Here is a 55,710-nt window from a genome sequence, read left to right on the forward strand (position 1 = left end):
AAGGCGGCCGACAAGGATCTGCACTCGGGCATGTACGGCGGCGTCGCGATGAACCCGATCCGCGTGCTGACCAAGATCCTCGGCGGGCTCTTCGACGAGAACGGCACGATCCAGGTTCCCGGCATCTATGAAGGCGTGCCCGACCTGCCGGCGGAGATCCTCGAGCAGTGGAAGGCGCTGGAGTTCGACGAGGCGGCCTTCCTCGACGGCGTCGGCCTGTCGAAGCCCGCGGGCGAGAAGGACCACCTGCCGATCGAGATGATCTGGTCGCGCCCGACCGCCGAGATCAACGGCATCTGGGGCGGCTACACCGGCGCGGGCTTCAAGACCGTGCTCCCCGCCGAGGCCTCGGCCAAGATCAGCTTCCGTCTCGTCGGCACGCAGGACCCGGTGGCGATCCGCAGGAACTTCCGCGCCTGGGTCGAGGCGCAGGTACCCTCCGACTGCTCGGTCGTGTGGAAGGACCACAGCTGCTCGCCCGCGTCCGAGATGCACACCACCCACTCCGGTTTCGAGGCCGCCCGCAAGGCGCTCGGCGACGAGTGGGACGAACCGGCGGCCTACGCGGGCTGCGGCGGCTCGATCCCGATCGCCGGCTACTTCCAGAACATCCTCCAGATGGACGCGATGCTGGTGGGCTGGGGCAAGGACGACGACCAGCTGCACTCGCCGAACGAGAAGTACGACCTCGAATCCTTCCACAAGGGGATTCGCAGCTGGGCCCGAATCCTCGACGCCATGGCGAACGCTGCCTGAGATCTGAGCAGTTTTCTGGGCGGGGCGCGGATTTCGCGCCCCGCCAAACCCCAGCATTTACAACAAATTCATATTTGCCTGTCACTGAGGCGACAAAGCCCGGACCCCTTATTTTCTGGGCTTCCCGGCGCACTAATCCGAAGGGATAGGTGGATGGTCCGAACGGATGCCCAACTTCGCCAAGAAGATATCCGACGCACGCCATATTCGCCGCCACATTTCGCCACATTCGATTCCTAGCGTCGATTCCAACGGGAGCTTGAACAGCCCCCTGCGGGCAGAAAGCCGGCGGCATCTGGCAGAAGGAGCTAGGATCATGAGAGCCTACGCAGTCCGGAAAGTGACACACGCAGATTTCGAAGCCCGCGTCCGGCGCATCGATCCGCAGTTCGCCCGGTACGGTGCAAGCGACGCAGGCACCGCCGCACGCACCTCCAAGCGCCCGCTCGTTTCGGGCATCCTCGGCTTCGCCTGGGCCGGCGTCGTGATCGCGATCGCCCGCAACCAGCAGGTCATCGAGACGAGCCTCCTGCAGGGCAACCTGCCCCGTGAATACCACGTCTACGTCTTCGGCACCCTCGCCGCCCTGCTCGCCGTCTCGGGCGTCATGGCGATGATGCACCTGCTGCGCGTCGTCAGCCGCCGCGGCTCGGCACGCGGCAACTCCGCGGGCATCCTCGCCGGCATCAGCGCCGCCGTGATGCTGAGCATGGTTCCCGCCGAGACCTTCGAGGCCGGGCTCGGCCTGCTCGACGCGAACTCCCGCAACCTGATCGCCTCGGCCAGCAACTCGGTGCGCACCACCGGCGGCCTCGACATCAGCGGCACGACCTTCGTCAGCTCGCTCGGAAACTGATCCCCGACCGTCCCGGCACCCCGGGCAGGACGACGACCAGGCCACGCCTTTCCCGATGCGCCCCGGCCCATGGCCCGGATGCGCGCCTCAAGACCCTCAAGACCGCACTCCCGGCCCAAGGGCCAGGCAGAGCGCCTCAGAACAGACCGTAGAACCGTTCCGGCAGCAGGTACTGCCTATCGGGTTCCGAGCGGTCGAACTGCCAGTACCCCGTCTCGCCCCGCGGCTGCCAGCTGCGATGCATGCGAGCGCGCAGCTCGGCAAAATCGAACCCCTGCTCCATCGGCATTTCGGCGAACCCGTCGAAGACCGCCCGATCCTCGCCCCGCGCCTCGGCAAACCAGTGGCGCCCGATCGCGGCCTCCCTCACCCCCACGCCCAGATCCCCCGTCACGCGGTTGCGCCGGTCCGTCGCCGCCACATACTCGCCGAAGTCGCAGAATTTCAGGTGGAAGAGGTAGAGCGGCTCCGGCGTGAAGAGCTTCGACGCCTGGGTGAAATGCCCACCCCGCGCGATCTTCGTGCCCCGCGAGACGACGCAAGGCTTGGCGTAATGCGGCGCCAGCCGCAGGTGGCGGCGCGGTCCGAGAATGGCCTCTCCCAGTTGCTCCGGCTCGAGCTCGGGCCGGTGGATCACCTCGAGCCCCACAGGCGTCAGCACCCGGCGCAGCGGCTGCCTTGCAAGGAAATCGAGCAGGTTGCCCTCGGCCGGGTCGAGCACCACCAGCTCGTCCACGTCGCCGACGATCACGTGCCGGTAGTAGCTGCGCAGCCCGTTCACCTGCCCGTTGAGCAGTCGCCAGCGCTTCATGTCGAAGTTGGGATGCGGATCGCCGGGGATGCCGATGACATTGCAGCCCTCGGCCAGCGCCGCGACCTCGGCCCCGCGGCCGTGATTGATGACGTAGCAGTTCTCGCGCCCGAGCAGGCGGCCATAATGGCGCAGCCAGGCCTTCAGGAAGAAGACATCGTCGCGCACCATGGTGACAGCGGCGGCCACGGTCTGCATCTGCTCACTCCAACTCGTCCGAACCCAGGCTTTGCCGCAACATAGCGCCTTGGCCCGGAAAGAGAATCGCCAATCGCCGGGGCTGCCGCTATCGTGCCGAAAAACCATGAGGCCGCGATGATCTCGCAGCAGTTCAGCAGCATCGGCTGGCAGGTCCACCGGCCCGCCCCCGGCATCACCCGCTACCAGGTGTTCGGCGAGCGCAGCTCGGGCACCAACTTCGTCAAGCGCCTGATCGGGCGCAACACGCCGCTCGTGCCGACCGAGGAGCTGGGCTGGAAACACGGCTTCCCGCAGATGACCGCGATCCCCGGGGACACGCTGATCGTCTGCGTCACCCGCAATGCGACCGACTGGGCGCGCTCGATGCATGCCAAGCCGTGGCACTGCCCGCCCGGGATGCAGCGCCTGCCCTTCGCGGAGTTCCTGCGCGCCGAATGGGCGACGCTCGCCGACCGGCCGCGCTATTTCCCGCAGGTGGCGGCGCTTGGCGGCGCGGGACAGCCTCTGCAGCACGACCGGCATCCGCTGACCGGCCTTCCCTTCGAGGACCTCTTCGCGCTGCGCCGGGCCAAGCTCGCGGGGCTGACGAGTTTCTTCAACCGCGGCTGCGCGCTGCTCTTCTGCCGGCTCGAGGCGGTGCAGGCCGAGCCCGAGGCCTTCCTTGCGATGCTGCGCGACCAGTTCGCCCTGCCCGAGGGCGGCCCGCTGCGCCCGGTGCAGAAGCGCCTCGGCAGCAAGTTCAAGCCCGCCGTGCCCGAGCCGCGCCCCGCGACCCCGGCGGAACTTTCGCTGCAGGACATGGAGTTCCTGCGCGCGCGGCTCGACCTCGGCCTCGAGGCGGCGCTCGGGTACCGCTACTGAGCAGGGCCCCGCCGGCGGCGCGCACGGGATCTGTGCATCCGCGCAAATTGCGCTGCGCCGCGGCATGACCGATCTTCGCCGGAACCGCATTCCGAGCCAGGAGGCCACGATGTCCCTCGCCAATACGAAGACCGCCTATGGTGCCGTCACCCGCAGCCTGCACTGGCTGACCGCGCTCGGCATCCTGATCATGATCCCGCTCGGCTGGATCGCCCATGTCGCGCCCTGGGCCACCGAGGCCGAGCTTGCCACCAAGGCGCAGCTCTTCTCGGTGCACAAGACCATCGGCGTGACGCTGTTCTTCCTCGCGCTGGTCCGCATCCTATGGGCGCTGACGCAGGTGAAGCCCGCGCCGCTGCACCCCGAGCGCCGGGCCGAGAACCTCGCCGCCGAGACGGTGCACTGGCTGCTTTACTCCACGCTGGTGATCGTTCCGCTCTCGGGCTGGGTCGAGCACGCCGCGACCGAGGGGTTTGCGCCGATCCTCTGGCCGTTCGGGCAGGACCTGCCCTTCGTGCCAAACTCGGACCGCGTGGCCGAGACCGCCGCCTCGGTGCACTTCCTGTCGCAGTGGCTGCTGGTCGCCTCGCTGGCGCTGCACGTGGCCGGGGCGCTGAAACACGCGGTGATCGACCGCGACGGCACGCTGGCGCGGATGCTGAAGGGCGCGCCGAGCGGCACGCCCGCCGCCGGGCACCGGGTGTTCCGCCCGCTCGTCCTTGCCATCGCCGCATGGGCCGCGCTGATCGGCGGCGGCGCGGCGGCAGGCCTCTTCACCAGCGAGGAGGCGCCCGAGGTGCCGCAGCTCGAGGCCGCGCAATCCGACTGGCAGGTGACCGAGGGCACGCTTGGCATCAGCCTCGTGCAGATGGGCAAGGAGATCGAGGGCAGCTTCGCCGACTGGACCGCCGAGATCGCCTTCGAGCCGCGCGAGACCCCGGGCAAGGCCGGTGACGTGACCGTGCAGATCGCCATCCCGACGCTGACCCTCGGTTCGGTGAGCAAGCAGGCCATGGGTGCCGATTTCTTCGACGCCGAGGCCTTCCCCACCGCCACCTTCCGCGCCGAGATCCTGCGCGGCGACACGGGCTACGAGGCGCAGGGCACGCTCACCATGAAGGGCGCCGAGGTGCCGGTCACCCTGCCCTTCGAGCTGACCCTCGAGGGGGGCACCGCGACGATGCAGGGCACCACCACGCTCGACCGCCGCGACTACGCCATCGGCGGCGGCATGGCGGACCCGAAACAGCTGAGCTTCGAGGTGAAGGTCAATGTCGCGCTGACCGCGACGCGCAGCTGACGGGGTGGATTGGCGCCCTTGCCCGGCGCCGTCCCCGGCGGGACCGTTCCGCCGTGCGTATTTGGAAAGAGAAGAAGGGCGCGGGGGTTTCTCGCGCCCTTCTGTGTCGTTTCAGCCCATCTGGCTCGACGGGGTGGAGCGCGAGAGCGCCTTTTCCTCCTCGTCCATGTCCTCGACGATGCCCTCGAAGAGCGGCGTCGTCATGTAGCGCTCGCCGGTGTCGGGCAGCATGGCGAGGATGACCGTGCCCGGCGCCGCGCTCTCGGCGACCTTCATCGCCACCGCGAAGGTCGAGCCGCCGGAAACGCCGGTCAGGATGCCTTCCTTCTGCGCCAGTTTCTTCGCCCAGGCGATGCCGTCGGGGCCCGCGACGGGGATCAGCTCGTCATAGGCGCCCGCGTCGAGTCCCTCCTGCAGCACGGCGGGGATGAAGTCAGGGGTCCAGCCCTGGATCGGGTGCGGCTCGAAGGCGCTGTGGCTCTCGGCCGGGGATCCGTCCGGGCCGCGCGCCTGCGCGATGCCGCTGCCGACGAGCTGGGCATTCATCGGCTCCGACAGGACGATCTTCGTCTCGGGGCGCTCCCTGCGCAGCACCCGCGCGACCCCGGTAACCGTGCCGCCGGTGCCGTAGCCGGTGACGAAGTAGTCGAGCCGCTTGCCGGCGAAATCGTTGACGATCTCTCGCCCGGTGGTGGCCTCGTGCACGGCGGCATTGGCCTCGGTCTCGAACTGCCGGGCGAGGAACCAGCCGTTCGCCTCGGCCAGTTCCACCGCCTTTCGGTACATGCCGAAGCCCTTCTCGGCGCGCGGCGTCAGCACAACCTTGGCGCCCAGCATGCGCACCAGCTTGCGCCGCTCGATCGAGAAGCTGTCGGCCATGGTCACCACCAGCGGGTAGCCCCGCGCGGCGCAGACCATGGCAAGCCCGATGCCGGTGTTGCCCGAAGTCGCCTCGACCACGGTCTGGCCGGGCTTCAGCGTGCCGTTCTTCTCGGCGGTCTCGATGATGCTCATCGCCAGCCGGTCCTTGACCGAGGCGGCGGGGTTGAAGAACTCGGCCTTCACGTAGATCTCGACGCCCTCGGGGGCGAGGTGGTTGATGCGCACGGCGGGCGTGTCGCCGACTGTGTCGACGATGCTGTCGTAGAGCCGGCCGCGGCCGCGGGTTTCGGGGGATGATGCTGCGTCCATGGTCTCTCTCTCCCTGAGGTGTTTCCGTCGGGGCATCCTACCCCAATCCGCGCCGTCCTGCTCGGAAACTCGGGTTGCAAGGGTTTCAGTCCTGCCTGCAATTGTTTCGGGCGCCCCTGCCCGGAGGCGCATTTCCCGCCGCCTCCGCGCGCAAGCCATCTGGCCCGGCGCGCGCGCGCGTGCTAACGCGCGGGGCATGACCCAGATCACGCTCCGCCGCCCCGACGACTGGCACCTGCACCTCCGCGATGGCGAGATGCTGGCCGGCATCGCCCCCGAATCCGCCCGCCACTTCGGCCGGGCGATCATCATGCCCAACCTCGTGCCCCCGGTGGTCACCGGTGCGCAGGCCGCCGCCTACCGGACGCGGATCCTCGAGGTGCTTCCCGAGGGCAGCACCTTCACCCCGCTGATGACGCTCTACCTGACCGAGACCACCGATCCTGCGGACGTGGCCGCGGCCTATGACGCCGGCATCATCACCGCGCTGAAGCTCTACCCGGCGGGCGCCACCACCAACTCCGCCTCCGGCGTGCGCGACTTCGACAAGGTGCGCCCGGTGCTCGAGCTGATGGCCGAGAAGGGCATCCCGCTCTGCGTGCACGGCGAGGTGGTGGACGGCGACGTCGACATCTTCGACCGCGAGGCGGTGTTCATCGACCGGGTGCTCGACCCCATTCGCCGCGCCACGCCCGGCCTGCGCGTGGTCATGGAGCACATCACGACGAAGCAGGGTGTGGACTATGCCCGCGCGGGAGGTGACGACCTCGGCGCGACGATCACCACGCATCACCTGGTGATCAACCGCAACCACATCCTCGTCGGCGGCATCAAGCCGCACTACTACTGCCTGCCCGTCGCCAAGCGCGAGGAGCACCGGCTGGCGCTGCGCGAGGCCGCGACCTCGGGCGATGCCAGCTTCTTCCTCGGCACCGACAGCGCACCGCACACCGATCCGGCCAAGGAAAGCGCCTGCGGCTGCGCCGGCTGTTTCACCGCGACCAACACGCTGTCGATCCTCGCCGAGGTCTTCGAGCAGGACGGGGCGCTCGACCGGCTCGAGGACTTCGCCTCGCGCAACGGGCCGGCCTTCTACCGCCTGCCGGTGAGCGAGGAGAGCGTGACGCTGGTGAAGGGCGCGCCCGTCACCTACCCCGCCAAGATCGAGACCGGCGCCGGCCCGGTGACCGTCTTCGATCCCGGCATGCCGCTGCACTGGCGCGTCGCCTGATCCCCGGGACACCGGAGCGGGGGCGCTGCCCCCGCGCCCCCGGAGTATTTGTGGAAAGATGAAAAGGCGGGCGGGGCGCTCTGTGCCCTTCCCGAAGCCGCGCTTTCGCGCTAAGGCGGGCGCGGTTTTTCAAAGGAGCTGCCCCATGATCCCCTCGTCCTATCCCTCGCAAGAAGAAATGGCCCGGCTGACGGCCCGGATGCTCTGGGAAATCGGCGCGGTGCATTTCATGGGCGATGCGCCCTTCAAGCTGGCCTCGGGCCTGCCCTCGCCGGTCTACATCGACTGCCGCACGCCGATCTCGCACCCGCGCATCCGTTCGACGCTGATGGATTTCCTGACCGTCACCGTCATGCGCAACGCCGGCTTCGAGGCCTTCGACAACATCGCCGGCGGCGAGACCGCGGGCATCCCCTTTGCCGCACTGGTGGCCGAGCGCATGGCGCTGCCGATGACCTACGTGCGCAAGAAGCCCAAGGGCTACGGCCGCAACGCCCGCATCGAGGGCAAGATGACCGAGGGCCAGCGCGTGTTGCTGGTCGAGGACCTGACCACCGACGGCGGCTCGAAGCTCAGCTTCGTCGACGCGATCCGCGAGACCGGCGCCACCTGCGCGCATACCGCGGTGATCTTCTACTACGGCATCTTCCCCGAGACCACGAAGACGCTCGGCGATCATGGCGTTCAGCTGCACTACCTCTGCACCTGGCATGACGTGCTGGCCGAGGCCAAGGCGCGCGGCGGCTTCGAGCCCGCGACGCTGGCGGCGGTCGAGGCCTTCCTCGAGGATCCGCGCAAATGGCAGGCGGAAAACGGCGCATAAGCCATTTTCCCCGGGCGGAGGGAAAGCCGCTCCGCCCGGCCAGCTCCACCAAATGTTGCGAAAACCCGTGATGCTGCTACGATATGCTCGAAGCCGGCCGCGGGTTTCGTGGCGCTTTGCGGTTATCCCGAAATAGTCCACAGGGATTTCCAGATTGGTCCGGGCCCCAAGGCGCGCTAAGACGCTTGGACCTGCGGGACTCGGGGGAGCCGGCGGGACGAGAGGGACAGGACAAGACGTCGGCCCACGGCAGGGGCCGCGGCGACAACAGGCCACGGGGACAGGCATGAACGATCACAGCGTATTCAACGCCACCGGCGTGGAGGTCGAGCAGGCCGACACGATGCCGCATTCGATCGAGGCCGAGCAGCAGTTGCTCGGCGCGATCCTGACCAACAACGACGTCTACGACCGGGTCGCGGCCATCCTCGGGCCGCATCACTTCTACGACCCCGTGCACCGCCGCATCTTCGAGATCGCCGCCGCCCGCATCGCCAAGAACAACCTCGCCTCGCCGGTGACGCTGAAGGCGTTCATGGAGGATGACGAGGGGCTGAAAGAGCTCGGGGGCCCCGCCTACCTTGCCCGCCTCGCCGGCGCCGCGGTCTCGAGCTTCGCGGTGCGCGACTACGCGCAGATGATCTACGATCTCGCAGTGCGCCGCGATCTCATCCGGCTCGGCCGCGACATCTCGGACCGCGCCAGCAAGGTCGACGTGAAATCCGAGCCGCGCGAGCAGATCGTCGCCGCCGAGCAGGCGCTCTACAAGCTCGCCGAGCAGGGCCAGACCGAGGGCGGCTTCCAGTCCTTCCTGCGCGCGGTGACCGACGCGGTGAACGTCGCCAACGCCGCCTACCAGCGCGAGGGCGGACTCGCGGGGGTCTCCACCGGCCTCGTAGACATGGACAAGAAACTGGGCGGGCTGCACCCCTCGGACCTTCTGATCCTCGCCGGCCGCCCCTCGATGGGCAAGACCTCGCTGGCCACCAACATCGCCTTCAACATCGCCAAGGCCTACAAGAAGGGCCTGCGCCACGACGGCACCGAGGGCGCGATCGAGGGCGGCGTCGTCGGCTTCTACTCGCTCGAGATGAGCGCAGAGCAGCTCGCCGCGCGTATCCTGTCGGAAGCCGCCGAGGTGCCTTCGGAGCAGATCCGCCGCGGCGACATGACCGAGGCCGAGTTCCGCCGCTTCGTCGATGCCGCGAAGAGCCTCGAGGCCTGCCCGCTCTTCATCGACGACACGCCCGCGATCCCGATCGCCCAGCTCGCCGCTCGCGCGCGGCGGCTGAAGCGGACCCACGGGCTCGACGTGCTGATGGTCGACTACCTGCAGCTGGTGCGCGGCACCGCCGAGAACCGGGTGAACGAGATCGCCGAGATCTCCATGGGCCTCAAGGCCATCGCCAAGGAGCTGAACATCCCGGTGATCGCCCTGTCGCAGCTCTCGCGCCAGGTGGAAAGCCGCGAGGACAAGCGCCCGCAGCTCTCGGACCTGCGGGAATCGGGCTCGATCGAGCAGGACGCCGACGTGGTGATGTTCGTGTTCCGCGAAGAATACTACGTGGAACGCGAAAAGCCCTCGGACGACCGGCTCGACGAGATGGCCGCCTGGCAGGAGCGCATGGAGCGCCTGCACGGCAAGGCCGAGGTGATCATCGGCAAGCAGCGCCACGGCCCGATCGGAACGGTGGAGCTCAGCTTCGAGGGCCGCTTCACCCGCTTCGGCAACCTCGTGCGCCCCTGGCAGAACGGCGAAGGCGACAATTTCTGAGCCTCGCGCGCCCCGCCCCGGGCGCGCGCCTTGCGTGGCCTGCGCGCCCGCCCCGCTTCCAAATGTCGAAAATATCCCACGGGGGTGCGGGGGTGTGAAACCCCCGCTCCTGCCCGCACCGCAGGCCCTCCGGGTCGCGCCCGGGGCGCCGCCGCCCGCGCCCGCGCTTTCCCTCTTGACGCCCCGCGCGCGCGCAGCAATCAACGCGCCATGGCACAGGCACAGCTTACCGTCGATCTCGATGCGATCCGCGCCAACTGGCGCGCCCTCGACGCCCTCTCCGATTGCGAGACCGGCGCCGTGGTCAAGGCGAATTCCTACGGGCTCGGCGCGGACCGCGTCGCCCCGATGCTGGCGCGCGAAGGCGTGCGCCGCTTCTTCACCGCGACCGCCGAGGAAGGCGCCGCGGTCCGCGCGGCCCTGGGCGAGGGCCCCGAGATCAACGTGTTCGGCGGCCACATGGCGGGCGATGCGGCGCTGATCCGTGCGGCGTCGCTGACGCCGATGCTGAACTCGATCGACCAGATGCTGCGCCATGTCGAGGCGCTGCCGGGCCATCCCTTCGGCATCCAGCTCGACACCGGCATGAACCGGCTCGGCATGGAGGCCGAGGAGTGGTCGGCGCTGCGCGAGCTCGCGATGAAGCAGAAGCCGCGGCTGGTCATGTCACACCTTGCCTGCGCCGACGAGCCGAACCACGGCATGAACGCGCACCAGCTGCGCACCTTCCGCGAGATGACCGACGGGCTCGACGCGCCGCGCTCGCTCTCGGCCACGGGCGGCATCCTTTTGGGCCGCGACTACCATTTCGACGTCACCCGCCCCGGCATCGGCCTCTACGGTGCGCTGCCCTTCCGCGACGCGCGCCGCGTGGTGGCGCTGCACATCCCGGTGATCCAGGTCCGCGAGGTCGCCATGGGCGAGTCGGTGGGCTATGCCAACGCCTTCGTCGCCCGCTCGCCGATGAAGGTCGCGACGATCTCGGCCGGCTATGCCGACGGGCTGCACCGCGCGCTCGCGCCCAAGACCTACCTCTGGGCCGGCGAGACCCGCTGCAAGCTGCTCGGCCGCATCTCGATGGACCTCATCACCGTCGACGTCACGGCGGTCGACACGGTGCCCGAGACGCTCGAGCTGCTCGGCCCGCACCAGGGCGTCGACCAGCTGGCGAACCACATCGACAGCATCGGCTACGAGATCCTCACCTCGCTCGGCGGCCGCTACAAGCGGGTCTACCAGGGCGAATGAGCCTCGGGACCTCCCTCGCCGCGCCGCTCGTGAGGGCGATCACGGGGGCGCTGGGAACGCTTGGCCGAGGCGTGATCCGGGGGCTCGCGTCGGCGGGGCGGCTGACGCTCTTCGCGCTCTCGGCGCTGAGCCACATCCTGCGCCCGCCGCTCTACCCGCGCGAATTCGCCACGGCACTCCTGAACATCGGCTGGCTGTCGCTGCCGGTGGTGGGCATGACCGCGATCTTCACCGGCGGCGCGCTGGCGCTGCAGATCTACTCTGGCGGCGCGCGTTTCAACGCCGAGGCGGTGGTGCCGCAGATCGTCGCCATCGGCATGGTGCGCGAGCTGGGCCCGGTGCTCGTCGGGCTGATGATCGCGGCGCGCGTCACCTCCTCGATCGCCGCCGAGATCGCCACGATGAAGGTGACCGAGCAGATCGACGCTTTGGTCACCCTCTCCACCAACCCGATGAAGTACCTCGTCGCGCCGCGCCTGCTGGCGGCGCTTGTCACCGTGCCGCTGCTGGTGGCGGTGGGCGACGTGATCGGCATTGCCGGCGGCTATGCCGTGGCAACGAGTTCGCTGGGCTTCAACCCCGTGGGATACCTGAAGAACACGCTCGACTTCCTCGAGCCGCTCGACGTGATGTCCTCGCTCGCCAAGGGCTGCGCCTTCGGCGGCATCGCGGCGCTGATGGGCTGCTACTACGGCATGCACTCGGGCCGCGGCGCGCAGGGCGTCGGCCGCGCCACCAAGTCCTCGGTCGAGGTCGCGGCGATTCTCATCCTCGCTGCGAACTTCCTGCTCACGGGGGTGTTCTTCTCGGCATGATCACCCTCACCGACCTGCACAAGAGCTTCGACGGCGCGCCGGTCCTGCGCGGCGCGACCCTGCACGTGCCGCGGGGCAGCTCGATGGTGATCATCGGCGGCTCGGGCACCGGCAAGTCGGTGCTGCTGAAATGCATCCTCGGCCTCGTCACCCCCGACAGCGGCCGGATCGAGATCGACGGCCAGGACGCCACGCGCGGCGACCGCGAGGCCTTCCTCGCGCGTTTCGGCATGCTCTTCCAGGGCGCCGCGCTCTTCGACTCGCTGCCGGTCTGGCAGAACGTCGCCTTCCGGCTGCTGCGCGGCCCGCTGAAGCGCCCGCGCCGCGAGGCGCGCGAGATTGCCATCGACAAGCTGCGCCGCGTCGGTCTCGGCCCCGAGGTAGCCGACCGCCTGCCCGCCGAGCTCTCGGGCGGGATGCAGAAGCGCGTCGGCCTTGCCCGCGCCATCGCCGCCGAGCCCGAGATCATCTTCTTCGACGAGCCGACGACCGGGCTCGATCCGATCATGGCGGGCGTGATCAACGACCTGATCCGCGAGATCGTCACCGAGATGGGCGCGACCGCGCTGACCATCACCCATGACATGAGCTCGGTCCGCGCCATCGCCGACCGGGTCGCCATGCTCCACGCCGGCAAGATCCGCTGGGAGGGTCCGGCGCTGGATCTCGACACCGCGCCCGACCCTTACGTGCAGCAGTTCATCCACGGCCATGCCACCGGCCCGATCGAGGCGCTGCGTTGAGCCCGTTCCAGCCCAGCCCCGTCCTGCTTGCGCTGATCGTCCTCAAGAGCTTCGTCTACTTCGAGCTGCTCGCGCTGCTCGCGCTTGGCCGCACGCTCTTCGGCCGCGGGCCGTCACGGCTCGCGGCGCTGGTCTCGCTTGGGCTTGCGTGCCTCGGCAGCTACGCAGGCCTCGCGCCGATGCTTGCGCCGCAGTACGGGCTGACGGGCCCGCCGCTGCTGCCGGCGCTCTCGCGCCTGCTCACCTGGCAGCAGGGCCTCCCGGCGCTGCTCCTCGCCTCCGCCCCGCTCGCGCTCAGCGCCGCGCTGCCCAGCCGCCGCCTGCGCGGCATCGACATGCTGCATGGTCTGCTGATCGCCACCCTGCTCGCCCTCTGGCTCGCCGCGCGCTACAGCTGATCGGTCGCACCGAGCCCTACCCCCATGGCGCCGGTTCCGCCGTCAGCACCCGGCCGAAGACGTTCTCCCGGTGCCAGCGCAGGTTCTCCGGATGCGGCACATTGCGCGGGTCTTCCGGCTTCAGGAGCTTTCCGCCTGGCGACAGCAGGCGCGAGACGACGTCGCCCGGCACCTTGTTGTGAGATACGAGAATGGTCTCGCAGTCATCGGCGACCGAGATGAGCCCACGGTCGAACATCCAGTGCAGCGTCCCCGAAAGCGCGAGCCCGTTGCGCACGGAATCGCTGCCCTGGTTCTCGACGGGCCGGATATGCGCGGCCTGGACCTCGGGCCGGCCACCCCCGTTGCGCAGCATCAACCCGGACATGGCGCAGCGGTAACCATACGCCTCGCGCACCTTCCTGCGGAACGCGACATCCCGGTAAGGGCGCCGGGTCAGCGGCTCGAGCACCGGCCGCTCGAAGATCTGCGCACCTTCCGCGATCTCGTAGCCCGCAGGGCTGTAGCGCGTCGCCTCCATCTGCTCGAGATCCTGCGGCAGGCCAAGGTTCACGATCCGCGCGAAATCCGCCTCCGGCAGCCTGCGCACCGCCAGCTGCACGGCCCCGCCGCGCTTGGCGGAACCGTCCTCCTCGGTCAGCGCGGCTTCTAGGGGGCGGCCTTCGACCAGCCTCGGCACCTCGACATCGAAGGGCAGGAAGCTCTCGGGCTCGATCAAGGCGAGAAAGCGCCCGTCCACCCCCGGTTTCGGAAAGACCTGCGCGATCTTGGCCACCGCAAAATAGCCGCGCGGGCCGGCCTTGGCCGGTTCGTAGTAGACGATCCAGTCGCCGACAGCCTCCTGCATCGCCTTCAGATAAGCGCGCGGGAAATCGTAGACGACATCGGGCTCATCCTCGTAAATCGAGTCAGCCTTGTGCATGAGAACAAGCTTCACCATGCGCCCAGGAACGCATCAACCCGCAGAAAATCAATGTTTTTCTTACGTCACCCCGGTGGAGGGACTTTTGTCTGTGAGGATCCTGGAGCCCAGCCGTCTGGCCCCGACCGGGCGGGAGGTATAAGCCGTGCCCGAGCCCCCCACGCCGATTGCAGGCTGCCCATGCTGAAATACGCCAATCTCGCCCTCTTCCTGCTCTACCCGGTGGCCTGGGTCGCGCCGCTGATGCGGGCGGGGCTGCTGCCGCTGTTCGGGCTTTCGGAAATCAGCGTGATCTCGGGGATCGTCACGCTCTGGCACAGCGACGTCTTCCTCGCGCTGGTGGTGGCGCTTTTTGCGCTGGTGGCGCCGATGGTCAAGATCGGGGGACTGGCGCTGGTGCAATTCGGCCTCGTCTCGCGCCGCGCCCTGCCGGTGATCAACGGGCTCGGCAAGCTGGCCATGGCCGACATCTTCCTCGTCGCGGTTTATGTCACGCTGATCAAGGGCATGGGGGTGGGCAGGATCGAGACCGGCTGGGGCCTCTATCTCTTCACCTTCTGCGTGCTGGCATCCCTTGCCCTCGGCATGGTCGAAAGCCGGAAAAAAGGCGACTGAATTACACAGCTTTCACGCTACAATTGCAATTCTGCCACTGTGATTGTTCAGCCCGCAAACGGGCCGGTCATTAAAGTTAACATTTTTCTCTCCTTTCGGTACACTCGAACTATTCTATTCCGTTACCGTTCATTCTTTGGCTTTTTCTTGGGAGTCCCCCATGGTGTCCCAACTTCGTGACGCAGGTCTGGCCCTGCACTATATCCTTCAGAGACTTGCCTTCCTCGTTGTCGGCGTCATCGGACTGGCGTTGCTGGTCTGGACCGCGGCCGCCGCCGCCGGGCTTGCGCCCTGGCTCGAGATCGACCTGAGCCTTGGCGGGCAACCGATTGAGAACGCGGGTCTTTGGGTGCAGTGCACGTTTGCCGGGATTGCGCTGGTGCTGGTGTCCTTCCTGCCGAACGCGGCGCATGTCATGGCCTTGGAGCGGTCGCACCGCTCTTTCCAGATCGGCATGCGCGACATTGCGAAAGCCTATGCGCTGTCGCACCGCGCCGATCGCGAGGGGGTCTTCAGGCTGGAGTCGGAGTTCGATTCGGTGCGCGAGAGGCTCGCCTACCTGCGGGACCACCCGGACCTTGCCGAGCTCGAACCCTCGGTGCTCGAGGTCGCCGCCCAGATGAGCCACGTCTCGCGCGATCTTGCGCGCACCTATTCCGACCGCAACGTGCAGCGCGCGCAGGATTTCCTGATCGCACGCCAGCAGGAGGTCGAGGATTTCAACATCCGCATCGACAAGGCCAAGGCGGCGGCGGTCGAGATCCGGCGCTGGCACGAACGGCTGGAGCTCGACGAGGCGATCGCCCAGGCCCAGCTCGCCCGGCTGGTGGACGAGCTCGAGGACATCCTGCCCGAGATCCTGCCCGAGGCCACGGTCAGCATGGACGCGCCCGGCTTCGACGTCGTCGAGGAGCCGCGGCCCGACCATATCGTTCCCCTGCCCCGCGCCGCCGAGTGAGCGAGGCACCCTGACCTCGCAGACGGGGGCGCTGCCCCCTCTGCGGCTTCGCCGCAGTCACCCCCGGCGTATTTGGAAAGAGAAGAAGAGCCGCGCTTGCGCGCCGCCGCGCGAGCGGGCAGAAACCGGGCATGGCCAAACCTTCCGCGAATTTCGTCTGTCAGTCCTGCGGCAACGCCACCTCGAAATGGTCGGGGCGGTGCGATGCCTGCGGGGAATGGAACTCCATCACCGAGGAGGTGCCGCTCTCGCAGGGGCCCGGCGGCAAGACGCTGGGCGCGTCGCGCGGGCGCAAGGTGCTGCTCTCGGACCTCGCGACCACCGAGGCCGCGCCGCCGCGCACCGCCTCGCGCCTCGACGAGCTCGACCGGGTTCTGGGCGGCGGGCTGGTGCCCGGCTCGGCGATCCTTGTCGGCGGCGATCCCGGCATCGGCAAGTCGACCCTGCTGCTGCAGGCGGCGGCCGCCTTTTCCCGCGCCGGCCTGAAGGTGATCTACGCCAGCGGCGAGGAGGCGCGCGCGCAGGTGCGCATGCGCGCCCAGCGTCTGGGACTTGCCGATGCGCAGGTGCAGCTCGCCGCCGAGACCAACCTGCGCGACATCCTCACCACGCTCGAGGCCGAGAAGCCGGGGCTGGTGATCGTCGACTCGATCCAGACCATGTGGGTGGACAACGTCGCCAGCGCCCCCGGCTCGGTGGCGCAGGTGCGCGCCGCCGCGCACGAGCTGACCACCTTCGCCAAGCGCCAGGGCACCTCGGTCATCATGGTCGGCCACGTCACCAAGGACGGGCAGATCGCCGGGCCGCGCGTGGTCGAACACATGGTGGATACGGTGCTCTACTTCGAGGGCGAGCGCGGACACCAGTTCCGCATCCTGCGCTCGGTGAAGAACCGCTTCGGACCGGCCGACGAGATCGGCGTCTTCGAGATGACCGGCGCGGGGCTTTCCGAGGTGCTGAACCCCTCGGCGCTGTTCCTGTCGGAGCGCGGCACCCCGGCCCCGGGCTCGGTGGTCTTTTCCGGCATCGAGGGCACGCGGCCGGTGCTGGTCGAGTTCCAGGCGCTCGTCGCCCCCACCCCGCAGTCGCAGCCGAGGCGCTCGGTGGTCGGCTGGGACGGTGGGCGGCTGGCGATGATCCTCGCCGTGCTCGAGGCGCGCTGCGGCATCCCCTTCGCGGGACTCGACGTCTATCTCAACGTCGCCGGCGGCATGAAGATCAACGAGCCGGCGGCGGATCTGGCGGTTGCGGCTGCGCTGCTTTCCGCCCGCGAGGACATCGCGGTGCCCCCGGAAACCGTTGTTTTCGGAGAAATAAGCCTCTCGGGGGCCCTCAGACCGGTCGGCCAGACCGAAAACAGGTTGAAAGAGGCGCAAAAACTTGGTTTTTCCAACGCGATCCTGCCGAGGGGCGGAAAGGTAACGGGCAAGAGCGGTCTCACGCTCAGCCAGATGCCCGACCTCGTCACGCTGGTGGGTGAGGTATTCGACGCCGGCTGAGGCGCGGCACCGGACAAACGGTTCAGACGAGGGGCGCGGAGCGCATGGACGGATTCACTATCATCGACGGGGTCGTCGCGCTCGTCATCGTGCTCTCGGCACTGCTCGCCTATTCGCGCGGGCTGGTGCGCGAGGCGCTCGCGATCATCGGCTGGATCGTCGCGGCGATCCTCGCCTTCGTCTTCGCGCCGCAGGTGCAGCCGCTGGTCAAGGAAATCCCGGTGCTCGGCGATTTCCTCTCGGACAGCTGCGAGCTGTCGATCATCGCCGCCTTTGCCGCGGTCTTCGCGCTGGCGCTGGTCGTCGTGTCGCTCTTCACCCCGGTCTTCTCGAGCCTCGTGCAGCGCTCGGCGCTCGGCGGGCTGGACCAGGGGCTCGGCTTCCTCTTCGGCGTGGCGCGCGGCGTGCTGCTCGTGGCCATCGCCTTCTTCGTCTACGAGACGGTGATCACCGCGCAGGGCATCCCGATGGTCGACGATTCGCGCTCGGCTGCGGTCTTCGCGCAGTTCACCGGCAAGATCGAGGACCAGAACCCTGAGGCGGCGCTCGGCTGGATCACCGCGCAATACGAGCAGCTGGTCGGCACCTGCGAGGCCCCGGGCGCGGGCGACGCCTGATCCCCGGCCCGGCCTGCCGCCGGACCCTGCGAGCCAAGGACACGAGCCGCGCCCCCGGGCGCGGCTTTCGCGTTCCGGCGCCTGCCGCGCGGCAACGCCACGGGGCGCGCGCAATCTTTACGCGCGGTCCGCGCAGACCTTGTCACGCCGCGCTGCGGCGTCCATATGCGAAGCTTCCGTGACACGAGCCCTCCATGCCGGTATGAGGGGGCCGTACCCAGCCCCATGGATTCGGAGCCGCCCTTGTCCGATCGCCAGATGCCCCCCGCCCATCCCTTTGATTTCGACGCGGTCGATGCCGACAAGCTGCACGAGGAGTGCGGCGTCTTCGGTGTCACCGGTGTCACCGACGCGGCGAACTTCGTCGCCCTCGGCCTGCACGCGCTGCAGCACCGGGGACAGGAAGCCGGCGGGATCGTCTCCTACTCGCCCGAGGAAGGGTTCAACTCGGCCCGCCGCTTCGGCTACGTGCGCGACAACTTCACCAGCGCCTCGCTGATGGAAACACTGCCCGGCGCGCTGGCCATCGGTCACGTGCGCTACTCGACCGCCGGCTCCAAGGGGGCCGCGATCCGCGACGTGCAGCCCTTCTTCGGCGAATTCTCGATGGGCGGCGCCGCCATCGCCCACAACGGCAACATCACCAATGCCGAGGCGCTGCGCCGCGAGCTGATCGAGCGCGGCTCGATCTTCCAGAGCTCGTCCGACAGCGAATGCATCATCCACCTGATGGCGCGCTCGCTGCAGCGCGACATCCCGGCCCGCATGGAAGACGCGCTGCGCCGCGTCGAGGGCGCCTTCTCGGTCGTCGCCATGACCCGCACCAAGCTGATCGGCGTGCGCGACCCGCTGGGCGTGCGCCCGCTGGTGCTCGGCAAGCTCGCCGACGGCGGCTACGTGCTCAGCTCCGAGACCTGCGCGCTCGACATCATCGGCGCGGAATTCGTGCGCGAGATCGAGCCCGGCGAGATGGTCGTCATCTCGGGCGGCAAGGTCGAGAGCCGCCGCCCGTTCCGCCCGCAGCCCTCGAAGTTCTGCATCTTCGAGCACGTCTACTTCTCGCGCCCCGATTCGATCATCGGCGGCCGCTCGGTCTACGAGACGCGTCGGCAGATCGGCGTCGAGCTTGCCCGCGAGGCCCCGGTCGAGGCCGACCTCGTCTGCCCGGTGCCCGACAGCGGCACTCCGGCGGCGATCGGCTTCGCGCATGAGAGCGGCATCCCCTACGGCATGGGGATCATCCGCAACCAGTACATGGGCCGCACCTTCATCGAGCCGACCGAGCAGATCCGCAACATGGGCGTGCGCCTCAAGCTCAACGTCAACCGCGCGCTCATCCGTGGCAAGCGGGTGATCCTCGTGGACGACTCGGTGGTTCGCGGCACGACCTCGCGCAAGATCAAGGAGATGATCCTCGACGCGGGCGCCGCCGAGGTGCACTTCCGCATCGCCTCGCCGCCCACCGCCTGGCCCTGCTTCTACGGCGTCGACACGCCCCAGCGCGAGAAGCTGCTGGCCGCGACCATGTCCGAGGACGAGATGCGCGAGCATCTCGGCGTCGACAGCCTCAAGTTCATCTCGCTCGACGGGCTCTACCGCGCCGTGGGTGCGAGCGAGCAGGGCCGCAACAACTCCTGCCCGCAATATTGCGACGCCTGCTTCTCGGGCGAGTACCCGGTCGAGCCGGCGGACATGATCGAGAAGGGCTTCAAGCTCAAGACTGCGGCAGAGTAACGCAGCGCGTGCGCGCCTCCCCGCCGGGGGGCGCGCCACTTTCCGCCGCAGGCGCAGTTCCGTCGCGGCGCCCACGGGGACGTGACCGGACGTCCCCCTTTTTGTGCCCGCACCCCTTCTTTAACTGGCTGCGATCCGCTGCAACCAGACGAAGGAGACACGGCCATGACGAATTCCACCCCCCCGAAGGTCGCGGCCAGCGCCACCACCCAGACCCCCCTGCCGAGCGGCATGGCGCTGCTTGGCGTGCGCGGCTCGGATCGCGATCCGCGCGCCCTCATCCGCCTGCCCGATGGCCGGGTCGTCACCGTCGGTCTTGGCACGCAACTCGGCAACCAGAAGGTCGTGGCCATCGACAAGGACCGCATCGCGCTGTCGAAGGGCTCGTCCTCGCAGTGGATCGAGCTTCCCTGACACGGGGCGATTTCGCCGCATCCCGGCGCATCTTACGCGAATTGACATTCGTCTGCGTCCGGGCGACACGGCTGGCATGAGTGAACAGATCGCCCTTGTCACCGGAGCCTCGCGCGGGCTGGGCTTTGCCCTCGCCGAAGCGCTCGCCCCGGCCTATCACATCGTCGCCGTCGGTCGCACCGTCGGCGGGCTCGAGGATCTCGACGACCGCATCAAGGCCAAGGGCGGGGCGGCGACGCTCGCCCCCATGGACATCACCAAGCCCGAGGCCATGGCGCAGCTCTGCCGCTCGGTCTGGGACCGCTGGGGCGGGATCAAGCTCTGGCTGCACACCGCCGTGCATGCCGCGCCGCTGACCCCCGCGAACCACATGGACCAGAAGGACTGGGCGAAGTCGATCGCGACCAACCTGACCGCGACCGGCGTGCTGATCCCCTATGTGACGCCGCTGCTGGGCGAGCACGGCCGCGCCGTCTTTTTCGAGGACGACCACGCGGGCGAGCGGTTCTACGGCCATTACGGCACGACCAAGGGCGCGCAGATCGCGCTGGCCCGCAGCTGGCAGGCAGAGACCGGCAAGACCGGCCCGCGGGTCGAGATCGTCAGCCCGAAGCCGATGCACACCACCACCCGCGTCGTCTTCCACCCCGGCGAGGACAAGACCGTGCTCGCCTCTCCCTACGCGGAAGCCGCGCGGCTTCTGGGCGAGCTCGGCCTCCTCTGAGACCCGCGATCCGGGCTGGCGGTCACGCCAGCTCGAAGCGCTCCACCCCGGCCGCGGCCAACTCCTCGTCGAGCGTCGGCGAGGTCAGGAACTCCAACACTGCCATCGCCTCGGGCGCGGCCTGCCGTGTGACGAAGACCGACATGTCGATGTGCGTTCCCAGCGCATCGGGAAAGATCGCCGCGGGCTCGACGCCGGGGCTGGCAAGGATGGTCGTCAGCGGCGCCACCGCGAGCTCGATCTCTCCCGCCGCGACCGCGGTCACCGGGGCCCCACCGCCCATCGGGCGGCTCTGCGGCGCCACCTCGGCGACGATGCCGAGCCTGCCGAGCATCCCCAGATAGGTGCGCCCGCTGGTGCCCGCGCCGGTGTAGCCGATGCTGCGCGCCGATTTCAGCATCGCGACGATCTCGTCCTGCCCGCCCAGCACCCCCGCCCCGCTCCCCGCCTTCCGCGCGACGGCAAGCCGCACCCGGCCAAAGGCCCGGTGCGTGGCCGCGTCGACGAGGCCCGCCTCGATCAGCTGGCGCACGTAGGGCGGGTTGGTGAGGCCGATGTCGCCGGGCCGACCCGCGAAGATGCGCTCGGGGATTGCCGGGTTGAGATCGTTGACCACCCGAAGGGGCAGGCCCGCGGCCGCCTCCATCCGGGTTCCGAACGCGGACATCACCGCCTTGATCGCGAGAGGCACAAGAATGACGAGGGCCTGCGGCGGCATGGGCGAAGCCTCTGAAAAACCGGATGACGCCTGACGATAGCACGTTCCGGGGGGAAGCGAAGCCTCTGCCACAGGGACCAATTGTCTCGCTTCCCGGGCGCGGTCCGCTACTTCAGAGTCACACCTGAGGCCAGATCGCATCAGCCGCGCGCCGCCGGGCTCCTGCGCCTTGCCCCACCGCAGGCCATTGCCTATGGAAGTGAGATAACAGGGACCCGATCATGCGCATTCTCATCACCAACGACGACGGCATCAACGCCCCGGGGCTGACGGTGCTGCACGCCATCGCCGAAGAGCTCGCCGGGCCCGATGGCGAGGTCTGGACCGTGGCGCCGGCCTTCGAGCAATCGGGGGTCGCGCATTGCATCAGCTACACCCATCCGATGATGATCGCCGAGATGGGGCCGCGCCGCTGGGCCGCCGAGGGCAGCCCGGCCGACTGCGTGCTTGCCGGCCTGCACGACGTGATGAAGGACTGCCCGCCCGACCTCGTGCTCTCCGGCGTCAACCGCGGCAACAACTCGGCCGAGAACGCGCTCTATTCCGGCACGCTCGGCGGCGCCATGGAAGGCGCGCTTCAGGGGCTGCCGTCGATCGCCCTGTCGCAGTATCTCGGGCCGCGCACCCGCAACCTGAAGAACCCCTTCGAGGCCGCCGCGACCCACGGCGTCGAGGTGGTCCGCCGCATCCTCGCCTCGGGCACCAAGGCGGACGGCGACTACCGGCTGTTCTGGAACGTGAACTTCCCGCCCTGCCCGGCGGACGAGGTGCTGGGCACCCGCGTCGTGCCGCAGGGCCGCCGCGCCGAGACCAACTATTCCGTCGAGCCGCACCTGTCGCCCTCGGGGCGCAAGTTCCTGTGGATCCGCGGCGGCGACCAGCGCCGGCCCGCCCCCGCAGGCACCGACGCCGCGGTCAACCTCGAGAGCTACATCTCGGTGACACCGATGCGCGCGGATCTGACCGCGCATGACGCCCTGGCTCCGCTGCAAGAGGCCTTCGCATGAGTTTCGACGCCGAGCGCAAGATGCAGCTGCTCTTTGCCCTGCGCTCACGTGGGGTCACCGACAGCCTCGTGCTCGAGGCGATGGAGAAGATCGACCGCGGGCTCTTCGTGAAGGGCTACTTCACCGACCGCGCCTACGAGGACATGCCGCTGCCGATCCCCTGCGGGCAGACCATCTCGCAGCCCTCGGTGGTCGGGCTGATGACCCAGGCGCTGAACGTGTCGAACCGCGACAAGGTGCTCGAGGTCGGCACCGGCTCGGGCTACCAGGCCGCGATCCTCAGCCAGCTGGCGCGTCGGGTCTACACCGTGGACCGCCACCGCCGCCTCGTGGTCGAGGCGCGCAAGATCTTCGACGCGCTGGATCTTTCCAATATCACCGCCTTTACCGCCGACGGCAGCTTCGGCCTGCCCGATCAGGCGCCCTTCGATCGCATCCTGGTGACCGCCGCGGCAGAGGACCCGCCCGGGCCGCTCTTGGCCCAGCTGCGGATTGGCGGTATCATGGTGTTGCCCGTGGGGCAGTCCGACACCGTGCAGCACCTCATCCGGGTGACCCGCACGGAGCAGGGCTTCGACTATGACGAGTTGCGCCCCGTGCGCTTCGTGCCGCTTGTGGAAGGTCTGGCCAAGGAGAGCTGACCGCCACCGGCGGCGATTTACATGACGTCCCGGGACAAGGGGCGCAGGCGAGGATCGAGACAGATGCAAGACGCATTCCGCAAATCCGCGACCCGCATTGCCGGGCCCCTGGCCGCGACCGCCCTTCTGGCGGCCTGCTCCGGCCCGCTCGACTATGACATGCGCGGCCGCATGGGCGGCTCGCTCGACACGTCGCAGGCAGCACTCGCCGCCAGCACCGCCGACCGGCCGGTGCCCGACGCGCGCGGGGTGCTGTCCTACCCGACCTACCAGGTGGCCATCGCCCGCGGCGGCGACACCGTGGCGGACGTGGCCAACCGCGTCGGCCTGCCCGCCGGCGAGGTCGCGCGCTACAACGGCATGCAGCCCAACGACCCGCTGCGCCCGGACGAGATCATCGCCCTGCCGTCGCGCGTCGGCGTGGCCGTGCCCTCGGCCAGCGCGCCCGTGGACATCGCCACCCTCGCCGGGAACGCGATCAACAATGCACCGGTGACCGCGCGCCCGTCGGAGGTGACCACCACCACGCTTGCCCCGGCGCAGACCAATTCCGCGGTGCAGACCGGCGGCGTCGAGCCGATCCGCCACAAGGTGCAGCGCGGCGAGACCGCCTTCACCGTCGCGCGGCTCTACGGCGTGACGCCGAAGTCGCTGGCGGACTGGAACGGGCTCGATGCCAACTTCACCCTGCGCGAGGGCCAGTACCTGCTGATCCCCGTGGTCGAGCAGAAGGCCACCCGCGCCGAGAGCGTCACCGTCTCGCCGGGCAGTGGCTCGCCGACGCCGCAGCCGCCCTCCTCGACGCAGCCGCTGCCCAAGGACGAGCCGTCGCGCACGACGCAGACCAACGAGGCCAAGGCAACCGCGGCGGCCTCCAAGCCGGTGGCCGACATCGGCCAGGCGAGCTCTAACGCGCTGATGGTGATGCCGGTGAACGGCTCGATCGTGCGCGAATATTCCAAGGGCAAGAACGAGGGGATCGACATCTCGGCCCCCGCGGGAAGCGCGGTCAAGGCGGCGGCCAGCGGCACGGTCGCGGCGATCACCCGCAACACCGAGAACGTGCAGATCGTCGTCATCCGCCACCCGGACGAGCTTCTGTCGATCTACACCCACCTCGACGGGCTGCAGGTCAAGAAGGGCGACGCGGTGAGCCGCGGCCAGACCATCGGCTCGGTGCGCGCCGCCGACCCGGCCTTCCTGCACTTCGAGGTGCGCAAGGGCTTCGAGAGCGTCGATCCCATGTCCTACCTGCGCTGACCCGCGCAAGGGCCTGAAATTGAAAACCCCGCGCCTGATGGCGCGGGGTTTCCTCTTGTCCGGGGGGCGTTGGCTCAGACCAGCGAGACCGACACCGTGCCGAGCCCCGCGATGGTGCCCGAGACCTGGGTTCCGGCCGGGAAATAGGGCAGGCCGCAGAGCGAGCCGGTGATCACCACCTGCCCCGGCTGCAGCCCGCCGCAATGATCGCCCAGCACCTCGCAGAGCAGCGCGAGGTTGGCCAGCGCCGAGCCGCCCGGCACCGTCGCCGGGCCATCCAGCACCACGTCCTCGCCCGCCACGAGCTTCGCCTCGACCGCGCCGAAATCGCTGCCGTCCCAGTCCGCGAGCGGCGCGCTCGCCACCAGCCCGGCGTTGACCTGCATGTCGGCGAGCTTCAGCAGCGGCATCTCGGCGCTTTCGCCCTCGAGCCGGGTGTCCACCAGCTCGATCACCGGGCGTGGCACGAAATACTCGGCCACCGGCTCCGGCAGGCCGCGGCCCGGCAGGGACTTCAGCAGCTCGAAGCCGATCTCGAGCTCGATGCCGAGTCGGCCGCGCACCGTCGCGGCGCCGCCGTTCTCGACCACGTCGGCCGCCGCGATCGGTGCCACGACCGGCGCGACGATCCCCGCCCCGGCCGCCACCTTGAAGCCCGCCACCGCACCGCGCGCCGCCGTGATCGCCCGCTGCACGGCAAGGGCATCCTCGCGGCTTTCGGGCAGGGCGATGCCGGAGGCCGCGGGCGCGAAGCGCGTGCCGCTCTCATGCGCATGCTGCAACGCGGCGACAAGCGCGGACAGATCGGGGGACAGGGACATGGGAATTCTCCGGGAAGACTGGCTGTTGGGCAGCCGAATGGCAGCCTCGGCCAAAGGTTTAGAGCAAGGAGGACTCGCCGCCAAGCGCGGCCGAATCCGCGCCTTCGCAATCGCCGAAATTGCGGCTCCCCGCACCCCGGCACCGCCCAATCGCTGACCAGCCCCGGCCCCCCTCCCGAGGGCGGGGTTCAACTTTTTGTGTAGGGATCTTCAAACCCGGGCGCGGATCCCATCCTCGCGCCGCGGCAGCGCGCGGCCGGCCGCTTCCGGCCCGGCGGAAATAGCTGCGGGTTTCCGCATGATTTCCCTAGAAACTCCGGAGTTACCCGGTCTATTCCCTGCCCGCGCGGCGAGCGAGTCGCTGCGCCGCACGTTCCGTCACGCAAAGCTGATCGGCAAACATGTGCGACGGAATGACCTATTCGGTTCGCGCCTGCAGCATTTTACGCGCGACCCACCTGTAACGGACGTGCCCGTGCTGAGCGCGCCCGAACTGTTCTCCCGGGCTGGCCTCCCTCCTCCTCCTTACCGGCCCGGAAAGACTTGCGAGGCTGACTTGAGACTATCGTTCAAAATACCGATCCTGCTGGGAGCGGTCGCGAGCCTGTCGGCGTGCCAGTACGACGTGCTTGCGCCGTCGGGCTGGGTTGCCGCCGAGCAGCGTGACCTGCTGGTCATCTCGACCCTGCTCATGCTGATCGTGATCATCCCGGTCATCTTCATGGCCGTGTGGTTCCCGCTGCGCTACCGCGCCGACCGCCCCGACCAGTCCGACTACGCGCCGGAATGGTCGCACTCGACCAAGCTCGAGTACGTGCTCTGGGGCGTGCCGATCGTGATCGTCGCGATCCTCGGCGTCTACACCTACATCTACACGCACCGGCTCGACCCCTACCGCCCGCTCGACGCGGCGGAGATCGGAACCGAGATCGGCGAGCCGATCGAGGTGGACGTGGTCTCGCTCGACTGGAAATGGCTGTTCATCTACCCCGAGCAGGGCATCGCATCGGTCAACGAACTGGCGGTTCCCGCGGGTCGTCCGATCAACCTGCGCCTGACCTCCTCGACCGTGATGACCACCTTCTCGGTCCCGGCGCTCGGCGGCATGATCTACACCATGGCCGGCATGGAGACGAAGCTGCACCTCATCGCCGATGAGGAAGGCACCTTCTTCGGCCAGGCGGCGCATTACTCGGGCCCGGGCTTCTCGGAGATGCACTTCGACACGCTGGCGATGAGCGACGCGGACTTCGACCAGTGGGTCGAGAAGGCCCGCGCCTCGAATAACGAGCTGTCGCGCGAGACCTACCTCGCGCTCGAGGTCCCCTCGATGGCCAACCCGGTGCAGTACTACAGCGGCGTCGATGCGTCGCTCTTCGACCGCATCCGCGGCCTCTGCGTCGACGAAGGCAAGGTCTGCATGGACCAGATGATGATGCAGGACGAGATGGGCGGCGGCGGCCTCGAAGGCATCGCCGACAAGCACAAGTACCAGTACGACGACCAGCGCGCGATCGACGGCTTCGGCAATCCGATCGGCGTGCCCGCGACGCCTTCCGCCCCGGCCCATGGCCACGAGGACGGTGAAACCCTTTCCATGAACACGCATGAGGGAGCAGCGCACAATGGCAACTGAAGCCCATGTCCAAGCCCCCGAGACCTGGTCGCCGATCTTCGGCCGCCTGACCCTCGACTGGATCCCCTACCACGAGCCGATCCTTGTCGGCACCTTCTCGGCGATCGTGCTGGGCGGCATCGCCGCGCTGGTCCTGATGACCTACTTCAAGCTCTGGGGTCCGCTCTGGCGTGACTGGATCACCAGCGTCGACCACAAGAAGATCGGGATCATGTACATGATCCTCGGCTTCATCATGTTCATCCGCGGCTTTGCCGACGCGCTGATGATGCGCGCCCAGCAGGCCATGGCGGCCGGCGGCGCCGAGGGCTACCTGCCCCCGCACCACTACGACCAGGTCTTCACCGCCCACGGCGTGATCATGATCTTCTTCGTGGCGATGGCCTTCATCACCGGCATCATGAACTTCGTCATGCCGACGCAGATCGGCGCCCGCGACGTGGCCTTCCCCTTCCTGAACAACTTCTCGTTCTGGATGACGGTGGCCGGCGCGCTGCTGGTGAACATCTCACTCTTCATCGGCGAGTTCGCCCGTGTCGGCTGGCTGGCCTTCCCACCCCTGTCGGGATCGGCCTTCTCTCACGGGCCGGGCGTCGACTACTACCTCTGGGCGCTGCAGATCGCCGGCGTGGGCACGACGCTTTCCGGCGTGAACCTGCTCGCGACGATCTTCAAGATGCGCGCAAAGGGCATGAAGCTTTTCGACATGCCGGTCTTCACCTGGACCACGCTCTGCACCAACGTGCTGATCGTCGCGGCCTTCCCGGTGCTGACCGCCACGCTGACCATGCTGACGCTCGACCGCTACCTCGGCTTCCACTTCTTCACCAACGATCTCGGCGGCAACGCCATGATGTACGTGAACCTGATCTGGATCTGGGGTCACCCCGAGGTCTACATCCTGATCCTGCCGATCTTCGGGGTGTTCTCGGAAATCGTGCAGACCTTCTCGGGCAAGCCGCTCTTCGGCTACAAGACCATGGTCTGGGCGACCGCCTGCATCATGGTGCTGTCCTTCGTCGTCTGGCTGCACCACTTCTTCACCATGGGCTCCGGCGCCAACGTGAACACCTTCTTCGGCATCACCACGATGATCATCGCGGTGCCCACCGGGGTTAAGGTCTTCAACTGGCTCTTCACCATGTACAAGGGCCGCGTGCGCTTCGAAGTGCCGATGCTCTGGACCACCGGCTTCATCGTCACCTTCGCCATCGGCGGCATGACCGGCGTCCTGCTGGCGGTTCCGCCGGTTGACTTCCAGCTGCACAACACGCTGTTCCTCATCGCCCACTTCCACAACGTCATCATCGGCGGCGTGGTGTTCGGGGTCTACGCGGCCGTCACCTTCTGGTGGCCCAAGGCCTTCGGCTTCAAGCTGGACGACAAGTGGGGGCGCCGCACCTTCTGGTTCTGGTTCGTCGGCTTCTACTTCGCCTTCATGCCGCTCTACGCGCTCGGCCTGATGGGCGTGACGCGCCGCCTGCAGAGCTACATGGACCAGGCCTGGCAGATCTACTTCATCGTCGCCGCCTTCGGCGCGGTGCTGATCGCCTGCGGCATCGCCTGCGGCTTCATCAACTTCGCCGTCTCGATCCTGCGCCGCAAGGAGCTGGCCGTCGGCAACGACCCGTGGAACGCGCGCACCCTCGACTGGGCAACCCAGTCGCCGCCCGCCAACTACAACTTCCCGCAGGACATCGTGGTCTCCGGCCGCGACTACTTCTGGAAGATGAAGCAGGACGGGTTCAAGTGGTCGACCAAGTACCAGGACATCCACATGCCGAACAACACGGCCACCGGCATCATCGTCGCCGCCATGGCCCTCGTCTTCGGCTTCGCGATGATCTGGTACATCTGGTGGCTCGCCGCGATCTCGTTCATCGGCATGATCGCGACGGTGATCGCGCATACCTTCAACTACAATCAGGATCACTGGATCCCGGCGGCAAAGGTCGCTGAAACGGAAGCGAAGGGAGAGGTCGCATGACCATGCTCGACACTCCGCTGACCGGACGCGTGGAGGGGCCCAAGGGCCCCGACCACCACCCCGATCATCACCACGCCAGCCCCACCCCGATCGGGTTCTGGATCTACCTGATGAGCGACTGCGTGATCTTCGCCTCGCTCTTCGCCGCCTATGCCGTGCTCGGCAACAACTTCGCCGGTGGACCCGGCCCGAAGGACCTGTTCGAGCCCGGCTTCGTGGCGATCGAGACGGCGCTGCTGCTGTTCTCGTCGATCACCTTCGGCGTCGCCATGCTGAAGGCCGAGAACCACGACATGGACGCCACCACCCTGTGGCTGGTGATCACCGGCCTGCTCGGCGCGGGCTTCATCGGGATGGAACTCTACGAGTTCAACCACCTGATCCACATCGGCGCGGGCCCTGACCGCTCGGGCTTCCTGTCGGCCTTCTTCCTGCTGGTCGGCACCCACGGTCTGCACGTGACCGCGGGCCTCATCTGGCTCTGCGTGATGATCGCGCAGATCCGCATGAAGGGCATGATCCCGGCGAACATGCAGCGCCTCTCGACGCTCAGCATGTTCTGGCACTTCCTCGATCTGGTGTGGATCGGGGTGTTCTCCTTCGTCTACCTCGTGAGGCTGATCTGATGAGCGCACATTCCGAAGCATCGCACGGCACCATGGGCCAGCTGATGATCGGGTTCGCCCTCGCGGCGATCCTGAGCATCATCCCCTTCGCGCTGGTCATGATGGAAACCGGGCTTGCGCCCTCCACGCTGGTCGCGATCATCATGGGTCTGGGCGCCGTCCAGATCGTGGTGCACCTCGTGTACTTCCTCCACCTCAAGAGCAGCACCGAAGAGGGCTGGACCCTCGCGGCCACCGTTCTTGCGGTGGTGATCGTGGCGATCGTTCTGGCAGGCTCGCTCTGGGTCATGCACAATATGAACGTGAACATGATGCAGATGAGCGAGAGCAACATGGTGAGCGATCCCGAAGCCACGCCCGGCGCCTCCATGCAGGGCATGTCCGGCCACGGCGAGCACGGCGCGGCCGAGCACGGCGAGATGGACCACAGCCAGATGGACCACGGCAAATGAGCAAGGCGGCGGCGCATAAGTCCGGCGTGCAGCGCCGCCGCTGGCCGCTCATCGTGGCGGTCACGCTCTTTGCCCTTGCCGGTCTGGTCGGCTTCACCTCGCTGGCGATCTGGCAGGTGAACCGGCTGCACTGGAAAGTGGCCCTGATCGAGAGGGTCGAGGCGCGCGTCCATGCCGCGCCCGTCCCCGCCCCCGGCCCGGAAGACTGGGCCGGGATCACCGCCGAGAGCGCCGAGTACCGGCATGTCACCCTCGCCGGCACCTTCCTCAATGATGAGGAAGTGCAGATTTACACCCCCGCGGATTTCGGCCCCGGATACTGGGTCCTGACCCCGCTGCGCCGCGACGACGGCACGGTGGTGATGGTCAACCGCGGGCTGGTGCCCGAAACCCTCAAGGATCCCGCCACCCGCAAGGCGCCCGAGGGAGAGCAGACCGTTACCGGCCTGCTGCGCCTCTCGGAGGACCGCGGCTGGCTCTTCTCGCGCGACAACGACCCCGAGGGCGGGCAGTGGTATCGCCGCGACATCGGCTCGATCACCGCGGCCAAGGGGCTCGAGAACGCAGCCCCCTATTTCATCGATCAAGACATGGGAGATGATGCCAAGGCCTGGCCGCGCGGCGGGCAGACCGTGGTCAGCTTCCGCAATGCGCATCTCAGCTACGCGCTGACCTGGGCCGGGCTCGCGCTGATGGTCCTCGCGGCCTGGGGCCTCTTCCTCTGGACGGAATTGCGCCGCGGTCGCTGAGCGCTCAGCGCCGCGCCATCAGCGGCAACAGCACCAGCGGCACCAGCATCAGCAGCAAGGCCACCGCGCCGAACGAGACGCGCAGGCCGAAAAGCTCGGAGAGCCCGCCCATCAGCGGCGGGCCCATGAAGAAGCCCGCGTAGCCCATCACCGTCGCCCGGCTGATCGCCCGCGCCCGCGCCTGCGGCGTCAGCCGCGCGCCGAGCCAGGCATAGGCCATGGGCGCCAGCACCGAGACGCCGAAGCCGAGGATCGCAAAGCCGGTCCAGCCGACGAGCGCGGTCGGCGCCAGCGCCGCGATCACCGCGCCGAGCGCGGCAAGCCCCGCCCCCGCGCCGAGCACGCCCGCGCCGTTGAGCCGCCGGATCAGCCCCTGCCCCGACAGCCGCCCCGCACCCATGGTGAGCCCCAGCAGCGTCGGCGCCAGCGCGCCGCCGACCGCCCCGGCGCCAAGGTTGCGCTCGAGGTGCAGCGCCGACCAGGCCTCGGTCGCCTGCTCGGCCATGAAGCCGATGCAGATCACCACCCCCGCGAGGCTGATGAGCCCCCAGGGCAGCGGCGCGCGGCTGCCGATCCCGGCCTCCTCGTGATGCGGCACGGCCTCGCCGCCGCGGGCGATCAGCGCCGCCACCAGCGTGAGGCAGGTGGCCCCGAGGAAGATCGCCCAGACCGGCAGGCCGCTGCCGCGCGCGATGCCCGCCGCCAGCGCGGCGCAGGCATAGACCAGCGAGTAGCCGCCATGCGCGAGGTTCATCAGCGGCCGCCCCGAGCGCGCCTCGAGCTGCGAGAGCTGCGCGTTCATCGCCACGTCCACCGTGCCCGCGGCGGCGGCGCAGAGCAGCATCGCCGCGGCGAACTGCACGCCCGAACCCGCCAGCCCCGGCAGCAGGAAGCCGAGCCCCAGCAGCGCGGTGAAGAGCGGCATGGCCTTGGCCTTCAGCCGTTCCTCGACCCAGGGCGCCAGCCACATCGCGAGGATCGCGCCGCAGGTCGAGACCAGCATCGCGGTGCCGAAGCCGCCGTCCGAGAGCCCGACCTGGGCCTTGATCTGCGGCACGCAGCCTGCGAAGACGCCCCAGCAGATGCCGATTGCAGCAAAACCCGCGAGCGGGCGGCGGATCAGTCGAAGGTCACTCGGAATGCTCATGGCGCAAGCCGTGACACGGGCCGCGGCGAAGGTCCAGACGCGTCAAATGCGCCCCGGCGCCGGGACTGGCACGATTCAGCCCTTGCCGAAAATGGTGATCCGGTCTATGGGGCTGCGTTCATCGCGGGGTGACAGCCTTGGAGGCACCCTGCCCTAGATACATTGGAGATACAAAATGGCTGGTGAGATTCCTGATCTCGTAGCTCTGGAACGGTCGGGGACGGGCAAGGGCGCCGCTCGGCAAGCTCGTCGTGACGGCATGGTTCCTGGCGTCGTGTTTGGTGGCGAAGCAGAGCCGCTCGCGATCCAGATCCCCTTCAACTCGCTGCTGAAGACCCTGAAGGCCGGGCGCTTCAAGTCGACCCTCTTCAACCTCAAGGTCGATGGCCACGAGGATGTGCGCGTGATCTGCCGTGACGTCCAGCGCGACGTCGTGAAGGACCTGCCGACGCACTTCGACCTGATGCGCCTGCGCCGCACCTCGCGGATCAACCTGTACATCCACGTTGATTTCATCAACGCGGAGCAGGCACCGGGCCTCAAGCGCGGCGGCGTTCTGACCATCGTCCGTCAGGAAGTCGAGCTGAACGTGCTCGCCGGCGACATTCCGGACCACATCACCGTGGACCTGGCTGGCAAGACCATCGGCGACGTCATCCACATCAGCGATGTCGTCCTGCCGGAAGGCGTGAAGCCGACCATCGACCGCAACTTCGTGATCGCGAACATCTCCGCTCCGCGCGGCCTGGTGGGCGGCGACGACGAAGTCGAAGAGGCGGCTGCAGAGGAATAATCCTCTCGCACGTTCCGACGTTTCGAACGGCCCTGCCCCCGGCAGGGCCGTTTTCGTTTGCGGCGGCCCCGCGCCGTCTCAGACCAGTTCGATCACCGACTCGAAGATCTCGAGCTCCGGCCCGCCCCGGTACATCTCGGCCCGGCCCTTCGCGCCCTTGTGGGCGATGCGGAAGGCCTCGCTCTTCGTCCAGCCGATGAAGCTCTCCTCGTCCTCCCAGATCGTGTGCGAGGCATAGAGGACATGGTCCTCGCGCTCGGGACCCTTCAGCAGGGCGAAGCTGCGGAAGCCCGGCACGGTCTTCAGCTGCGTGTCGCGCTGCGCCCAGACCTCCTCGAACTCCGCCGCCTTCTCGGGGATCACCTTGAAGCGGTTCATCGTGAGATACATGGTCTCTCCTTCCTGTCTGTGCTATCGCCGTCCCCGCCCTATCTAGGGCGTGGCAGAAGCAAATCGGAGAGACGCGGTGCAGATTTTCGTGGGTCTGGGCAATCCCGGCGGCAAATACGCGAAGACGCGGCACAACATCGGCTTCATGGCCGTCGATCGGATCGCCGAGGATCACGGCTTCACGCCGTGGCGCGCGCGCTTCCAGGGCGAGGTCGCCGAGGGGCGTCTCGGGTCCGAGAAGGTGCTGCTGCTGAAGCCGCAGACCTTCATGAACCTCTCGGGCCAGTCGGTGGGCGAGGCGATGCGCTTCTTCAAGCTCGAGCCGGGCGACGTGACGGTGTTCCACGACGAGCTCGACCTTGCTCCGGGCAAGTGCCGGGTGAAGACCGGCGGCGGCCACGCCGGGCACAACGGGCTGCGCTCGATCCACCAGCACATCGGCGAGGCCTATCACCGCATCCGCCTCGGCATCGGCCACCCGGGCCGCAAGGAAGCGGTGTCGGGCTACGTGCTGCACGATTTCGCCAAGGCCGAGGAAGACTGGCTCGACGACCTGATGCGCGGCATCTCGGACGGGGCGAAGGCGCTGGCCGAGGGCGACAAGCCGGGCTTCCAGAACGCCGTGGCGCTGCGTGTCGCGCCGCCGCGCTCGTCGAAATCCGCGCAGAAGGGCGAGGCAGGCGCGGAGGCGGCGAAACCCGCCGCGGCCCCCGCCCCCGTCGAGGACACCCGCAGCCCGATGCAGAAACTGGCCGACAAGTTCCGCTGACCCATCCCGGCCTTGCAGCCGCGCGACTTGCCGGAGGGCCGAGCTCTCACTAGGTTGAGGGGAACTGGGGGCATGTTGATGGAGGACGCGATGCAAAAGGATCGGGCGATCAACGTATTGGGCGGCCAGCTCCACCCCTGCTCGGTGCAGCCGCTGACCGGCTACTTCCGCGATGGCCATTGCAACACCTGCGCCGAGGACGCGGGCAGCCACACCGTCTGCGCGGTGATGACGGCCGAGTTCCTCGCCTATTCCAAGTATGTCGGCAATGACCTCTCGACCCCGCGCCCCGGGCTGCGCTTTCCCGGGCTGAAGCCGGGCGACCAGTGGTGCCTCTGCGCGCTGCGCTTCCTGCAGGCCCATGACGAGGGCTGCGCGCCGAAAGTGCAGCTCGAGTCCACCCATGCCCGCGCGCTCGAGGTGGTCTCGCTCGACATCCTCGAAGAGCACAGGTCCGAGTAGGGCGCCTCAGAAGGTCGGCGGCGTGCAGGCCGAGAAGAGCACGCAGGGCTCGGCCCCGACCTGCCGGAAACGGTGCGGCACGCGGCTGTCGAAGTAATAGGCATCGCCGGGCCCGAGGATCTTGCGCTCCTCGCCCACGGTGATCTCGACCCGGCCGGAAATGACGATGCCGCCCTCCTCGCCCTCGTGCCCGTACATCACCCGGCCGGTGTCGGCCCCCGGCGCGTAGGTCTCGCGCAGCAGCATCATCGCCCGGCCGATCAGCGTCGCGCCGACCTGCTTCAGCGAGAGGTTCTTCTTGCCGATCTCGACCAGTTCCTCGGCGGCGTAGAAGATCTGCCGTTCGGGCGCGGGCTCGAAGGCGAAGAACTCCGAGAGGCTGACCGGGATACCGTCGAGGATCTTGCGCAGCGCCCCCACGGAAGGGTTGGTCTTGCCTGACTCGATCAGCGAGATGGTCGAGTTCGGCACCCCAACCTTCTTGGCAAGGCTACGCTGCGACAGGCCCGCGCGCTCGCGAAGCACCCGCAGGCGGTGACCCAGCGCAAGGTCCTCCTGAGTCGTGTTCGATGTGTTCATTATCCGCAAAACCTTGTTCAGCCACCCAGCATCTACAACGAGTTGCAGGCAGCAAGAAACAGACTTTTTCGCAATACTGGAACCTGTAGCCTGCCGGTCAGAGAAACGCACGGGCCGCGACGCGGCCCCCCGGAGGACAGACCATGCTCAAGCAGACCGCCAACGCCGAGATCGAAACCCGCCGCAAGGCCGCGCTGGCCCGCGGCGTCGGCGTGCTCACCGACCATTACGCGGTGAAGGCCGAGAATTCCGAGATCTGGGACGCCGACGGCACCCGTCTCATCGACTTCGCCGCGGGCATCGCCGTGGTCAACACCGGCCACCGCCACCCCAAGGTCATGGCCGCCGTCGCCGAGCAGCTGAACGCCTTCACCCACACCTGCCATCAGGTCGTGCCCTACGAGAACTACGTGCGCCTTGCCGAGCGCCTGAACGAACGCGCGCCGGGTGACTTCGCCAAGAAGTCGATGTTCGTCACCACCGGCGCCGAGGCGGTCGAGAACGCTGTGAAGATTGCCCGCGCCCACACCGGCCGTCAGGCCATCGTCGCCTTCAGCGGCGCCTTCCACGGCCGCACCTTCATGGGCATGACGCTGACCGGCAAGGTCGCGCCCTACAAGACCGGCTTCGGCCCGATGATGAACGACGTCTTCCACGTGCCCTTCCCGAACGAGCTTCACGGCGTCAGCGTCGAGGACAGCTTCAAGGCGCTCGACACGCTGTTCAAGGCCGATGTCGACCCGGCCCGCGTCGCCGCGATCATCTTCGAGCCGGTGCAGGGCGAAGGCGGCTTCAACCCCGCACCGAAGGAGTTCGTCGAGCGGATCCGCAAGCTCTGCGACGACAAGGGCATCGTGATGATCGCCGACGAGGTGCAGACCGGCTTCGCCCGCACCGGCACGCTCTTCGCCATGGAAGCCTATGGCGTCGCCGCTGACCTCACCACCATGGCCAAGGGCCTTGGCGGCGGTCTTCCGATCTCGGGCGTGGTCGGCCGCGCCGAGATCATGGACGCGGCGGCCCCCGGCGGCCTCGGCGGCACCTACGGCGGCAACCCGCTCGGCATCGCCGCGGCCAATGCCGTGCTCGACGTGATCGACGAGGAGAAGCTCTGCGAACGCGCCAACACCCTCGGCACCAGGCTGAAGGCCCGTCTCGAAGCGCTGCGCGCCGATGTCCCCGAGCTGGCCGAAGTGCGCGGCCCGGGCTTCATGGTCGCCGCCGAGTTCATCGGCGCGGACGGCACCCCGCTGCCCGAGCTCGCCAATGCCATCCGTCTCGAGGCGCTGAACCGCGGCCTGCTGCTGCTGACCTGCGGCGTCTATGGCAACGTCATCCGCTTCCTCGCGCCGATCACCATCCCCGACGCGATCTTCGACGAGGCCATGGGCATCCTCGAAGCCGCCGCCAAGACCGCGAAAGGGCTCTGAGATGAAAGACCTGAACACCGCATCGCTTCCGCTCAAGGACGCGACCCTGCTCGAGACCCGCGCCTACGTGAACGGCACCTGGGTCGAGGGCGAGAAGACCTTCCCGGTGGAGAACCCCTCCACCGGCGAGATCATCGCGCATGTGGCCGATCTTTCGGCCGCTGACGTCACCGCGGCGATCGACGCGGCCTATGCCGCGAAAAAGGCCTGGGCGGCGAAGTCGGGCAAGGAGCGCAGCGCCGTTCTGCGCAAGCTCTTCGACCTCATGGTCGAGAACGCCGACGACCTCGCCACGATCCTCACCGCCGAGATGGGCAAGCCCTGGGCGGAAGCGCGCGGCGAAATCCTCTATGGCGCCTCCTACGTCGAGTGGTTCGCCGAGGAAGCCAAGCGCGTCTACGGCGACATGATCCCCGGCGCGCAGTCGAGCACCCGCATGGTCATCGTCAAGCAGCCGGTGGGCGTCGTCGGCGCGATCACCCCGTGGAACTTCCCCAATGCCATGCTGGCGCGCAAGATGGCGCCGGCGCTGGCGGTGGGCTGCACCATGGTGGCGCGCCCCTCCGAGTTCACCCCGCTCTCGGCGCTGTCGCTGGCGGTGCTGGCCGAGCGCGCGGGCGTGCCCGCGGGTGTCTTCAACGTGCTGCCGGGTCTCGACGCGGCGGGCATGGGCATGGAGATGTGTGCCAGCCCGAAGGTCGCCAAGCTGACCTTCACCGGCTCCACCCGCGTCGGCAAGCTGCTGATGAAGCAGGGCGCCGACACGGTGAAGAAGCTCTCGCTGGAGCTGGGCGGCAACGCGCCCTTCATCGTCTTCGACGATGCCGATCTCGACGCGGCGGTCGAGGGCGTGATGCTGGCGAAGTTCCGTAACAACGGCCAGACCTGCGTCTGCGCCAACCGCATCTACGTGCAGGCGGGCGTCTATGACGCCTTCGCCGAGAAGCTGGGTGCGGCGATGGGCAAGCTGACGCTGGGCGACGGTTTCGCCGAGGGCGTCAACACCGGCCCGCTGATCAACACCGCGGCGCTGGCCAAGGTCGAGGATCACATCGCCGACGCCGTGGCCAAGGGCGCGACCGTGGTGAAGGGCGGCGCCCGCTCCGAACTCGGCCGCACCTTCTACGAGCCGACGCTGCTGACCGGCGTGACGCAGGCGATGAAACTCGCCCGCGAAGAGACCTTCGGCCCGCTCGCCCCGCTGGTGCGCTTCGAGAGCGAGGACGAGGCCATCGACTGGGCGAATGACAGCGAGTTCGGCCTCGCCGGCTACTTCTACACCCGCGACATCGCCCGCGCCTGGCGCGTCGGCGAGGCGCTGGAGACCGGCATGGTCGGCATCAACACCGGCGTCATCTCGACCGAGCTCGCTCCCTTCGGCGGCGTCAAGCAGTCGGGCATGGGCCGCGAGGGGTCCAAGTACGGCTGCGACGACTACCTCGAGATCAAGAACCTCTGCTTCGGCGGTCTGAGCTGAGGCCAGCCAGCAGAAACGACAAAGGGGGCCGAAAGGCCCCCTTTCTTCATTTCGGGAAACTCCGAAGCAGCGACCCCGGCCGGATGGCCCGGTCTCAGCCGCGTTTCACGCCCGGCAGGGCGCAGAGCATCTCGAAGAGGTAGTTCGCGGCGATGACCGCGGTGTTGCCCGCCGGATCGTAGGGCGGCGAGACTTCCACGAGATCGCAGCCGACGAGGTTCAGACCGGCGCAGCCGCGGATGATCTCGAGGCCCTGGATGGTGGTCAGACCGCCGACCTCGACGGTGCCGGTGCCGGGCGCGAAGGCCGGATCGAGGCTGTCGATGTCGTAGCTGAGATAGACAGGCGCATCGCCGATCTTGGCGCGGATCTCGGTCATCAGCGGCGCCAGCGACTTGTGCCAGCACTCCTCGGCGGGGATCACCGTCCAGCCCTTCTCGCGGCCCCAGTCGAAGTCCTCGGGCGCGTAGCCCGAGCCGCGCAGTCCGATCTGGAACACCTTGTCGTTGAGCAGCAGCCCGTCCTCGTAGGCGCGCCGGAAGGGGCAGCCATGGGCGACGGTCTCGCCGAACATCTCCTCGTTGGTGTCGGAATGCGCGTCGACGTGGATCAGCGCCACCGGCCCGTGCTTGGCGGCAATGGCGCGCAGCACCGGCCAGGTCAGCGTGTGGTCGCCGCCGAGCGTCAGCGGGATCACGTCATGGGCGAGGATGCCCTTGTAGTGCTCGGTGATGATGTCGACCGACTTCTTCAGATCGTAGAGGTTGATCGGCACGTCACCGATGTCGGCCACCTGCAGGCTGTCGAAGGGCGCGGCGCGGGTCGCCATGTTGTAGGGGCGGATCATCCGGCTCTCGTCGCGAATCTGGCGCGGGCCGAGGCGGGTGCCCGGACGGTTCGAGGTGCCGATATCCATCGGGATCCCGACGAAGCAGGCGTCGAGCCCTTCGGCGGTGGGCTGCGTCGGCAGCCGCATCATCGTTCCCGGGCCGCCGGTGCGCGGCATGACGTTGCCACCAAGTGGTTGATTGAGTTCTGACATTCGAGCCTCGAAATTCCTATCGCCGCCAGTCTTCCGCGCTTGCTCGCTTCGAGGAAATAAGGAATTTCCGAAAATCATTTCGGCAAAGGCCGAAGTGACGATCAAGATTTCCACAAATGACATTCCGGCGGGGAACATCGCGGGTCCTGAAATCGCCATTCCTCTACGTAAAATCGCGCCGCATCATCATAACATTATGTTTTTAAGTTATTTCTGCAGAACCCCTTCAAAACCGGCCGCCGCGCGGGAGTTTCTTCGGCATATCCCGAAGTGAATTCCGTTCTTTCGTGATGTTTCGTGAAGCGTCGTTGAAGTCTTCTGCCGTGAACTCTTCGAAAACGCGACAACAGGGACTGCGACATGATCAGAACTTCCTCGCTCACGCGCCGAACTCTCCTCAAGACCGCCGGCGCCATGCCGCTCGCGCTGGCCGCGCCCTCCGTGCTGCGCGCCGCGGGCGATCCGCTGAAGGTCGGCGTCTACGGCGGCTATTTCCAGGACAGCTTCGACAGCTTCGTCTACCCCGAGTTCACCAAGGCCACCGGCATCGAGATCGAGAGCATCGCGGTCCCCACCGGCGAGGCCTGGCTGATCCAGCTGCAGCAGGCCGCCCGCGCCAAGCGCGCCCCGGCGGACGTGTCGATGATGGCCACCGTCAGCATCATGCGCGGCATGCGCACCGGCCTCTGGGCAACGCTCGACGAGGCGGCGATGCCGAACGTGTCGAACATCCTGCCGACGCTGCAGAACCGCTACGAGAACGGCGGGCTCGCCGCGGTCGGCGCGGTCTCCTGGTACATCACCGTCGCGACCAACACCGACACCTTCCCCGAGCCGATCGGCAGCTGGGCCGAGCTCTGGGATCCGAAGTACCAGGACAGCCTCGGGCTGCTGGCGCTGGTGTCGAACTCCTACCTGCTCGAGATCACCGCGAAGACCTTCTTCGGCGGCACCGAGTACCTGTCGAGCGACGAGAGCATCCTCGAGGTGCTGGCCAAGGTCGCCGAGCTGAAGCCGAACACGCGCCTGTGGTACCGTGACGAGGCGCAGTTCGAGCAGGCGCTGAAGTCGGGCGAGATCCCGATCGGCCAGTACTACCACGACGTCACCGGCCTTGCTGCCGCCGACGGCTTCCCGGTGCGCTCGAACTTCCCCAAGGAAGGCGGCCTGCGCGAGTCCGGGAACTGGGCCGTGGCGGGCGTGTCGGACAAGATCGACCAGGCGCAGGTCTTCATCGACTACATGTCGCAGCCCTCGGTGCAGGCGATGCTGGCGCGGAACCTCGGCACCGCGCCGAACGTCGCGCGCGAAAGCATGGACCTGACCGACGAGGAATTCGCCGCCGTGTCCTCCGAGATCGAGCCGGTGGTCCCGCGCTACGACCTGCATTTCGAGCGCACCGACTGGCTCAACCAGATCTGGGCCGAGATGCTCCAGGCCTGATCGCCTCACCAAATTTCAACCAAACAGGAGACGGCCGGATGCCTGGGCACCCGGCCGCAGGGAAGACGCACGCATGTCAGGTCTCATCGTCGAAAACGTCGACAAGTTTTACGGAAACGTCCAGGCCCTCAGTGACATCTCGCTCACCGTGGACAATGGCCAGTTCGTCTGTCTTCTGGGGCCTTCGGGCTGCGGCAAGACCAGCCTTCTGCGCATCGTCGCGGGGCTCGAGGACCCGAGCGCCGGGCGGATCGTTCTGGACGGCGCGGACATCACCGCGAAACCCGCGCACAAGCGCGATTTCGGCATGGTGTTCCAGTCGCTTGCGCTCTTCCCGCACCTGACCGTGGGCGACAACATCGCCTACCCGCTCGCCATCCGCGGCGTGCCCAAGGACAAGCGCCGCGCCGAGGTCGAGCGCCTGCTCGAGCTCGTGCACCTTCCCGGCAAGGCCGACCGCGCGATCACCCAGCTGTCGGGCGGCCAGCGCCAGCGCGTCGCCATCGCCCGCGCGCTGATCATGCAGCCCAAGCTCTTCCTGCTCGACGAGCCGATGTCGGCGCTCGACGCCAAGCTGCGCGAGTCGATGCAGGTCGAGGTGAAGCGGCTGCAGCGCAGCCTTGGCGTGACCTCGCTGCTGGTCACCCATGACCAGCGCGAGGCGATGACCACCGCCGACCTCGTGGTGGTCATGTCCGAAGGTCGCATCCAGCAGGTCGCGCCGCCGATCGAGATCTACCGCAACCCCGCCAACGCCTTCATCGCCGATTTCATCGGCATCACCAACCTGATCCAGGGCCGCATCGAGGGTGGCCGGTTCGAGGGTCCGGGCGGCGCGCTGGTGCTGCCGGGCGCCAAGGCGGGCAATGCCACCCTGTCGATCCGCCCCGAGGACATCACCCTTGCGCCGCAGCAGGGCGAGAGCACGCTGAGCGGCAAGGTGACCTTCGTGCGCCATCTCGGCGCCACGACCGAGATCAGCGTCGACACCGGCAACGCGGACGAGAAGGACCTGACGGTCAGCCTGCCCGGCCGCACACCCTGCCCGCTCGGGGTCGGCGACACCGCCTATCTCGCGGTCGATCCCGCGGCCGTCGTCGTCCTGGGCTGAGCCATGATCCAGTCCCGTCCACGCACCCCGCTGGGCTACCTGCCCATCCTGCTGCCGGCCTTCGCGCTTTTCGCCTTCTACGTCGTGCCCTTCGGCTCGATGGTCGGCATGTCCTTCTTCCACAACCTCGGCGGCGGCGCCTACGAGGAGGTGTTCACGCTCGAGAACTACGCGCGGCTCTTCTCGCCCTTCTTCCTGAGCGTGCTGGCCACCTCCTTCGAGGTCGCCTTCCTCGTCGCGCTCTTTGCCATCGTCGTCGGCTTCCCCTTCACCTACCTGCTGGTGAACGCGCGCCGCGGCACGCAGGTGTTCTGGCTGATCGTCATGCTCTCGGTGCTGTCGCTGTCGGAGGCGATCATCGGCTTTGCCTGGTCGACGCTGCTGTCGCGCACCGCCGGGATCGGCGTGCTCTTCGAGGCGCTCGGCCTCACCGAGAAGGCGCAGAGCTACGCGCCCTCGCTCGGCGCGGTGCTGGCCGGTGTGACCTACATCGCCATGCCCTACGCCGTGCTGCTGCTCTACCCGATCCTGAGCCGCATCGAGCCCGACATCGAGCAGGCCTCGCGCACGCTCGGTGCCTCGCCGCTGCGCGCCTTCTTCAACGTGATCGTGCCGATGCACCGCACCCCCATCGTGGTCAGCTTCGTGATGATCTTCGTCTTCACGCTGGGCTCGTACCTCTTGCCGCAGATCCTCGGACGGCCGACCAACTGGACGCTCTCGGTGGTGATCTCGGACCAGGCGCTCCTGCAGTCCAACATGCCCTTCGCCGCGGCGCTGTCGATCTTCCTGATGACCGTGACGATCCTGCTGGTGCTGCTCGTCACCCTGATGAACCGGAAAGGCGCCAAGGCATGAAACCCGGCAAGATCCTCTCCACCCTCTTCTTCTGGATCGTCGGCATCGCGATGATCGCCCCCTTCGTGGTGATCGCCGGGGTCTCGGTCAACGAGCGCAAGTCGCTGACCTTCCCGCCCGAGGGGTTCAACCTCGGCTGGTACGCGGACCTGTTCCTCGACGCCGAATGGCGCGCGCCGCTGATGAACTCGCTGACCATCGCGCTGCTCGCCTCGGTCGTGGCTGTGCTGGTCGCCTTCCCCATCGCCTGGTTCAACTGGCGCTACCGCACCGGCTTCGGCAAGCTGGTGGCCGGGCTCGGGGCCATGCCGTTCCTGCTGCCTCCCGTCATCACCGCCATGGGCTTCCTGACCTTCTTCGTCATCCTCGGCCGCTACGGCGAGTTCTGGACGGTGGTCGTCGCCCACGCGGTGTTCCTCGTCACCCTGCCGCTGGTCTCGCTGTCGCTCGGCTTCGAGGACATCGACACCAGCCTCGTGGAAGCCTCGCGCTCGATGGGAGCGTCCGAGACCACGGTGCTGCGCACCGTCGTGCTGCCGATGATCCGCCCCTACGTGATCTCGGGCTTCTGCTTCGTCTTCGTGATCTCGCTCAACGAATACATCATCGCTGTGATGACAGTGGGTGCCGTCTTCGAAACCCTGCCGATGAAGATCTTCAACGCCCTGCGCTACGGCTACACGCCGGTCATGGCCGCCGCCTCGGTGGTGTTCGTGGCCGCCACCGTGCTGATCTTCTCCCTCGTCGCGGCCTTCAGCGACCTGCCGAAACTGCTTGGAGCCAGAAGCAAATGACCCTGACCCAAAAGGCACTCGCCCACGCCACGCTCTACCCGCTGTGGCTCGACAACCCCGCCGCGCCGGAAACCTGCCCGCATCTCGTGGGCGCGCGCGAGGCCGACCTGCTGATCGTCGGCGGCGGCTTCACCGGGCTCTGGGCGGCGATCATCGCCAAGCAGCGCGACCCGCAGCGTGAGGTGGTCATCATCGAGGCCGGCAAGGTGGCGCACGGCGCCTCGGGCCGTCCCGGCGGCATCGTCTCGACCTCGGTCATGCACGGGCTGGTCAACGCCGAGCGCGTCTTCCCGAAGGACATCGAGCTGCTGGAAAAGCTCGGCATCGACAACCTCGACAGCTGGCGCGAGACGATCGAGGCCTTCGGCATCGACGCCGATCTCGAGTGGGGCGGCGAGATGACCGTCGCCGTGCGCGGCGAGGATCTCGAGGAGCTGCGCCGCGAGTACGAGCTGCACATGGGCCACGGCCACGACGTGGCCTGGCTCGACAAGACGCAGGTCCAGTCGGAAGTCGCCTCGCCGCTCTTCCAGGCCGGCATCTGGTCGAAGGAGCGCACCGGCACCGTGCAGCCCGCGAAGCTCGCCTGGGGCCTCAAGGCGGCCGCGCTCAAGCTCGGCGTGACGATCCACGAGCACACGCCGATGGAAGAGGTCGAGGACCTCGGCTCCAAGCTGCGCATCCGCACCCATGACGGGGTGATCACCGCGCCCAAGGTGCTCTTTGCCACCAACGCCTGGTGCGCCGGTCACAAGAAGATCAAGAACTACGTCGTCGCCATGCGCGACCGGGTGATCGCCACCGAGCCGCTCAGCGACGAGCAGCTCGCGCGCATCGGCTGGACCCACCGGCAGGGCATCTACGACACCCGCACCCAGCTCAACTACATGCGCCTCACGAAGGACAACCGCATCGTCTACGGCGGGCGCATCGGCTACTACTACGGCGACAAGACCGACCCCGACGGCGACCGGCAGATCGCGGTCTACGACCGGCTCGCGGGCTATTTCTTCAAGACCTTCCCGCAGCTCGAGGACGTGAAGTTCTCGCACGCCTGGTCCGGTCCGATCGACCTGACCACCCGGCTCGCGGTGCACTTCCAGCCCTACTACGGCGGCAAGGGCGTCTACGCGGGCGGTTACTCAGGCTTCGGCGTAACCGCCTCGCGCTTCGGCGCGCGGCTGGGGATCGAGATGCTGGATGACACCGGCGTGCCCGAGCTGGAGCTCGGCCTTGCCAACTCGCTGCCGCGCCCGATCCCGCGCGAGCCGTTCCGTTGGCCGGGCGCCGCGATCACCATGCGCGCGCTCGACGAGGTGGACGACAAGGGCGGCTGGCGCCGCGCCTGGGTGAAGATGGTGCATGCGATGGGGTTCCCGCTGTGAGCGTTGCAGAGATGATCGAGACCCGCACGGGCGCCGTGTTCCTCAATGGCAGCTTCAACGCCGGCAAGGGCGCGCTGCGCGACGCGGTGAACCCGGCGACGGGCGAGGTCTTCGCCCGCTTCGCCACCGCCACGCCGGGCGACGTGACCGCTGCCGCCGAAAGCGCCGAGCGCGCCTTCGGCACGTGGCGCCGCCTGCCGGTTGCCGAGCGCGCGCGCTTCCTGCGCGGCTTTGCGGGTGGGCTCGATGCGCGCCGCGACGCGCTGATCGAGCTGCAGATGCGCAACAACGGCAAGCCGCGCTTCGAGGCCGAGATCGACCTCGGCGATGCCGCCGCCTGCTTCCGCTACTATGCGGATCTCGTCGAGGGCGGCGCGCTGGACCGGGGCCGCGTGGTGCTGCCTGATGACGGCTTCACCGGGCGGCAGGTGCTGGAACCCTACGGCCCCGCCGCGCTGATCGTGCCGTGGAACTTCCCGTTGGTCACCACCGCGTGGAAGCTCGCCCCGGCGCTGGCGGCGGGCTGCACCGCACTCCTGAAACCCTCGGAGTTCACCACGCTCGCCGAACTCGTCTACGGCGAGATCGCGCAGCAGATCGGCCTGCCCGAGGGCGTGCTGTCGATCCTGCCCGGCGAGGGCGCGATCGGCGCCGCGATGCTGGACGCGCCGCAGATCCGCAAGGTCTCCTTTACCGGCTCCAACGCCACCGGCGCGCGCATCATGGGCGCGGCGGCGAAGCGCCTGCTACCGGTCTCGCTGGAACTCGGCGGCAAGTCTCCCATCGTCGTCCTTTCGGATGCCGACATCGACGCGGCGGCCGAACTGGTCTGCGGCGGGGTCTTCTTCAACGCCGGGCAAATCTGCTCGGCGACCTCGCGGCTGATCGTCGACGAGGCCATCGCCGACGATCTCATCGCCGCCCTGCGCGCGCGCATCCGCAAGATGGCCGTCGGCGATCCGCGCGGCGAGATCGACATGGGCCCGCTCACCACCATGGCGCAGCGCGACAAGGTGCTGGGCTACCTGCTCACCGCACGCTCCGAGGGGCTCGACTGCCTCTGCGGCGGCACCGGCGCGGTCGGCCCCGGCTTCTTCATCGAACCCACCGTCTACCTCGACGTGCCCGAGACCAGCGCGCTCTGGCGCGAGGAGATCTTCGGCCCGGTCCTCTCCGTCCGCCGCGTCAAGGGCGACGAGGCCGCCATCGCGCTCGCCAATGCCTCCGACTACGGGCTGGCGGCGACGGTGGTGGGCAGCGATCCCGACCGTGCGAACGCCGTCGCCGACCGCATCGACGCGGGCCACGTCTGGGTCAACACGATGCAGATCATCTTCCCCGAGACCTCCTGGGGCGGCTTCAAGGCCAGCGGCATCGGCCGCGAGCTCGGCTTCGGCGGGCTGCAGGGCTACGCCGCGCTCAAGCACATCACCACCCCGGCGTAAGCCGGACCTTCCAAGGACAGACCAATGAGCAAACTCACCCGCCTTGCCCCCGAGGGCAGCAACGGCCTCGAAGCCTGCGCCGTCGTTCCTGCAGAGTCGCTGCTGCCCGGCTCCGCCCAGCCCGTCGAACGCGGCGCGATCGAGCTGTCGGACGGCGAGACCACCGGCGGCATCTGGGAAGCCACGCCCTATGCCGAGCGCTTCGACAACTACCCGTTCCACGAGATGGCGCATGTCGTCTCGGGCCGCGTGACCATCACCCCCGAAGGCGGCGCGGCGCAGAGCTTCGGCCCGGGCGAGACCTACCTGATGGAGAAGGGCTTCACCGGCACCTTCGAAGTCACCGAGACGCTGCGCAAGTTCTACTTCATCGCGGCCTGACCGGGCGCGAAAGACCGGAGGAGACCCGACATGACCCCGAGTGCCGACACGATCCTGTTCAACGCCGCCCTGCTCACCATGGATCCCGCGCGCCCCGGCGCGACGGCCCTGGCGATCGAGGGCGGGAAGATCGTGGCGCTCGGGGAAGATGCCGAGGTCCTGGCCCTTCGGGGCCCCTCCACCCGCGTCATCGACGCCAAGGGGCGCACGGTGATGCCCGGCCTCAACGAGAGCCACATCCACCTCTTCGTCGGCGCGGTGGAGCTCTCGCAGCTCTCGCTCTTCGAGCGGTCAGGCTTCGAGACCATCAAGGGCCTGATCCGCGCCTATGCCGCCGGGAACCCCGGCCTGCCCATCGTGCTTTGCGGCAGCGCCGACTATACCATCCTCGGGGGTGGTCGCAGCCTCGACCGGCACGTGCTGGACGAGATCCTGCCGGACCGACCGCTGGCGCTGATGTCGCCGGACCACCACACCGTCTGGGCCAACACCGCCGCGCTCGACAAGGCCGGGCTGCTGCACGGGCGCCCGCTGGCGCCGGGCAACGAGGTGGTGATGGGCGCGGACGGGCTGGCCACCGGCGAGCTGCAGGAGGCCGAGGCCTTCGCGCCGATCTACGACCTCACGCCAAGCGGCGGGCGCGACCGGCTCGGGATGATCTCCGGCCTCGATCCCGCGACCCCGCCCTCGCCCGGGGAGCGTGCCGCCGACAAGGAGGTGCTCGAGCGCGGGCTGCGGCACCTTGCCTCCTTCGGCATCACCAGCTTCCAGAACATGGACGGCAACCGCTACACGCTGGAGCTTCTGGCCGAGCTCGAGCAGGAGGGCCGTCTGCTCTGCCGCGGCCGCGTGCCCGCGCGCTACGTCTCGGGCAGCGTCGGGGACGCGCTGGACCGCGCCGAAGAGATGCGCGACGCCTTCGCCACCCCCATGCTGACCTCCGGCGCGGTGAAGTTCTTCATCGACGGCGTGCTCGACAGCTACACCGCGGTGATGAGCGCCCCCTACGAGGGCCGCCCCGACTGGTCCGGCGAGCCGCGTTTCGAGCCCGAGTCCTTCAAATCCGTCTGCACCGAGGCCGACGCCCGCGGCCTGCAGATCGCCGTGCATTCGATCGGCGACCGGGCAACGCAGATCGTGCTCGATGCCTTTGCCGCGGCCCGCGCGCAGAACGGCGCGCGCGACAGCCGCCATCGCATCGAGCACCTCGAAGTGGTGCGCGAGGAGGATTTCGCCCGGCTGAGGGATCTCGGCGTCACCGCCTCGATGCAGCCGCCGCACCCCCCGGGGCAATGCGGGTTGCCCTTCGAGCCGACGATCACCCGCATCGGCCGCGCCAACTGGCCGCGCGCCTATGCCTGGCGGCGGATGCGCGACGAGGGCATCCCGCTGATCCTCTCGTCCGACTGGCCGGTCTCATCGGTCGATCCCTGGGCCTCGATCCAGTCCGCGATGACCCGGCAGCCCTGGTGCGACAGCCAACCCGACAACCGCCAGACGCTGGACGAGGCGCTGATGGCCTATACCACGACCGCCGCCTATGCCGAGTTCGCCGAAGGCACCAAGGGCATGCTGCGCGAGGGCTTCCTCGGTGACGTCGTGCTGCTCGACCGCGACCTTTCGGCGACCGCGCCCGGGGACATGGCGGGCGTGCGCGCGCTGCTGACCATCTGCGGCGGCAGGGTCACCCACGAAGACGCGGCGCTCTGACGTGCCCGGCGGGCCAGAGACTGCCGGCCCTTCACCCCTTGGACTTTCCGCGCGAACCCGTCAAAATCGCCCGACCCAGTCCAAGGCCGGATCCATGGTGAAACGCGAGACCCCGAATGCCGCGCTCGGGCGGCGCGTCAACTTCTCCGTCGAGAGCATCGACATCCGGCTGATCCGGATCTTCATGACCGTGGTCGAGGCCGGCGGCATGACCGCGGCGCAGGGCGAGCTCAACCTCGCGCTCTCGACCGTCTCCGAGAAGATCTCCTCTCTGGAAAAGCGCTTCGGCGTGCGGCTCTGCCGCCGCGGCCGCACCGGCTTTGCCCTGACCGACGCGGGCGAACAGTTCTACCAGGAATGCGAGCGGCTCGTCTCGGCGCTCGACCAGTTCGGCCAGCGCACCATGGCCCTGGGCTCGCGCATGCCGCGCAGTTTCACGCTCGGGCTGGTCGACAACATGGTCACCTACCCGAAGAACGGCGTCTCGGGCGCCATCGCCGATTTCGCCGACCGCGCCCCCGAGGTGCACCTGAAGCTGGTCACGCTGAACCCGTCGGAGCTCTTGAGCGAGGTGCTCGCGCGCCGCGTCGACATGGTGGTGGGCAGTTTCCCGAAGGTGGCGCTGGGGCTCGACTACATCGACCTCTTCGACGAGCAGCAGAACTTCTACTGCGCCGAGGGGCACCCGCTCTTCACCGTGCCCGACGCCGAGATCGCCATCGAGACGGTGCGCGACCACCGGATCATCTCGCGCGGCTACTGGGGATCGCGCGACACCCGCATCTTCGCGATCACCGCGCCGCATGCCACGGTGGTCGACATGGAGGCCGAGGCGCACCTGATCCTGTCGGGGCGCTACCTCGGCTACCTGCCCGACCACATGGCCGACGCGCTGGCGCGGACCGTGCCGCTGCGGGTGATCCGGCCCGATCTCTTTTCCTACAAGGCGCGCTTCCAGATCGCGCTGCGGCCGAACTGGGAACGCCACCCGGCGACGAAGCTGATGGTCGAAAGCCTGCGCGCCCGGCTTGGCTGACGCGCAGGGGAGCTTCAGGCTTCGCTGATCTCGATGGTCACCAGCGCGTCGCCCTGCGGCGCGAGCGCGTCGGTATCGGGCGCCTCGGCGAGCCGGGCGAGGTCGTGGCGCAGGAGGCCGATCTGCGGCAGATCATCAAGCGCGAAGACGAGGCAGGTCAGGCCCGCCCCGCTGCCCCGCCGCGGCGCGCCGCGGTAGACCTCGGCCCGGTAGGGCGCGCGGACCATGACGTTGAGGTCGAGCAGTTCCGGCCCCAGCAGGTCGCAGTCGCAGGCCACCTCGCCGCTGAAGCCGAAGGGCGCGTCCGCCTCCCCCAGCACCCGCGCGCTCCCGTCCGGGAAGCTGAGCCGCATCGGCCCGCCCTCGATGACGGTCAGGCTGCGCTGCACGCCCGGAAAGCTCGAGAACGGCCCGGACTGCGCGACCTTGGCGGTGCTGATGCGCCAGCCGAAGGCATCGAAGCCCGCGCCCTCGGGAACGCAGAGGATCTCCGCCGTCTCGCCGCCACCGTTCTTCCAGGGCGCGAAGCAGCGCTCCGCCCCCCGGTGAATTTCCGAAAAATTGGTCACCCCAGGATCCCCGGCAGGTTGAGTTGATGCTCGCGGGCGCAGTCGATTGCGATCTCGTAGCCCGCGTCCGCGTGGCGCATAACGCCTGTCGCCGGGTCATTCCAGAGCACGCGGGCGAGGCGCTTGTCCGCCGCCTCCGACCCGTCGCAGCAGATCACCATGCCCGAGTGCTGCGAGAAGCCCATGCCGACGCCGCCGCCGTGGTGCAGCGACACCCAGGTCGCGCCCGAGGCGGTGTTGAGCAGCGCGTTCAGCAGCGGCCAGTCCGAGACCGCGTCCGAGCCGTCCTTCATGGCTTCCGTCTCGCGGTTCGGCGAGGCCACCGAGCCGCTGTCGAGGTGGTCGCGGCCGATCACGATCGGTGCCTTCAGCTCGCCGTTCCGCACCATCTCGTTGAACGCGAGGCCGAGCTTGTGGCGCAGCCCGAGCCCGACCCAGCAGATCCGCGCCGGCAGGCCCTGGAAGGCGATGCGCTCGCGCGCCATGTCGAGCCAGTTGTGCAGGTGCGGGTCATCGACCAGCTCCTTCACCTTGGCGTCGGTCTTGTAGATGTCCTCGGGGTCACCCGAGAGCGCCGCCCAGCGGAACGGGCCGACGCCGCGGCAGAACAGCGGGCGGATGTAGGCCGGCACGAAACCGGGGAAGGCGAAGGCGTCCTCGAGCCCCTCCTCCAGCGCCATCTGGCGGATGTTGTTGCCGTAATCCAGCGTCGGCACGCCGGCGTTCCAGAACTCCACCATCGCCGCGACGTGGTCGCGCATGGACGCTTTCGCGGCCTTGGTCACCCCCTTCGGGTCGCTCTCCTGCCTGGCGCGCCATTCGGCGACGCTCCAGCCCTTCGGCAGGTAGCCGTGCACCGGGTCATGCGCCGAGGTCTGGTCGGTGACGATGTCCGGCCGGCCGTTCGGCAGCGGCTCGCCCGCCTTCATCCGGCGCACCAGCTCGGGGAAGACGTCGGCGGCGTTGGCGATCAGCGCGACGGATTTCGCCTCGCCCGCCTTGGTCCAGCGGTCGATCATCGCCAGCGCCTCGTCGAGCGAATGGGTCTTCTCGTCGCAGTAGCGGGTGCGGATGCGGAAGTCGGCGCGGGTCTCGTCGCATTCGACGGCAAGGCAGCAGGCCCCGGCCATGACCGCCGCCAGCGGCTGCGCGCCACCCATGCCGCCAAGGCCCCCGGTGAGGATCCACTTGCCCTTGAGGTCGCCCGCGTAGTGCTGGCGGCCGGCCTCGACGAAGGTCTCGTAGGTGCCCTGCACGATGCCCTGGGCGCCGATGTAGATCCAGGACCCGGCGGTCATCTGGCCGTACATGGCGAGGCCCTTTTTATCCAGCTCGTTGAAATGGTCCCAGTTCGCCCAGTGCGGCACGAGGTTCGAGTTGGCGATCAGCACGCGCGGCGCGTCGGGATGGGTGCGGAAGACACCGACCGGCTTGCCGGACTGCACCAGCAGCGTCTCGTCCTCCTCGAGCTTCTTCAGCGCGTCGACGATGCGGTCGAAGTCCTGCCAGGTGCGGGCGGCGCGGCCGATGCCGCCGTAGACCACCAGCTCGTGCGGGTTCTCGGCGACGTCCGGGTGCAGGTTGTTCATCAGCATCCGCATCGGCGCCTCGGTCAGCCAGGACTTGGCGGTGATCTCGGTGCCGGTCGCGGGGTAGACGTCGCGCTGGTTGTGGCGGGGGTTGGTCATCTCGGGGTCTCCTCGGGGGGCGGAAAGTCGGTGGTGTGCGGGCGGGTCAGGACTGGATCTTGCGGAGCACCGCGGCAAAGCGCGGGGCGATCTGTTCGTCGAGCGCGTGGCGCCCGTTCTCGATGACCTTGCGGCCGCGCACCGTGACGTCGCGGATCGCCCGGTCGCCAAGCGCGAAGATCCAGCGGTCGATCAGCGCGTCGTCCTGCGCTGTGGCAAGGAAGGGATGCTCGGGGTCGAGCGCCAGCCAGCTTGCCGGGGCGCCGACCTGAAGCCCGGCTGCGGAAAGACCGGCCGCCTGGTGCCCGCCCGCCAGCGCGCCATCCAGAAGGCGACGGCCGGTCGAGCTGCCTTCGCCCGCCGCGAGGCAGTTGCGGGCGCGGTCGCGCAGGCGCTGGCTGTATTCCAGCAGGCGCAGTTCCTCGGCCACCGAGGTCGCCACGTGGCTGTCGGTGCCGACGCCGAACCGCCCGCCCTGCGCGAGGAAGTCCCGCGCCTCGAAGATGCCGTCGCCGAGGTTGGCCTCGGTCGCCGGGCAGAGCCCCGCCACCGCGCCGCTCTGCGCCATGCGGGTGATCTCGGTGTCGGTGAGGTGGGTCGCGTGGATCAGGCACCAGCGCGCATCGACCGGCATCTCGTCCAGCAGCCATTCGACCGGGCGCCGGCCGGACCAGGCGAGCGAGGCCTCGACCTCGCGCATCTGCTCGGCGACGTGGATGTGGATCGGGGCCGCTTCCGGCAGCTCGGCGAGGATGGCGCGCATCTGTTCGGGCGTGGCGGCGCGCAGCGAGTGGATGGCACAGCCGGCAAGCTGGCCGTCCTCGGCGGCGCGGGCGCGCACCGTTTCCATGAGGCGCAGGTAGCCCTCGACGTCGTGCAGGAAGGGGCGTTGGCCCGCGACCGGCGGCACGCCGCCGAAGTCGGACTGCGCGTAGAAGACCGGCAGCAGGGTGAGGCTGATGCCGCTCTGCTTCGCCGCCTCGAACTGGCGCAGCGAGGTCTCGGCGGGGTTGGCATAGGGCGTGCCCGTGCCGTCGTGGTGCTGGTAGTGGAACTCGACGAGGTGGCCGAAGCCACCCTTCAGGAGCTCGATCTGCAGGTAGAGCGCGACGGTCTCGATGTCGTCGGGGGTCATGCTGGCGACGCAGCGGTACATGCGGTCGCGCCAGGTCCAGAAGCTGTCGGCGCTGGGGCCCGCGACCTCGGCAAGGCCGGCCATGGCGCGCTGGAAGGCGTGGGAGTGCAGGTTCGTGAGCGCCGGCACCATGATCTCGACCTCGGCCATGCCCGGAGCGCGCGTGGCGCCCTGCTCGACCCGCTCGATGTCGCCGTCGGCCGAGATGCCGATCACCACGTCCGTCGCCCAGCCTGTCGGCAGCAGCGCCTTCCTAGCGAAAACCTGAGAAGCCATGATCCCTCGCGCAAGATGTATATGCTTGTATATGGAACTTGCGGGCAGGTTCTTGCAAGCCCTTCCTGCGGGGTGCGGCGATTTTCCTGCCGGCGCGCTGCGAGCCGCCGCTCCGCCGCTCGGACACCGCCCCTTCGAGAGGCGACGTCAGGTCGCAGGCGGGCCGGGCCCGGCGGGGTTCCCTTCCGGCGCCCGCTTCTCTATAGCGGCGCCCACGCGGACCGGCCCTGCCCTGCCAAGGTCACCCCGCGTGCCCCAGCCGTTCCCCGACGCACAAGGGACCGCCGGCTCCCCGGTGGTGCGCGCCGTGGTTCCTTTTCCGCGGGGCGCGGCGCGAGACGCGCCGCATGTGTCGTTGCAAGTGCAGGCGCGGACGCCTTGAGGCCCCCGCGCATTTGCCCCCAGAACGCGAAACCAACTGACGAGGTCGCAATGGCTCAGGCCACCGGAGAACAAAGGGTGATACGGGATTCCGTGATCGTGGGGCTGGCGATGTTCGCCGTCTTCTTCGGCGCGGGGAACCTGATCTTCCCGCCGCAGATCGGCTTCCTCGCCGGCGACGGATGGGGCGCGGCGCTGGTCGGCCTGCTGATCACCGGCATGGTGCTGCCGGTGCTGTCGGTGGTCGCGCTCGGGCTGCGCGGCGGCTCGGTCGAGCGGCTCACCGCCCCGGTCGCGCCCTGGTTCGGCTCGGCGCTGCTGTTCGTGACGATGATCGGGCTGGCCTGGCTGATCGCCGTGCCGCGCACCGCCAGCGTCGCCTTCGAGACCGGTTTCCGCACGCTTGCCCCGAGCCTCGACCCGGGGATCGGCATCTGGCTCTTCGTGCCGCTGTTCTTCGTGGTCTCGACCTATTTCGCGCTCGACCGCTCGCGGGTGATCGACCGCATCGGGCGGTACCTCACGCCGCTGCTGCTGGGCCTTCTCGGCATCATCGTGGTCTGGTCCTTCCTCGCGCCGCTCGGCGCGCCGGCGGACACCGGCGAGGCCGCGCCCTTCAAGCTCGGCCTGCTCACCGGCTACCAGACCGGCGACGTCTTCGGCGGGATCATGTTCGGCATCATCTTCATCGAGGCGTTCCGCGACCGCGGCTACACCCCCGGCGGGAGCTACACCGCCGCGCTCTGGGGCACGGCGCTGGTGACCTTCCTCGGCCTCTTCTTCGTCTACGGCGGGCTCGAATACCTCGGCGCCACCGGCAGCGGCGTGCTGGCATCGGACGTGCCGCAGGCCGGGCTGCTGACCGCGCTGGTGGGCGAACTCGCGGGCCGGGTCGGGGCCAACACGCTTGCCGTGGCGGTGCTGCTGGCCTGCCTGACGACGGCGGTGGGGGCCACCGCGGTGCTGGGCGAGTACATCCAGAAATGGACGCGGGGCCGGGTCGGCTACCGGACCGGGGTGCTTGCGGTGTCGCTCACCTCGCTGGTGCAGGCCTTCGGCGGCGTCGACTACATCGTCGCGCTGGCCGAGCCGATCTTCCTGCTGCTCTACCCGGTGGGCATCGCCATCGTGCTCCTCGGCCTGCTGCCGCGCGCGCTGGTCAACGACGGCGCCTGGAAGGGCGCGACTCTGGCGGCGATCCTGATGGGGGTCTACGACCTTGCGGAGAGCCTCTCGGTCAAGCTCGGCACCGGGCTGCCCGAGGCGGTGCAGGCGGCGCATGACGCGATCCCGCTGGCCTCGGCCGGTTTTGCCTGGCTGGTTCCGGCGCTCGTCGGCGGCGTGGCGGGGGGCCTTGTCTGGCACCTCTCCGGCACGCCGAACGTCGCCGATGCCGAGGCGCGCCAGACGCCCGCCGAGTGACCCGGCACAGGGTGGCCGGGCGGCAGCCCGGCCCCTCTTCCCCGATCCGCAACAGGTTTGCCTCCCGCAAAGAATTTTTTCCGCGCGCCCCCTCCCGCCAGTCGCCAACTTTACATTGGGTGCTATGCTCTTCCCTCATCCCCCTGATGGAAGGCCCGCATGCTTCGTCAACAGAGCCCAGTCTACGGGCCCATGGATTTCCTCGCCGGAGACGGCGAGATGGCAACCCTGATCCGTGAAAAGGACTGGAGCACGCATCCTTTCGGCATCAAGGAAGACTGGCCGCAGTCGCTGCGCTCGGCGCTGGCGATCTGCCTGAACTCGGCCTTCCCGACGGCAATCTACTGGGGCTCGGAACTGCGGCTGCTCTACAACGACGCCTGGGCCCCGATCCCCGGACCGCGCCACCCCGCCGCGCTTGGCGCCCCGGCACGCGAGGTCTGGAGCGACATCTGGTCGATCATCGAGCCGCAGTTCTCCGAGGTGATCCGCACCGGCCGGGGCCTCTTCATGCAGGACCACATGCTGCCCATGCAGCGCTACGGCTTCGAGGAAGAGACCTACTGGAGCTACAGCTTCACCCCGCTGCGCGGCGAGCAGGGCAACATCGTCGGGGTCTGGAACACCGGCAGCGAGACCACGGGCAACGTGATCCAGCGGCGCAACGCCGAGTTCCTCGTGAAGCTCAACGAGGCGCTGCGCGGCGCGGGATCGGCGCAGCAGGGGCTGCGCATCGCGGTCGAGCGGCTCGGCGTGCACCTCTCGGCGGCCGGGGTCGGCGTGATCCTTCCCGTTCCGTCGGGCGAGGGCTTCGCCGTGGAAAGCGAGTGGGTGCCGCAGCTGTCGCAGGCGCGCATCGACCCCGATCTGCCCTGGATCGGTGCGCAGGCCGAGGCTGACCTGCGCGCCGGCAAGGACCTCTTCCTCACCCGCCGCGCCGTCGATCTCGAACCGGAGAGCCGCGCCTATCTCGACGCGCGGCGGGTCTCGAACGCCATCTTCGTGCCCTGGGTCGAGGGCGGGGCGCTGTCCCGCGCGCTGGTGCTCCACTGGACCCGGCCCCGCGCCTACAGCGCGCTCGACGTGTCGCTGGTCGAGCGGGTGCTCGACATCGTCATGGGCTGGGCGGCGCGCGAACGGACCCTGGCGCGCGAGGCGGTCATGGCGCAGGAGATCGACCACCGCGCGCGCAACATGCTGGCGATCCTGCGCTCGACATCGCGTCTGATCCGCGCCGACACGGTCGCCGAATTCCGCGAGAAGCTCGACGAGCGCATCACCTCGCTGTCGCGCACCCATGGGCTGCTGTCGCGGAAGAAATGGATCGACGTCTCGCTGCGCGAGGTGGTCGACGAGGAATTCGCCTCCTACGGCGCCGACATCCACGAACGGGTCGCGATCAACGGCCCGTGCCTGCCGCTCGCGGCCAACGACGCCCAGATGATCGCCATGCTGGTGCACGAGCTGACGACGAATGCCGTCAAGCACGGCGCGCTGCGCGAGACCGGCGGCACGCTGCGCCTGAACTGGAGCCTGACGCCCGAACGGGCCTTGCGGCTGGTCTGGGAAGAGAGCTTCGCCTCCGGCCGCGAGCCTAAG

The 55,710-nt window shown here is 68.5% G+C and carries 54 protein-coding genes (2 of these 54 only partly in view); 42 read left to right on the top strand and 12 right to left on the bottom strand.

The genetic code is table 11. The annotated features are described in order from the left end of the window. Together PVT71_RS16350 and PVT71_RS16355 are read left to right on the top strand one after the other, a co-directional pair. On the top strand, positions 1-756 hold the 3' portion of the coding sequence (locus tag PVT71_RS16350; RefSeq protein ID WP_353475553.1) for a M20/M25/M40 family metallo-hydrolase. Its footprint begins 624 nt before the window's first position; the window shows 756 of its 1,380 coding nt (coding positions 625-1,380); its start codon lies off the left edge, out of view; its stop codon occupies positions 754-756. 340 nt (positions 757-1,096) lie between these two features. Further along, positions 1,097-1,612, top strand: coding sequence for a hypothetical protein (locus tag PVT71_RS16355; RefSeq protein WP_353475128.1), 516 nt, complete (start codon positions 1,097-1,099; stop codon positions 1,610-1,612). 136 nt (positions 1,613-1,748) lie between these two features. Here the strand turns inward: PVT71_RS16355 and PVT71_RS16360 are convergent, their stop codons facing one another. Beyond that, entirely contained in the window at positions 1,749-2,621 is an 873-nt protein-coding gene (locus tag PVT71_RS16360; protein WP_353475129.1) for a glycosyltransferase family 2 protein, read from the bottom strand. A gap of 117 nt (positions 2,622-2,738) precedes the next feature. On the opposite strand from PVT71_RS16360, the gene PVT71_RS16365 reads away from it, so the two are divergent. Then, a complete protein-coding gene (locus PVT71_RS16365) occupies positions 2,739-3,485 on the top strand; it encodes a hypothetical protein (protein ID WP_353475130.1) in 747 nt (248 codons plus the stop codon). Positions 3,486-3,594: 109 nt separating this feature from the next. Beyond that, positions 3,595-4,785, top strand: a complete 1,191-nt coding sequence (locus PVT71_RS16370) for a cytochrome b/b6 domain-containing protein (protein ID WP_353475131.1) — start codon at positions 3,595-3,597, stop codon at positions 4,783-4,785. A gap of 111 nt (positions 4,786-4,896) precedes the next feature. Here PVT71_RS16370 and PVT71_RS16375 read toward each other — a convergent pair whose 3' ends face one another. Continuing rightward, the gene (locus PVT71_RS16375) at positions 4,897-5,976 is read right to left on the bottom strand and encodes a pyridoxal-phosphate dependent enzyme (protein WP_353475132.1); all 1,080 of its coding nucleotides are present in this window, start codon (positions 5,974-5,976) and stop codon (positions 4,897-4,899) included. Between the two features lie 196 nt (positions 5,977-6,172). On the opposite strand from PVT71_RS16375, the gene pyrC reads away from it, so the two are divergent. The 7 genes from pyrC to PVT71_RS16410 all read left to right on the top strand — a co-directional run bounded on the left by pyrC (position 6,173) and on the right by PVT71_RS16410 (position 13,008). After that, on the top strand, positions 6,173-7,207 hold the full coding sequence (gene pyrC / locus PVT71_RS16380; RefSeq protein WP_353475133.1) for a dihydroorotase: 1,035 nt from the start codon (positions 6,173-6,175) through the stop codon (positions 7,205-7,207). Positions 7,208-7,352: 145 nt separating this feature from the next. Further along, positions 7,353-8,030, top strand: a complete 678-nt coding sequence (locus PVT71_RS16385; RefSeq protein WP_353475134.1) for an orotate phosphoribosyltransferase — start codon at positions 7,353-7,355, stop codon at positions 8,028-8,030. Positions 8,031-8,316: 286 nt separating this feature from the next. Further along, entirely contained in the window at positions 8,317-9,804 is a 1,488-nt protein-coding gene (locus PVT71_RS16390; RefSeq protein WP_353475135.1) for a replicative DNA helicase, read from the top strand. Between the two features lie 210 nt (positions 9,805-10,014). Continuing rightward, positions 10,015-11,052, top strand: a complete 1,038-nt coding sequence (gene alr / locus PVT71_RS16395) for an alanine racemase (protein WP_353475136.1) — start codon at positions 10,015-10,017, stop codon at positions 11,050-11,052. Beyond that, the gene (locus tag PVT71_RS16400) at positions 11,049-11,867 is read left to right on the top strand and encodes an ABC transporter permease (protein WP_353475137.1); all 819 of its coding nucleotides are present in this window, start codon (positions 11,049-11,051) and stop codon (positions 11,865-11,867) included. The genes alr and PVT71_RS16400 overlap by 4 nt, the downstream gene beginning before the upstream one ends. Further along, the gene (locus tag PVT71_RS16405) at positions 11,864-12,610 is read left to right on the top strand and encodes an ATP-binding cassette domain-containing protein (RefSeq protein WP_353475138.1); all 747 of its coding nucleotides are present in this window, start codon (positions 11,864-11,866) and stop codon (positions 12,608-12,610) included. The genes PVT71_RS16400 and PVT71_RS16405 overlap by 4 nt, the downstream gene beginning before the upstream one ends. Further along, entirely contained in the window at positions 12,607-13,008 is a 402-nt protein-coding gene (locus tag PVT71_RS16410) for a hypothetical protein (RefSeq protein ID WP_353475139.1), read from the top strand. Before PVT71_RS16405 ends, PVT71_RS16410 begins: the two co-directional genes overlap by 4 nt. A gap of 16 nt (positions 13,009-13,024) precedes the next feature. On the opposite strand, the gene PVT71_RS16415 is transcribed toward PVT71_RS16410, so the two are convergent. After that, entirely contained in the window at positions 13,025-13,930 is a 906-nt protein-coding gene (locus PVT71_RS16415; protein ID WP_353475140.1) for an HNH endonuclease, read from the bottom strand. 180 nt (positions 13,931-14,110) lie between these two features. Between PVT71_RS16415 and PVT71_RS16420 the strand changes: the two genes are divergently transcribed. From PVT71_RS16420 to PVT71_RS16450, 7 genes are all read left to right on the top strand, one after another. Beyond that, positions 14,111-14,545, top strand: coding sequence for a paraquat-inducible protein A (locus tag PVT71_RS16420; RefSeq protein ID WP_353475141.1), 435 nt, complete (start codon positions 14,111-14,113; stop codon positions 14,543-14,545). A gap of 160 nt (positions 14,546-14,705) precedes the next feature. After that, positions 14,706-15,503: a DNA repair protein gene (locus tag PVT71_RS16425; RefSeq protein WP_353475142.1), complete on the top strand. Its 798-nt coding sequence runs from the start codon at positions 14,706-14,708 to the stop codon at positions 15,501-15,503. Positions 15,504-15,634: 131 nt separating this feature from the next. Then, positions 15,635-17,002, top strand: a complete 1,368-nt coding sequence (gene radA, locus PVT71_RS16430; protein WP_353475143.1) for a DNA repair protein RadA — start codon at positions 15,635-15,637, stop codon at positions 17,000-17,002. Between the two features lie 44 nt (positions 17,003-17,046). After that, positions 17,047-17,619 (top strand): CvpA family protein, encoded by a 573-nt coding sequence (locus PVT71_RS16435; RefSeq protein ID WP_353475144.1) that lies wholly within the window; start codon positions 17,047-17,049, stop codon positions 17,617-17,619. A 258-nt stretch (positions 17,620-17,877) separates the two neighbouring features. Beyond that, complete coding sequence (gene purF, locus PVT71_RS16440) at positions 17,878-19,353, top strand: amidophosphoribosyltransferase (protein ID WP_353475554.1); 1,476 nt, start codon at positions 17,878-17,880, stop codon at positions 19,351-19,353. A gap of 165 nt (positions 19,354-19,518) precedes the next feature. Next, positions 19,519-19,767 (top strand): amidophosphoribosyltransferase, encoded by a 249-nt coding sequence (locus PVT71_RS16445; RefSeq protein ID WP_353475145.1) that lies wholly within the window; start codon positions 19,519-19,521, stop codon positions 19,765-19,767. A 76-nt stretch (positions 19,768-19,843) separates the two neighbouring features. Then, positions 19,844-20,491 (top strand): SDR family oxidoreductase, encoded by a 648-nt coding sequence (locus tag PVT71_RS16450; RefSeq protein ID WP_353475146.1) that lies wholly within the window; start codon positions 19,844-19,846, stop codon positions 20,489-20,491. Between the two features lie 22 nt (positions 20,492-20,513). Here PVT71_RS16450 and PVT71_RS16455 read toward each other — a convergent pair whose 3' ends face one another. Continuing rightward, positions 20,514-21,350 (bottom strand): substrate-binding domain-containing protein, encoded by an 837-nt coding sequence (locus tag PVT71_RS16455; RefSeq protein ID WP_353475147.1) that lies wholly within the window; start codon positions 21,348-21,350, stop codon positions 20,514-20,516. A gap of 80 nt (positions 21,351-21,430) precedes the next feature. Here PVT71_RS16455 and surE point away from each other — a divergent pair, with 80 nt between their 5' ends. From surE to PVT71_RS16470, 3 genes are all read left to right on the top strand, one after another. Continuing rightward, complete coding sequence (gene surE / locus PVT71_RS16460) at positions 21,431-22,216, top strand: 5'/3'-nucleotidase SurE (RefSeq protein WP_353475148.1); 786 nt, start codon at positions 21,431-21,433, stop codon at positions 22,214-22,216. Beyond that, positions 22,213-22,857 carry a protein-L-isoaspartate(D-aspartate) O-methyltransferase gene (locus PVT71_RS16465; protein WP_353475149.1) on the top strand — a complete coding sequence of 215 codons (645 nt, stop codon included), beginning with the start codon at positions 22,213-22,215 and terminating at the stop codon, positions 22,855-22,857. The genes surE and PVT71_RS16465 overlap by 4 nt, the downstream gene beginning before the upstream one ends. Positions 22,858-22,920: 63 nt before the next feature. Next, positions 22,921-24,117 (top strand): peptidoglycan DD-metalloendopeptidase family protein, encoded by a 1,197-nt coding sequence (locus PVT71_RS16470; protein ID WP_353475150.1) that lies wholly within the window; start codon positions 22,921-22,923, stop codon positions 24,115-24,117. Between the two features lie 74 nt (positions 24,118-24,191). Here the strand turns inward: PVT71_RS16470 and PVT71_RS16475 are convergent, their stop codons facing one another. Further along, positions 24,192-24,938 (bottom strand): hydratase, encoded by a 747-nt coding sequence (locus tag PVT71_RS16475; RefSeq protein WP_353475151.1) that lies wholly within the window; start codon positions 24,936-24,938, stop codon positions 24,192-24,194. A 556-nt stretch (positions 24,939-25,494) separates the two neighbouring features. Between PVT71_RS16475 and cyoA the strand changes: the two genes are divergently transcribed. Genes cyoA through PVT71_RS16500 form a run of 5 tightly spaced genes read left to right on the top strand, consistent with a single transcriptional unit; the run spans position 25,495 to position 30,388 of the window. Further along, complete coding sequence (gene cyoA, locus PVT71_RS16480) at positions 25,495-26,574, top strand: ubiquinol oxidase subunit II (RefSeq protein WP_353475152.1); 1,080 nt, start codon at positions 25,495-25,497, stop codon at positions 26,572-26,574. After that, positions 26,564-28,561 carry a cytochrome o ubiquinol oxidase subunit I gene (gene cyoB, locus PVT71_RS16485; RefSeq protein ID WP_353475153.1) on the top strand — a complete coding sequence of 666 codons (1,998 nt, stop codon included), beginning with the start codon at positions 26,564-26,566 and terminating at the stop codon, positions 28,559-28,561. Before cyoA ends, cyoB begins: the two co-directional genes overlap by 11 nt. Positions 28,562-28,563: 2 nt before the next feature. After that, positions 28,564-29,187 carry a cytochrome o ubiquinol oxidase subunit III gene (gene cyoC / locus PVT71_RS16490; RefSeq protein WP_353475555.1) on the top strand — a complete coding sequence of 208 codons (624 nt, stop codon included), beginning with the start codon at positions 28,564-28,566 and terminating at the stop codon, positions 29,185-29,187. Then, positions 29,187-29,639 (top strand): cytochrome o ubiquinol oxidase subunit IV, encoded by a 453-nt coding sequence (gene cyoD, locus PVT71_RS16495; RefSeq protein WP_353475154.1) that lies wholly within the window; start codon positions 29,187-29,189, stop codon positions 29,637-29,639. Before cyoC ends, cyoD begins: the two co-directional genes overlap by 1 nt. Then, positions 29,636-30,388, top strand: coding sequence for an SURF1 family protein (locus PVT71_RS16500; protein ID WP_353475155.1), 753 nt, complete (start codon positions 29,636-29,638; stop codon positions 30,386-30,388). The genes cyoD and PVT71_RS16500 overlap by 4 nt, the downstream gene beginning before the upstream one ends. A 4-nt stretch (positions 30,389-30,392) precedes the next feature. Here PVT71_RS16500 and PVT71_RS16505 read toward each other — a convergent pair whose 3' ends face one another. Continuing rightward, a complete protein-coding gene (locus PVT71_RS16505) occupies positions 30,393-31,535 on the bottom strand; it encodes an MFS transporter (RefSeq protein ID WP_353475156.1) in 1,143 nt (380 codons plus the stop codon). Between the two features lie 175 nt (positions 31,536-31,710). On the opposite strand from PVT71_RS16505, the gene PVT71_RS16510 reads away from it, so the two are divergent. Further along, a complete protein-coding gene (locus tag PVT71_RS16510; RefSeq protein WP_353475157.1) occupies positions 31,711-32,328 on the top strand; it encodes a 50S ribosomal protein L25/general stress protein Ctc in 618 nt (205 codons plus the stop codon). A 78-nt stretch (positions 32,329-32,406) separates the two neighbouring features. Here PVT71_RS16510 and PVT71_RS16515 read toward each other — a convergent pair whose 3' ends face one another. Then, complete coding sequence (locus tag PVT71_RS16515; RefSeq protein ID WP_353475158.1) at positions 32,407-32,718, bottom strand: antibiotic biosynthesis monooxygenase; 312 nt, start codon at positions 32,716-32,718, stop codon at positions 32,407-32,409. A gap of 76 nt (positions 32,719-32,794) precedes the next feature. Between PVT71_RS16515 and pth the strand changes: the two genes are divergently transcribed. After that, positions 32,795-33,487: an aminoacyl-tRNA hydrolase gene (gene pth, locus PVT71_RS16520; protein ID WP_353475159.1), complete on the top strand. Its 693-nt coding sequence runs from the start codon at positions 32,795-32,797 to the stop codon at positions 33,485-33,487. 90 nt (positions 33,488-33,577) lie between these two features. Continuing rightward, complete coding sequence (locus tag PVT71_RS16525) at positions 33,578-33,949, top strand: DUF2237 domain-containing protein (protein WP_353475160.1); 372 nt, start codon at positions 33,578-33,580, stop codon at positions 33,947-33,949. 6 nt (positions 33,950-33,955) lie between these two features. Here PVT71_RS16525 and PVT71_RS16530 read toward each other — a convergent pair whose 3' ends face one another. Beyond that, positions 33,956-34,528 carry a cupin domain-containing protein gene (locus PVT71_RS16530; RefSeq protein WP_353475161.1) on the bottom strand — a complete coding sequence of 191 codons (573 nt, stop codon included), beginning with the start codon at positions 34,526-34,528 and terminating at the stop codon, positions 33,956-33,958. Between the two features lie 143 nt (positions 34,529-34,671). Between PVT71_RS16530 and PVT71_RS16535 the strand changes: the two genes are divergently transcribed. Beyond that, positions 34,672-35,958, top strand: coding sequence for a 4-aminobutyrate--2-oxoglutarate transaminase (locus PVT71_RS16535; RefSeq protein WP_353475162.1), 1,287 nt, complete (start codon positions 34,672-34,674; stop codon positions 35,956-35,958). Between the two features lies 1 nt (position 35,959). Further along, positions 35,960-37,435, top strand: coding sequence for an NAD-dependent succinate-semialdehyde dehydrogenase (locus PVT71_RS16540; protein WP_353475163.1), 1,476 nt, complete (start codon positions 35,960-35,962; stop codon positions 37,433-37,435). A 94-nt stretch (positions 37,436-37,529) separates the two neighbouring features. Here PVT71_RS16540 and speB read toward each other — a convergent pair whose 3' ends face one another. Beyond that, positions 37,530-38,477, bottom strand: a complete 948-nt coding sequence (gene speB, locus PVT71_RS16545; RefSeq protein ID WP_353475164.1) for an agmatinase — start codon at positions 38,475-38,477, stop codon at positions 37,530-37,532. Positions 38,478-38,837: 360 nt separating this feature from the next. On the opposite strand from speB, the gene PVT71_RS16550 reads away from it, so the two are divergent. The 9 genes from PVT71_RS16550 (at position 38,838) to PVT71_RS16590 (ending at position 48,640) form a co-directional block, all read left to right on the top strand. After that, entirely contained in the window at positions 38,838-39,920 is a 1,083-nt protein-coding gene (locus PVT71_RS16550) for an extracellular solute-binding protein (RefSeq protein WP_353475165.1), read from the top strand. A gap of 73 nt (positions 39,921-39,993) precedes the next feature. Beyond that, positions 39,994-41,031: an ABC transporter ATP-binding protein gene (locus tag PVT71_RS16555; protein WP_353475166.1), complete on the top strand. Its 1,038-nt coding sequence runs from the start codon at positions 39,994-39,996 to the stop codon at positions 41,029-41,031. Positions 41,032-41,034: 3 nt separating this feature from the next. Next, entirely contained in the window at positions 41,035-41,889 is an 855-nt protein-coding gene (locus PVT71_RS16560; protein WP_353475167.1) for an ABC transporter permease, read from the top strand. After that, positions 41,886-42,683: an ABC transporter permease gene (locus PVT71_RS16565; protein WP_353475168.1), complete on the top strand. Its 798-nt coding sequence runs from the start codon at positions 41,886-41,888 to the stop codon at positions 42,681-42,683. Before PVT71_RS16560 ends, PVT71_RS16565 begins: the two co-directional genes overlap by 4 nt. Further along, positions 42,680-44,068, top strand: coding sequence for an FAD-dependent oxidoreductase (locus PVT71_RS16570; RefSeq protein ID WP_353475169.1), 1,389 nt, complete (start codon positions 42,680-42,682; stop codon positions 44,066-44,068). Before PVT71_RS16565 ends, PVT71_RS16570 begins: the two co-directional genes overlap by 4 nt. Continuing rightward, positions 44,065-45,513 (top strand): aldehyde dehydrogenase family protein, encoded by a 1,449-nt coding sequence (locus PVT71_RS16575; protein WP_353475170.1) that lies wholly within the window; start codon positions 44,065-44,067, stop codon positions 45,511-45,513. Before PVT71_RS16570 ends, PVT71_RS16575 begins: the two co-directional genes overlap by 4 nt. 24 nt (positions 45,514-45,537) lie before the next feature. Then, positions 45,538-45,894: a cupin domain-containing protein gene (locus PVT71_RS16580; protein ID WP_353475171.1), complete on the top strand. Its 357-nt coding sequence runs from the start codon at positions 45,538-45,540 to the stop codon at positions 45,892-45,894. 30 nt (positions 45,895-45,924) lie between these two features. Then, the gene (locus tag PVT71_RS16585) at positions 45,925-47,604 is read left to right on the top strand and encodes an amidohydrolase (RefSeq protein WP_353475172.1); all 1,680 of its coding nucleotides are present in this window, start codon (positions 45,925-45,927) and stop codon (positions 47,602-47,604) included. A gap of 94 nt (positions 47,605-47,698) precedes the next feature. Further along, a complete protein-coding gene (locus PVT71_RS16590; RefSeq protein ID WP_353475173.1) occupies positions 47,699-48,640 on the top strand; it encodes a LysR family transcriptional regulator in 942 nt (313 codons plus the stop codon). 14 nt (positions 48,641-48,654) lie between these two features. On the opposite strand, the gene PVT71_RS16595 is transcribed toward PVT71_RS16590, so the two are convergent. Genes PVT71_RS16595 through hutF form a run of 3 tightly spaced genes read right to left on the bottom strand, consistent with a single transcriptional unit; the run spans position 48,655 to position 52,308 of the window. Then, positions 48,655-49,209, bottom strand: coding sequence for a HutD family protein (locus tag PVT71_RS16595; protein WP_353475174.1), 555 nt, complete (start codon positions 49,207-49,209; stop codon positions 48,655-48,657). Further along, the gene (gene hutU / locus PVT71_RS16600; protein WP_353475175.1) at positions 49,206-50,897 is read right to left on the bottom strand and encodes a urocanate hydratase; all 1,692 of its coding nucleotides are present in this window, start codon (positions 50,895-50,897) and stop codon (positions 49,206-49,208) included. The genes PVT71_RS16595 and hutU overlap by 4 nt, the downstream gene beginning before the upstream one ends. A 46-nt stretch (positions 50,898-50,943) precedes the next feature. After that, positions 50,944-52,308 carry a formimidoylglutamate deiminase gene (gene hutF, locus PVT71_RS16605; protein WP_353475176.1) on the bottom strand — a complete coding sequence of 455 codons (1,365 nt, stop codon included), beginning with the start codon at positions 52,306-52,308 and terminating at the stop codon, positions 50,944-50,946. 459 nt (positions 52,309-52,767) lie between these two features. Between hutF and brnQ the strand changes: the two genes are divergently transcribed. Together brnQ and PVT71_RS16615 are read left to right on the top strand one after the other, a co-directional pair. Next, a complete protein-coding gene (brnQ, locus tag PVT71_RS16610; RefSeq protein ID WP_353475177.1) occupies positions 52,768-54,111 on the top strand; it encodes a branched-chain amino acid transport system II carrier protein in 1,344 nt (447 codons plus the stop codon). Positions 54,112-54,330: 219 nt separating this feature from the next. Continuing rightward, positions 54,331-55,710, top strand: the 5' portion of a protein-coding gene (locus PVT71_RS16615; RefSeq protein ID WP_353475178.1) for an HWE histidine kinase domain-containing protein. It continues 516 nt past the right edge of the window; 1,380 of the gene's 1,896 nt are visible here — the first part of the coding sequence; it begins with the start codon at positions 54,331-54,333; its stop codon lies beyond the right edge, outside the window.

Origin of the sequence: Salipiger sp. H15 (assembly GCF_040409955.1) — a bacterium.
Classification (GTDB): Bacteria; Pseudomonadota; Alphaproteobacteria; order Rhodobacterales; family Rhodobacteraceae; genus Salipiger.

Coding starts and splice junctions, on each gene's coding strand:
- PVT71_RS16360 (WP_353475129.1), bottom strand. CDS start 2,621: ATGCAGACCGTGGCCGCCGCTGTCACCATGGTGCGCGACGATGTCTTC.
- PVT71_RS16365 (WP_353475130.1), top strand. CDS start 2,739: ATGATCTCGCAGCAGTTCAGCAGCATCGGCTGGCAGGTCCACCGGCCC.
- PVT71_RS16370 (WP_353475131.1), top strand. CDS start 3,595: ATGTCCCTCGCCAATACGAAGACCGCCTATGGTGCCGTCACCCGCAGC.
- PVT71_RS16375 (WP_353475132.1), bottom strand. CDS start 5,976: ATGGACGCAGCATCATCCCCCGAAACCCGCGGCCGCGGCCGGCTCTAC.
- pyrC (WP_353475133.1), top strand. CDS start 6,173: ATGACCCAGATCACGCTCCGCCGCCCCGACGACTGGCACCTGCACCTC.
- PVT71_RS16385 (WP_353475134.1), top strand. CDS start 7,353: ATGATCCCCTCGTCCTATCCCTCGCAAGAAGAAATGGCCCGGCTGACG.
- PVT71_RS16390 (WP_353475135.1), top strand. CDS start 8,317: ATGAACGATCACAGCGTATTCAACGCCACCGGCGTGGAGGTCGAGCAG.
- alr (WP_353475136.1), top strand. CDS start 10,015: ATGGCACAGGCACAGCTTACCGTCGATCTCGATGCGATCCGCGCCAAC.
- PVT71_RS16400 (WP_353475137.1), top strand. CDS start 11,049: ATGAGCCTCGGGACCTCCCTCGCCGCGCCGCTCGTGAGGGCGATCACG.
- PVT71_RS16405 (WP_353475138.1), top strand. CDS start 11,864: ATGATCACCCTCACCGACCTGCACAAGAGCTTCGACGGCGCGCCGGTC.
- PVT71_RS16415 (WP_353475140.1), bottom strand. CDS start 13,930: ATGCACAAGGCTGACTCGATTTACGAGGATGAGCCCGATGTCGTCTAC.
- PVT71_RS16420 (WP_353475141.1), top strand. CDS start 14,111: ATGCTGAAATACGCCAATCTCGCCCTCTTCCTGCTCTACCCGGTGGCC.
- PVT71_RS16425 (WP_353475142.1), top strand. CDS start 14,706: ATGGTGTCCCAACTTCGTGACGCAGGTCTGGCCCTGCACTATATCCTT.
- radA (WP_353475143.1), top strand. CDS start 15,635: ATGGCCAAACCTTCCGCGAATTTCGTCTGTCAGTCCTGCGGCAACGCC.
- PVT71_RS16435 (WP_353475144.1), top strand. CDS start 17,047: ATGGACGGATTCACTATCATCGACGGGGTCGTCGCGCTCGTCATCGTG.
- purF (WP_353475554.1), top strand. CDS start 17,878: ATGCCCCCCGCCCATCCCTTTGATTTCGACGCGGTCGATGCCGACAAG.
- PVT71_RS16445 (WP_353475145.1), top strand. CDS start 19,519: ATGACGAATTCCACCCCCCCGAAGGTCGCGGCCAGCGCCACCACCCAG.
- PVT71_RS16450 (WP_353475146.1), top strand. CDS start 19,844: ATGAGTGAACAGATCGCCCTTGTCACCGGAGCCTCGCGCGGGCTGGGC.
- PVT71_RS16455 (WP_353475147.1), bottom strand. CDS start 21,350: ATGCGATCTGGCCTCAGGTGTGACTCTGAAGTAGCGGACCGCGCCCGG.
- surE (WP_353475148.1), top strand. CDS start 21,431: ATGCGCATTCTCATCACCAACGACGACGGCATCAACGCCCCGGGGCTG.
- PVT71_RS16465 (WP_353475149.1), top strand. CDS start 22,213: ATGAGTTTCGACGCCGAGCGCAAGATGCAGCTGCTCTTTGCCCTGCGC.
- PVT71_RS16470 (WP_353475150.1), top strand. CDS start 22,921: ATGCAAGACGCATTCCGCAAATCCGCGACCCGCATTGCCGGGCCCCTG.
- PVT71_RS16475 (WP_353475151.1), bottom strand. CDS start 24,938: ATGTCCCTGTCCCCCGATCTGTCCGCGCTTGTCGCCGCGTTGCAGCAT.
- cyoB (WP_353475153.1), top strand. CDS start 26,564: ATGGCAACTGAAGCCCATGTCCAAGCCCCCGAGACCTGGTCGCCGATC.
- cyoC (WP_353475555.1), top strand. CDS start 28,564: ATGCTCGACACTCCGCTGACCGGACGCGTGGAGGGGCCCAAGGGCCCC.
- cyoD (WP_353475154.1), top strand. CDS start 29,187: ATGAGCGCACATTCCGAAGCATCGCACGGCACCATGGGCCAGCTGATG.
- PVT71_RS16500 (WP_353475155.1), top strand. CDS start 29,636: ATGAGCAAGGCGGCGGCGCATAAGTCCGGCGTGCAGCGCCGCCGCTGG.
- PVT71_RS16505 (WP_353475156.1), bottom strand. CDS start 31,535: ATGAGCATTCCGAGTGACCTTCGACTGATCCGCCGCCCGCTCGCGGGT.
- PVT71_RS16510 (WP_353475157.1), top strand. CDS start 31,711: ATGGCTGGTGAGATTCCTGATCTCGTAGCTCTGGAACGGTCGGGGACG.
- PVT71_RS16515 (WP_353475158.1), bottom strand. CDS start 32,718: ATGTATCTCACGATGAACCGCTTCAAGGTGATCCCCGAGAAGGCGGCG.
- PVT71_RS16525 (WP_353475160.1), top strand. CDS start 33,578: ATGCAAAAGGATCGGGCGATCAACGTATTGGGCGGCCAGCTCCACCCC.
- PVT71_RS16530 (WP_353475161.1), bottom strand. CDS start 34,528: ATGAACACATCGAACACGACTCAGGAGGACCTTGCGCTGGGTCACCGC.
- PVT71_RS16535 (WP_353475162.1), top strand. CDS start 34,672: ATGCTCAAGCAGACCGCCAACGCCGAGATCGAAACCCGCCGCAAGGCC.
- PVT71_RS16540 (WP_353475163.1), top strand. CDS start 35,960: ATGAAAGACCTGAACACCGCATCGCTTCCGCTCAAGGACGCGACCCTG.
- speB (WP_353475164.1), bottom strand. CDS start 38,477: ATGTCAGAACTCAATCAACCACTTGGTGGCAACGTCATGCCGCGCACC.
- PVT71_RS16550 (WP_353475165.1), top strand. CDS start 38,838: ATGATCAGAACTTCCTCGCTCACGCGCCGAACTCTCCTCAAGACCGCC.
- PVT71_RS16555 (WP_353475166.1), top strand. CDS start 39,994: ATGTCAGGTCTCATCGTCGAAAACGTCGACAAGTTTTACGGAAACGTC.
- PVT71_RS16560 (WP_353475167.1), top strand. CDS start 41,035: ATGATCCAGTCCCGTCCACGCACCCCGCTGGGCTACCTGCCCATCCTG.
- PVT71_RS16565 (WP_353475168.1), top strand. CDS start 41,886: ATGAAACCCGGCAAGATCCTCTCCACCCTCTTCTTCTGGATCGTCGGC.
- PVT71_RS16570 (WP_353475169.1), top strand. CDS start 42,680: ATGACCCTGACCCAAAAGGCACTCGCCCACGCCACGCTCTACCCGCTG.
- PVT71_RS16580 (WP_353475171.1), top strand. CDS start 45,538: ATGAGCAAACTCACCCGCCTTGCCCCCGAGGGCAGCAACGGCCTCGAA.
- PVT71_RS16585 (WP_353475172.1), top strand. CDS start 45,925: ATGACCCCGAGTGCCGACACGATCCTGTTCAACGCCGCCCTGCTCACC.
- PVT71_RS16590 (WP_353475173.1), top strand. CDS start 47,699: ATGGTGAAACGCGAGACCCCGAATGCCGCGCTCGGGCGGCGCGTCAAC.
- hutU (WP_353475175.1), bottom strand. CDS start 50,897: ATGACCAACCCCCGCCACAACCAGCGCGACGTCTACCCCGCGACCGGC.
- hutF (WP_353475176.1), bottom strand. CDS start 52,308: ATGGCTTCTCAGGTTTTCGCTAGGAAGGCGCTGCTGCCGACAGGCTGG.